The organism is Niameybacter sp. (genome assembly GCF_036655075.1).
In the GTDB taxonomy this organism is placed as follows: Bacteria; Bacillota; Clostridia; order Lachnospirales; family Cellulosilyticaceae; genus Holtiella.
This window is the reverse complement of record NZ_JAVVQU010000002.1, coordinates 1-56464: the sequence shown is the minus strand read 5'-3', so window position 1 is coordinate 56464 and position 56464 is coordinate 1. Positions and strand designations below refer to the sequence as shown.

The 56464-nt window shown below is 37.5% G+C and carries 69 protein-coding genes (1 of these 69 cut by a window edge); 57 read left to right on the top strand and 12 right to left on the bottom strand.

Translation table 11 applies throughout. The features are described from left to right. Positions 1-716 carry the 3' portion of an adenylosuccinate lyase gene (gene purB, locus RRY75_RS01115; RefSeq protein WP_332490661.1) on the top strand. 715 nt of this gene lie to the left of the window's left edge, so 716 of the gene's 1431 nt are visible here — the last part of the coding sequence; the start codon falls outside the window, past its left edge; the stop codon is at positions 714-716. A gap of 338 nt (positions 717-1054) precedes the next feature. Here the strand turns inward: purB and RRY75_RS01110 are convergent, their stop codons facing one another. Then, on the bottom strand, positions 1055-1534 hold the full coding sequence (locus tag RRY75_RS01110; protein WP_332527144.1) for an NfeD family protein: 480 nt from the start codon (positions 1532-1534) through the stop codon (positions 1055-1057). Between the two features lie 127 nt (positions 1535-1661). On the opposite strand from RRY75_RS01110, the gene proC reads away from it, so the two are divergent. From proC to RRY75_RS00955, 31 genes are all read left to right on the top strand, one after another. Next, complete coding sequence (gene proC, locus RRY75_RS01105) at positions 1662-2453, top strand: pyrroline-5-carboxylate reductase (protein ID WP_332490665.1); 792 nt, start codon at positions 1662-1664, stop codon at positions 2451-2453. A gap of 10 nt (positions 2454-2463) precedes the next feature. Continuing rightward, positions 2464-3000 carry an NUDIX hydrolase gene (locus RRY75_RS01100; RefSeq protein WP_332490667.1) on the top strand — a complete coding sequence of 179 codons (537 nt, stop codon included), beginning with the start codon at positions 2464-2466 and terminating at the stop codon, positions 2998-3000. A gap of 234 nt (positions 3001-3234) precedes the next feature. Beyond that, on the top strand, positions 3235-3633 hold the full coding sequence (locus RRY75_RS01095) for a hypothetical protein (protein WP_332490669.1): 399 nt from the start codon (positions 3235-3237) through the stop codon (positions 3631-3633). A 331-nt stretch (positions 3634-3964) separates the two neighbouring features. After that, positions 3965-4135, top strand: a complete 171-nt coding sequence (locus RRY75_RS01090; protein WP_332490671.1) for a DUF6115 domain-containing protein — start codon at positions 3965-3967, stop codon at positions 4133-4135. Between the two features lie 4 nt (positions 4136-4139). Beyond that, a complete protein-coding gene (locus RRY75_RS01085) occupies positions 4140-4358 on the top strand; it encodes a hypothetical protein (RefSeq protein WP_332490672.1) in 219 nt (72 codons plus the stop codon). 8 nt (positions 4359-4366) lie between these two features. Then, on the top strand, positions 4367-4495 hold the full coding sequence (locus RRY75_RS01080; protein ID WP_332490673.1) for a hypothetical protein: 129 nt from the start codon (positions 4367-4369) through the stop codon (positions 4493-4495). Between the two features lie 149 nt (positions 4496-4644). Further along, the gene (gene rpsB, locus RRY75_RS01075) at positions 4645-5391 is read left to right on the top strand and encodes a 30S ribosomal protein S2 (protein ID WP_332490674.1); all 747 of its coding nucleotides are present in this window, start codon (positions 4645-4647) and stop codon (positions 5389-5391) included. Positions 5392-5411: 20 nt separating this feature from the next. Continuing rightward, on the top strand, positions 5412-6323 hold the full coding sequence (gene tsf / locus RRY75_RS01070) for a translation elongation factor Ts (RefSeq protein WP_332490675.1): 912 nt from the start codon (positions 5412-5414) through the stop codon (positions 6321-6323). Between the two features lie 144 nt (positions 6324-6467). Further along, positions 6468-7175 (top strand): UMP kinase, encoded by a 708-nt coding sequence (pyrH, locus tag RRY75_RS01065; RefSeq protein ID WP_332490676.1) that lies wholly within the window; start codon positions 6468-6470, stop codon positions 7173-7175. Positions 7176-7193: 18 nt separating this feature from the next. Next, positions 7194-7748, top strand: a complete 555-nt coding sequence (gene frr, locus RRY75_RS01060) for a ribosome recycling factor (RefSeq protein WP_332490677.1) — start codon at positions 7194-7196, stop codon at positions 7746-7748. Positions 7749-7805: 57 nt separating this feature from the next. Continuing rightward, positions 7806-8516, top strand: coding sequence for an isoprenyl transferase (locus RRY75_RS01055; RefSeq protein ID WP_332490678.1), 711 nt, complete (start codon positions 7806-7808; stop codon positions 8514-8516). Positions 8517-8527: 11 nt separating this feature from the next. Then, complete coding sequence (locus RRY75_RS01050) at positions 8528-9343, top strand: phosphatidate cytidylyltransferase (protein ID WP_332490680.1); 816 nt, start codon at positions 8528-8530, stop codon at positions 9341-9343. Between the two features lie 34 nt (positions 9344-9377). Further along, complete coding sequence (locus tag RRY75_RS01045) at positions 9378-10538, top strand: 1-deoxy-D-xylulose-5-phosphate reductoisomerase (protein WP_334309690.1); 1161 nt, start codon at positions 9378-9380, stop codon at positions 10536-10538. Beyond that, a complete protein-coding gene (locus tag RRY75_RS01040) occupies positions 10535-11563 on the top strand; it encodes a M50 family metallopeptidase (protein WP_332490684.1) in 1029 nt (342 codons plus the stop codon). Before RRY75_RS01045 ends, RRY75_RS01040 begins: the two co-directional genes overlap by 4 nt. Next, a complete protein-coding gene (gene ispG / locus RRY75_RS01035; RefSeq protein ID WP_332490686.1) occupies positions 11563-12618 on the top strand; it encodes a flavodoxin-dependent (E)-4-hydroxy-3-methylbut-2-enyl-diphosphate synthase in 1056 nt (351 codons plus the stop codon). Before RRY75_RS01040 ends, ispG begins: the two co-directional genes overlap by 1 nt. Positions 12619-12844: 226 nt before the next feature. Then, positions 12845-13309, top strand: a complete 465-nt coding sequence (gene rimP / locus RRY75_RS01030; protein WP_332490688.1) for a ribosome maturation factor RimP — start codon at positions 12845-12847, stop codon at positions 13307-13309. A 25-nt stretch (positions 13310-13334) separates the two neighbouring features. After that, positions 13335-14474: a transcription termination factor NusA gene (gene nusA, locus RRY75_RS01025; protein WP_332490689.1), complete on the top strand. Its 1140-nt coding sequence runs from the start codon at positions 13335-13337 to the stop codon at positions 14472-14474. Between the two features lie 2 nt (positions 14475-14476). After that, positions 14477-14746, top strand: coding sequence for an RNase P modulator RnpM (rnpM, locus tag RRY75_RS01020; RefSeq protein ID WP_332490691.1), 270 nt, complete (start codon positions 14477-14479; stop codon positions 14744-14746). Next, complete coding sequence (locus RRY75_RS01015) at positions 14739-15050, top strand: L7Ae/L30e/S12e/Gadd45 family ribosomal protein (protein WP_332490693.1); 312 nt, start codon at positions 14739-14741, stop codon at positions 15048-15050. The genes rnpM and RRY75_RS01015 overlap by 8 nt, the downstream gene beginning before the upstream one ends. Positions 15051-15077: 27 nt before the next feature. Beyond that, on the top strand, positions 15078-17285 hold the full coding sequence (gene infB, locus RRY75_RS01010) for a translation initiation factor IF-2 (RefSeq protein WP_332490694.1): 2208 nt from the start codon (positions 15078-15080) through the stop codon (positions 17283-17285). A gap of 15 nt (positions 17286-17300) precedes the next feature. Beyond that, the gene (gene rbfA / locus RRY75_RS01005; protein ID WP_332490696.1) at positions 17301-17654 is read left to right on the top strand and encodes a 30S ribosome-binding factor RbfA; all 354 of its coding nucleotides are present in this window, start codon (positions 17301-17303) and stop codon (positions 17652-17654) included. 1 nt (position 17655) lies between these two features. Beyond that, entirely contained in the window at positions 17656-18609 is a 954-nt protein-coding gene (locus RRY75_RS01000; RefSeq protein ID WP_332490697.1) for a DHH family phosphoesterase, read from the top strand. A 13-nt stretch (positions 18610-18622) separates the two neighbouring features. Further along, positions 18623-19513, top strand: a complete 891-nt coding sequence (truB, locus tag RRY75_RS00995) for a tRNA pseudouridine(55) synthase TruB (protein ID WP_332490699.1) — start codon at positions 18623-18625, stop codon at positions 19511-19513. A 40-nt stretch (positions 19514-19553) separates the two neighbouring features. Next, positions 19554-20483 carry a bifunctional riboflavin kinase/FAD synthetase gene (locus tag RRY75_RS00990; RefSeq protein ID WP_332490701.1) on the top strand — a complete coding sequence of 310 codons (930 nt, stop codon included), beginning with the start codon at positions 19554-19556 and terminating at the stop codon, positions 20481-20483. A 119-nt stretch (positions 20484-20602) separates the two neighbouring features. Beyond that, complete coding sequence (gene rpsO / locus RRY75_RS00985) at positions 20603-20866, top strand: 30S ribosomal protein S15 (RefSeq protein ID WP_332490703.1); 264 nt, start codon at positions 20603-20605, stop codon at positions 20864-20866. A 221-nt stretch (positions 20867-21087) separates the two neighbouring features. Continuing rightward, positions 21088-23214, top strand: a complete 2127-nt coding sequence (locus RRY75_RS00980; protein WP_332527146.1) for a polyribonucleotide nucleotidyltransferase — start codon at positions 21088-21090, stop codon at positions 23212-23214. Between the two features lie 192 nt (positions 23215-23406). Then, positions 23407-24114 (top strand): AzlC family ABC transporter permease, encoded by a 708-nt coding sequence (locus RRY75_RS00975; protein WP_332528660.1) that lies wholly within the window; start codon positions 23407-23409, stop codon positions 24112-24114. After that, on the top strand, positions 24114-24410 hold the full coding sequence (locus RRY75_RS00970) for an AzlD domain-containing protein (protein WP_332490708.1): 297 nt from the start codon (positions 24114-24116) through the stop codon (positions 24408-24410). The genes RRY75_RS00975 and RRY75_RS00970 overlap by 1 nt, the downstream gene beginning before the upstream one ends. Positions 24411-24413: 3 nt before the next feature. Next, positions 24414-25037, top strand: a complete 624-nt coding sequence (locus tag RRY75_RS00965; RefSeq protein ID WP_332490710.1) for a GNAT family N-acetyltransferase — start codon at positions 24414-24416, stop codon at positions 25035-25037. A 224-nt stretch (positions 25038-25261) separates the two neighbouring features. Further along, entirely contained in the window at positions 25262-26500 is a 1239-nt protein-coding gene (locus tag RRY75_RS00960) for a Gfo/Idh/MocA family protein (RefSeq protein WP_332490711.1), read from the top strand. A 106-nt stretch (positions 26501-26606) separates the two neighbouring features. Further along, complete coding sequence (locus RRY75_RS00955) at positions 26607-27101, top strand: hypothetical protein (RefSeq protein ID WP_332490713.1); 495 nt, start codon at positions 26607-26609, stop codon at positions 27099-27101. Between the two features lie 123 nt (positions 27102-27224). Here the strand turns inward: RRY75_RS00955 and RRY75_RS00950 are convergent, their stop codons facing one another. Continuing rightward, a complete protein-coding gene (locus RRY75_RS00950; RefSeq protein ID WP_332490715.1) occupies positions 27225-27902 on the bottom strand; it encodes a Crp/Fnr family transcriptional regulator in 678 nt (225 codons plus the stop codon). Positions 27903-28141: 239 nt separating this feature from the next. On the opposite strand from RRY75_RS00950, the gene RRY75_RS00945 reads away from it, so the two are divergent. The 10 genes from RRY75_RS00945 (at position 28142) to RRY75_RS00900 (ending at position 37436) form a co-directional block, all read left to right on the top strand. After that, positions 28142-28447, top strand: coding sequence for a hypothetical protein (locus tag RRY75_RS00945; RefSeq protein ID WP_332490716.1), 306 nt, complete (start codon positions 28142-28144; stop codon positions 28445-28447). An 11-nt stretch (positions 28448-28458) separates the two neighbouring features. Then, positions 28459-28632, top strand: a complete 174-nt coding sequence (locus RRY75_RS00940) for a hypothetical protein (protein ID WP_332715405.1) — start codon at positions 28459-28461, stop codon at positions 28630-28632. A gap of 23 nt (positions 28633-28655) precedes the next feature. Further along, entirely contained in the window at positions 28656-30524 is a 1869-nt protein-coding gene (locus RRY75_RS00935; RefSeq protein WP_332490720.1) for an aryl-sulfate sulfotransferase, read from the top strand. Positions 30525-30936: 412 nt separating this feature from the next. Beyond that, positions 30937-33615: a molybdopterin-dependent oxidoreductase gene (locus RRY75_RS00930; protein ID WP_332490722.1), complete on the top strand. Its 2679-nt coding sequence runs from the start codon at positions 30937-30939 to the stop codon at positions 33613-33615. A gap of 6 nt (positions 33616-33621) precedes the next feature. Then, positions 33622-34185: a 4Fe-4S dicluster domain-containing protein gene (locus RRY75_RS00925; protein WP_332490724.1), complete on the top strand. Its 564-nt coding sequence runs from the start codon at positions 33622-33624 to the stop codon at positions 34183-34185. Positions 34186-34318: 133 nt separating this feature from the next. Beyond that, positions 34319-34630: a Sec-independent protein translocase protein TatB gene (gene tatB, locus RRY75_RS00920; RefSeq protein WP_332490725.1), complete on the top strand. Its 312-nt coding sequence runs from the start codon at positions 34319-34321 to the stop codon at positions 34628-34630. 94 nt (positions 34631-34724) lie between these two features. Further along, complete coding sequence (tatA, locus tag RRY75_RS00915) at positions 34725-34895, top strand: twin-arginine translocase TatA/TatE family subunit (protein ID WP_332490727.1); 171 nt, start codon at positions 34725-34727, stop codon at positions 34893-34895. Then, entirely contained in the window at positions 34870-35622 is a 753-nt protein-coding gene (tatC, locus tag RRY75_RS00910) for a twin-arginine translocase subunit TatC (RefSeq protein ID WP_332490729.1), read from the top strand. The genes tatA and tatC overlap by 26 nt, the downstream gene beginning before the upstream one ends. Positions 35623-35695: 73 nt before the next feature. Then, positions 35696-36724 (top strand): 4Fe-4S dicluster domain-containing protein, encoded by a 1029-nt coding sequence (locus RRY75_RS00905; RefSeq protein ID WP_332527147.1) that lies wholly within the window; start codon positions 35696-35698, stop codon positions 36722-36724. Positions 36725-36755: 31 nt separating this feature from the next. Continuing rightward, entirely contained in the window at positions 36756-37436 is a 681-nt protein-coding gene (locus RRY75_RS00900; protein WP_332490732.1) for a TorD/DmsD family molecular chaperone, read from the top strand. Positions 37437-37469: 33 nt separating this feature from the next. On the opposite strand, the gene RRY75_RS00895 is transcribed toward RRY75_RS00900, so the two are convergent. Further along, positions 37470-38111, bottom strand: a complete 642-nt coding sequence (locus tag RRY75_RS00895) for a TetR/AcrR family transcriptional regulator (RefSeq protein ID WP_332490734.1) — start codon at positions 38109-38111, stop codon at positions 37470-37472. A gap of 205 nt (positions 38112-38316) precedes the next feature. Between RRY75_RS00895 and moaC the strand changes: the two genes are divergently transcribed. From moaC to mobA, 11 genes are read left to right on the top strand one after another with little or no spacing between them, the layout of a single operon-like run. Next, a complete protein-coding gene (moaC, locus tag RRY75_RS00890) occupies positions 38317-38805 on the top strand; it encodes a cyclic pyranopterin monophosphate synthase MoaC (RefSeq protein ID WP_332490735.1) in 489 nt (162 codons plus the stop codon). A 1-nt stretch (position 38806) separates the two neighbouring features. Further along, complete coding sequence (gene moaA / locus RRY75_RS00885) at positions 38807-39790, top strand: GTP 3',8-cyclase MoaA (protein WP_332490737.1); 984 nt, start codon at positions 38807-38809, stop codon at positions 39788-39790. A 3-nt stretch (positions 39791-39793) separates the two neighbouring features. Continuing rightward, on the top strand, positions 39794-40282 hold the full coding sequence (locus tag RRY75_RS00880) for a MogA/MoaB family molybdenum cofactor biosynthesis protein (RefSeq protein ID WP_332490739.1): 489 nt from the start codon (positions 39794-39796) through the stop codon (positions 40280-40282). A 12-nt stretch (positions 40283-40294) separates the two neighbouring features. Continuing rightward, positions 40295-41320, top strand: a complete 1026-nt coding sequence (locus RRY75_RS00875) for a molybdopterin-binding protein (protein ID WP_332490741.1) — start codon at positions 40295-40297, stop codon at positions 41318-41320. Positions 41321-41322: 2 nt separating this feature from the next. Beyond that, positions 41323-42528: a molybdopterin molybdotransferase MoeA gene (locus RRY75_RS00870; RefSeq protein ID WP_332490743.1), complete on the top strand. Its 1206-nt coding sequence runs from the start codon at positions 41323-41325 to the stop codon at positions 42526-42528. A 22-nt stretch (positions 42529-42550) separates the two neighbouring features. Next, positions 42551-43063, top strand: coding sequence for a molybdopterin-guanine dinucleotide biosynthesis protein B (gene mobB, locus RRY75_RS00865; protein ID WP_332490745.1), 513 nt, complete (start codon positions 42551-42553; stop codon positions 43061-43063). A gap of 2 nt (positions 43064-43065) precedes the next feature. After that, entirely contained in the window at positions 43066-43515 is a 450-nt protein-coding gene (locus tag RRY75_RS00860) for an MOSC domain-containing protein (protein WP_332527148.1), read from the top strand. Further along, positions 43503-44339, top strand: coding sequence for a molybdate ABC transporter substrate-binding protein (modA, locus tag RRY75_RS00855; RefSeq protein WP_332715397.1), 837 nt, complete (start codon positions 43503-43505; stop codon positions 44337-44339). Before RRY75_RS00860 ends, modA begins: the two co-directional genes overlap by 13 nt. A gap of 14 nt (positions 44340-44353) precedes the next feature. Beyond that, positions 44354-45034, top strand: coding sequence for a molybdate ABC transporter permease subunit (modB, locus tag RRY75_RS00850; protein WP_332490751.1), 681 nt, complete (start codon positions 44354-44356; stop codon positions 45032-45034). Continuing rightward, positions 45031-46092, top strand: coding sequence for a sulfate/molybdate ABC transporter ATP-binding protein (locus tag RRY75_RS00845; RefSeq protein WP_332527150.1), 1062 nt, complete (start codon positions 45031-45033; stop codon positions 46090-46092). Before modB ends, RRY75_RS00845 begins: the two co-directional genes overlap by 4 nt. A 6-nt stretch (positions 46093-46098) precedes the next feature. Further along, positions 46099-46692, top strand: a complete 594-nt coding sequence (gene mobA, locus RRY75_RS00840) for a molybdenum cofactor guanylyltransferase (RefSeq protein WP_332490755.1) — start codon at positions 46099-46101, stop codon at positions 46690-46692. A gap of 423 nt (positions 46693-47115) precedes the next feature. Here mobA and RRY75_RS00835 read toward each other — a convergent pair whose 3' ends face one another. Next, positions 47116-47253 (bottom strand): hypothetical protein, encoded by a 138-nt coding sequence (locus RRY75_RS00835; RefSeq protein WP_332490756.1) that lies wholly within the window; start codon positions 47251-47253, stop codon positions 47116-47118. Positions 47254-47421: 168 nt separating this feature from the next. Here RRY75_RS00835 and RRY75_RS00830 point away from each other — a divergent pair, with 168 nt between their 5' ends. After that, positions 47422-48591 carry an AI-2E family transporter gene (locus tag RRY75_RS00830; protein ID WP_332490757.1) on the top strand — a complete coding sequence of 390 codons (1170 nt, stop codon included), beginning with the start codon at positions 47422-47424 and terminating at the stop codon, positions 48589-48591. A 27-nt stretch (positions 48592-48618) separates the two neighbouring features. Here the strand turns inward: RRY75_RS00830 and RRY75_RS00825 are convergent, their stop codons facing one another. Beyond that, positions 48619-49482 (bottom strand): helix-turn-helix transcriptional regulator, encoded by an 864-nt coding sequence (locus RRY75_RS00825; RefSeq protein ID WP_332490759.1) that lies wholly within the window; start codon positions 49480-49482, stop codon positions 48619-48621. A gap of 184 nt (positions 49483-49666) precedes the next feature. Here RRY75_RS00825 and kduI point away from each other — a divergent pair, with 184 nt between their 5' ends. Genes kduI through RRY75_RS00810 form a run of 3 tightly spaced genes read left to right on the top strand, consistent with a single transcriptional unit; the run spans position 49667 to position 52184 of the window. Beyond that, positions 49667-50530, top strand: a complete 864-nt coding sequence (gene kduI / locus RRY75_RS00820; protein ID WP_332490761.1) for a 5-dehydro-4-deoxy-D-glucuronate isomerase — start codon at positions 49667-49669, stop codon at positions 50528-50530. Positions 50531-50541: 11 nt separating this feature from the next. Then, positions 50542-51342, top strand: coding sequence for a gluconate 5-dehydrogenase (locus tag RRY75_RS00815; protein WP_332490763.1), 801 nt, complete (start codon positions 50542-50544; stop codon positions 51340-51342). A 56-nt stretch (positions 51343-51398) separates the two neighbouring features. After that, the gene (locus tag RRY75_RS00810) at positions 51399-52184 is read left to right on the top strand and encodes a hypothetical protein (protein WP_332490765.1); all 786 of its coding nucleotides are present in this window, start codon (positions 51399-51401) and stop codon (positions 52182-52184) included. Positions 52185-52236: 52 nt separating this feature from the next. On the opposite strand, the gene RRY75_RS00805 is transcribed toward RRY75_RS00810, so the two are convergent. The 7 genes from RRY75_RS00805 to RRY75_RS00775 form a co-directional block, all read right to left on the bottom strand. Further along, on the bottom strand, positions 52237-52557 hold the full coding sequence (locus RRY75_RS00805) for a hypothetical protein (protein ID WP_332490766.1): 321 nt from the start codon (positions 52555-52557) through the stop codon (positions 52237-52239). Next, positions 52517-53242 (bottom strand): recombinase family protein, encoded by a 726-nt coding sequence (locus RRY75_RS00800; protein ID WP_332528101.1) that lies wholly within the window; start codon positions 53240-53242, stop codon positions 52517-52519. Before RRY75_RS00800 ends, RRY75_RS00805 begins: the two co-directional genes overlap by 41 nt. Next, entirely contained in the window at positions 53243-53809 is a 567-nt protein-coding gene (locus RRY75_RS00795; protein ID WP_332715388.1) for a recombinase family protein, read from the bottom strand. Positions 53810-53876: 67 nt separating this feature from the next. Next, on the bottom strand, positions 53877-54167 hold the full coding sequence (locus RRY75_RS00790; protein ID WP_332490772.1) for a hypothetical protein: 291 nt from the start codon (positions 54165-54167) through the stop codon (positions 53877-53879). A 224-nt stretch (positions 54168-54391) separates the two neighbouring features. Then, a complete protein-coding gene (locus tag RRY75_RS00785) occupies positions 54392-54568 on the bottom strand; it encodes a hypothetical protein (RefSeq protein ID WP_332490774.1) in 177 nt (58 codons plus the stop codon). 329 nt (positions 54569-54897) lie between these two features. Further along, positions 54898-55845 carry an exonuclease domain-containing protein gene (locus RRY75_RS00780; RefSeq protein WP_332715384.1) on the bottom strand — a complete coding sequence of 316 codons (948 nt, stop codon included), beginning with the start codon at positions 55843-55845 and terminating at the stop codon, positions 54898-54900. A gap of 82 nt (positions 55846-55927) precedes the next feature. Then, on the bottom strand, positions 55928-56401 hold the full coding sequence (locus RRY75_RS00775) for a GIY-YIG nuclease family protein (protein WP_332715381.1): 474 nt from the start codon (positions 56399-56401) through the stop codon (positions 55928-55930). Positions 56402-56464 lie beyond the last annotated feature (63 nt).

The following is a 56464-nucleotide window of genomic DNA, read 5'->3' as shown; positions in this document are numbered from 1 at the left end:
TAGACAGTCAAATCTTAAATGCCCTAAGTCAAATCGCTCAATCTGCTTATAAATTTAGTAATGATATCCGTTTACTTCAAAATTTAAAAGAAGTTGAAGAACCTTTTGAAAAAAATCAAATTGGATCTTCTGCCATGGCATACAAACGTAATCCAATGCGTAGTGAGCGTATGAGTGCGTTAGCACGGTTTGTAATTTGTGATGCATTAAATCCGGCAATCACTTCTTCTACACAATGGTTTGAAAGAACACTTGATGATAGTGCTAACAAGCGTCTTGCAGTATCTGAAGGATTCTTAGCAGTAGATGCTATTTTAGAAACGTATATGAACGTAGCAGATGGCCTTGTTGTTTATCCAAAGGTCATTGAAACACGTATTTTAAGTGAACTTCCATTTATGGCAACAGAAGTTATTTTGATGGAAGGTGTAAAACGTGGTGGAGACCGTCAAGAGCTTCATGAAAAAATTCGTGTGCTTTCTATGGAAGCAGCAAAAGAAGTTAAAGAACAAGGTAGACCAAATGACTTAATCGAACGTATTTTAGCAGATGGCACGTTTAAAATGTCAGAAGAAGAGCTACGCAGTATTTTAAAACCAGAAAACTTTATTGGCTGTGCAGCACTTCAAGTGGATGACTTTGTAGGTGAAGTGATTCAACCACTACTAGATGCCAATAAAAATGTACTTGGACGCGAAGGTGAAGTACGCGTTTAGAAATAAATGATATTAGATTTAAGAAACTATCAAATCATTTAATGTCCCAGCTCAATAGTAAAAGGTCTAAGAAACTTGTTTCTTAGACCTTTTACTATTGAGCTGGGACAACACTCGTTTTTATAAGAAGCTATATAGCGAGTATAAAAACGCTTTATCTGAAGCAAGTTTCTAGTGATTACCCATAACTTCTTTGCTGTCTTTAAAAGTACCTAGGAAGTTCACAGCATCTGACGGAAGTACAAGTTTGCTTGATCATTTTAATAGAGTTAAAATAATAATTCCAATAGTTAAGGGCATGGGCAATCCCTCTTTATGTGATGGATAGCATACTAAACTTAAAGTGTTTCCTCTTGTGTGTTATGAGAGGATGTATTTAAAAGGGTAGAAGATTTTGGATGAACAATTAAGCGAACACCACGAATTTCATCTACAATGACAGTTATGCCTTTTTCAATAGATAATCCATCAGATGAAATAGCACTCCAAATTTCCCCGTCTAGCTTAACTTGACCTACTTGAGAGCTATCGGTGCCAATGAATGTAAGTACAGTACCTGTTTTACCGATAAGTGCATCGATATTAGTTGGAATGGTATCTTTTTTAGCGAAGTGAGCGGAGCAGTATCTTGTTAAAGTGATGAGTAGTAAGAAAGAAAGAGTCAAAAAAACAATGAGTTGGATGGGAACACTTGTTGTAATCAGTGACGTTAAAAGTGCTGCAATAGCGCCTATTGCAAACCATATAAGGAAAAATCCGTTATTGATAATTTCTGCAATAGCAAAGGCAATGCCTACAACTAACCAAAGTAACCACATAAAATCACTCCTTTCTTTTAGGTTGTACAATGTTATAATAACATTGTATGCAAAGGAAAAATATTATACTATAAATTATAACATAGGTATAAAAATTTTGAAATAAAGTTAAGAAAAGAGGTTATATATGAGTCGTTTTGGATTTGTAGGTGTAGGAAATATGGGTGGTGCTATGATTGATGCCATCACTAAAAAGTTTGAAGGACAGGTTGCTGTATTTGATGTAGATCAGTCTCAGTATAAGAAGTTTGAAGCAAGTTGTATTTTAGGATGTAAATCCATAAAAGAACTTATACAGGCAAGTGAGTATATTGTGTTGAGTGTAAAGCCTCAATATTATGAGTCAGTTTGTAAAGAACTTAAAGAGTTGATTAAAAAGGAACAAGTTGTGATTACGGTTGCACCTGGAATCAGCTTAGAGAAGATGGAGATGCTTTTAGGTGGGCATACAAAACTTGTACGTACTATGCCTAATACACCTGCTTTAGTCGGCCAAGGTGTGACGGCGTACTGTTATAAAGAAGGCGCTGTAACAAGTGAAGAACTTCAAGTAGTGGAAGCACACTTTAATGCTTTTGGGCGTAGTTTCAAAATTGCAGAAAATCAGATGAATGCAATCGTTGCTTTGTCAGGGTCTTCACCAGCCTATGGATATATGTTCATAGAAGCGATGGCAGATGCAGCTGTTCGTTTTGGTGTGCCACGTCAAATGGCTTATGAAATGGCAGCACTTTCTATAAAAGGTGCGTGTGAAATGGTACTTCAGACTAAAGAGCATCCGGGAAGTTTAAAGGATGCGGTAACTTCTCCTGGTGGAACAACTATTGAAGCGGTAGCTAAGTTAGAAGAAACGGGTTTTAGACATAGTGTGATTAGTGGCATGACAGCTTGTTTTGAAAAAGCCAACAAAATGAGTTAAGGAGGGACATATGGGGGCAAAGCGTATAGGAAGAAAAGAAGTTTATAAAGGAAAAATATTTACTATCGTACAAGATGAAATACAGTTTGAGGATGGCTCTGTTGCACAGTGGGATTTAGTTGTACATAATGGTGCTTCAGCTGTAGTTCCTGTGACGACTGGGAAAGAAGTCATATTGGTGAAACAATATAGAAATGCTGAAGATGGCTATGTGCTTGAAATACCGGCAGGAAAGCTTGAAAAAGGCGAAGACCCACTCACATGTGCAACAAGAGAGCTAGAGGAGGAAGTCGGCTTTAAAGCGGGAAAGATGACTAAGATTTGTAGTATGTATACGGCAGTAGGCCTTAGTGATGAACGACTCCATCTTTATATGGCACAAGACTTGCAAGTAGGGCAGCAGCACTTAGATGAAGATGAATATATTGAAGTGGTGACTTATCCCATTCAAGAAGCTATTCATATGATTTTTACAGGGGAGATTTGTGATAGTAAAACAATAGTGGGACTACTAGCAGTAGAAAATAGGTTAAAGCAAGAATCTTAAAAGTTCTAAAGTGGGACGTCCTTTCATAAGGTAGAAAGAGAGACAAACCTTATGAGGAGGCGTAGAATGAGCCATACTGTGAAACCGTTATCAAAAAAGTTTATGAATACAAATTTAATATGGGTTATGGTTTGTATCATAGGCATACTAATAGGGAGTTTCTATTGTATAAGTGTAAAAAAAGATAAGATTTTTTTTGAAAGCTTAGTTGCTATTGTACAGGGAGAGAGCGCTTTGAGAGATGGAAATTTTGAGATTTTCAAAAAAGCGTTGTGTATTCACCTCATCCAACTCCTAGGAATATGGGCATCAGGGTTTACTAAAACAACAAGATTTGTTGCAGTAGCTATTCTGTTTTTTATGAGTTTTAGCTATGGATTTAGCATCTGTGGTGTGTTATTACTCTTTGGTTTGAAGGGGATATGGATGAGTCTCTTGCTTTTTGGGTTACAGGGGGTAACACTACTGTTTTTAGGGATTATGGTAGGAGAGCATAGCTTAAGATATGGGCTAAAAGGTCATGAGGTCTATGGAGCAACCTATCGTCAACTTGTTGTATTCTGTATTGCTGGTGCCCTTTTGATTAGTTTGGTAGATGCTTATATACAGCCAATGGTGAGAAGCCTATTTTAAATAAATACATAAAGAATAAAGTAATACACTCGTTTAATGATATACGAGTATATTACTTTATTTTTTTAAAATTGAATAACAACTTGAATTTAAAAACAATGATAAAAATGTGAAGATCTATTGACAAAAATAAATAGTATAATATTGATGTAAAAAATTTAACACCGATTGTTTATACCGAGCAAAATACACTTCCTTCATTGGCAGAGGAGACTGGAGCTAACTATGGGTGTACGGATAGAGCTCTACACTGCTACAGGTACTCTAGTTGTCAAAACTATTGGTCATGGGGTGAAAGAGATTTAGTATATACTGTAACGGGGGGGCTAAGGTGACTACACGCTCTGTAGAAGTGCTATATCTTGCACAAGAAGAAACAAAATGCTATGATGAAATTATTAGATTTTCAGAAGAAGGATTAAGTGTAGAAGACATCGCAAAAAAAGTAAATAAAGGCAAAAGTGAAGTACAACTCATGCTTTCACTTTACAAGATGAGGTAAGACGATGAGGAAAAGAGAAAAGTTCTTGGACTGGTTTATGGGGGTAGGGAGTGGCATCATGCTGTCAGGGCTGGTGATGGACTATGTAGGATTGAATATTAGGCCACAAGAGGTCATGCAAGAAACAGTAGCCAAAGATGAAGTAGAACCTACAAAACCACCAACAGTGGTGACTATAGTGCGACACAAATCAGTGAGTTCTGAGAATCAAAAGGCATTATAGAAGATGCTGTGGCATTTAGACGTTATGTTTATGAGCAGCAGATGACGACTAAACTTCTAACAGGAAAATGTCATTTACCTCTTATGGGAGCCTACGACTTAGTGTTAGAACATCTGACAAGAAATGCCAAAAAATAAAAATAAAAAATAAGATATTGTGTTATAGCATAGAGTATGATATAATTCAATGCGAAAATAAAACACACGTATAGCGTGATGCAAAAGCGGTGCTTGTATAAGTATTTTGCATTATAAACTATGCGGAGGACCAACCAGGAGGAATTAAAATGAGCGTTATTTCAATGAAACAACTTTTAGAAGCGGGTGTACACTTCGGTCACCAAACAAGAAGATGGAACCCAAAAATGAAAGAATACATCTTCACAGAAAGAAACGGTATCTACATCATCGACTTACAAAAAACAGCTAAAAAAATCGATGAAGCTTACGCTACAATTCGTCAAGTAGGCGAAGAAGGCGGTAAAGTATTATTCGTAGGTACTAAAAAACAAGCTCAAGATTCTGTTAAATCAGAAGCAGAACGTTGTGGTATGTACTACGTTAACCAAAGATGGTTAGGTGGAATGCTTACAAACTTCTCTACAATCAAAAGTCGTGTTGCTAGACTTAAACAATTAGAAGAAATGGCACAAGATGGTACTTTCGAAGTACTTCCTAAAAAAGAAGTAATTGAACTTCGTAAAGAAATGGACAAACTTGAAAAGAACTTAGGTGGTATTAAAGAAATGAAACAATTACCAGACCTTATGTTCGTAGTTGACCCAAGAAAAGAAAAAATTGCTATCCAAGAAGCTCATATCTTAGGAATTCCAGTAGTAGCTATCGTTGATACTAACTGTGATCCAGAAGAAGTTGATTACGTAATCCCAGGTAATGATGATGCTATTCGTGCGGTTAAATTAATCGTTGCTAAAATGGCAGATGCAATCATAGAAACAAAACAAGGTGAAATCTTTGAAGCAAACGCAGAAGATGAAACAGTAAACAGCGAAGCAGAAGTAATCGCTGAATAATAATCTGGAGGTAATGAATTATGGCTATTACAGCTGCAATGGTAAAAGAGTTACGTGAAAGAACTGGCGCAGGCATGATGGACTGCAAAAGTGTATTAAATGAAGTAGATGGCAACATTGAAAAAGCTATCGAAGTATTACGCGAAAAAGGCTTAGCAAAAGCTGCTAAAAAAGCTGGTCGTGTTGCTGCTGAAGGTCTTGTAAAAGAAATGATTTCTGCTGATCACAAAACAGCTGCTTTAGTTGAAATCAACTCAGAAACAGACTTCGTTGCTAAAAATGAACAATTCATTACATTCGTTAATCAAGTTGCTGAAATGGTACTTAATAACGAAGTAGCTGATGTAGAAGCATTAAAAGCACTTCCATGGTGTGAAGATGCATCTAAAACAGTTGGTGATGTTTTAACAGAAAAAATCGCTACAATCGGTGAAAACTTAACACTTCGTCGTATTGCACGTATGACAACAGATGGTACATTTGCTGCTTACACACATGGTGGTGGTAAAATTATTGCTGTAGTTGAAATGGGATCAACAGATGAAAAAGCTCTTGAAGTAGGCCGTAACGTAGCAATGCAAGTTGCTGCTGTTAATCCTGAATTCATCAGAACGGCTGATGTTTCTGCTGAAAAACAAGAAAAAGAAAAAGAAATCTTAATGCACCAAGCAATCAATGAAAACCCAGGGAAACCTGAAAACATCATTGAAAAAATGGTAATCGGAAGATTAAACAAACAACTTAAAGAAATCTGTTTACTTGAACAAGAATATGTTAAAGATCCAGATTTAACAGTTGCTAAATATGTTACAGCTGAACTTGGTAACGCTGATGCAGTTAGAGCATTCGTACGTTTCGAAACTGGTGAAGGTATCGAAAAAGTAGAAGAAAACTTTGCAGAAGAAGTTGCTAAACAAATGGCTGGTAACTAATCAGTAGATTAGCACATTAGGGGGGACACGTTGTGTCCCCTTTTTTACGGCGCAAGCCTTAGAAAATAAAGGAATTATTTTATTTTATATCTAGAAATACAAAACATTTTGTGGTAGAGTATTCATAGCAGGAAGGTGAAGATTATGCAAAAATATAGTCGTGTACTAGTCAAATTAAGCGGTGAAGCACTCGCTGGAGAAAAACAAAGAGGCTTTGACCATGGTGTGATTACACGTGTTGTACGTGAACTTATTGAACTTGTTCAAACAGGGATTGAAGTTTGTGTCGTAATTGGCGGTGGAAACTTCTGGAGAGGCCGTACAAGTGGTGATATGGATCGTACAAAAGCAGACCAAATTGGTATGCTTGCAACAGTTATGAATGCCATTTATGTGGCTGATGTTTGCCGTGCAGAAGGTGTAGAAGCTGTTGTTCAAACACCATTTGCAGTTGGAAATATGACTGAACTTTTTTCTAAAGAGCATGCGCTTTTACATATGAAAAAAGGGAAAATTGTTTTCTTTGCAGGTGGCACAGGACATCCATTCTTTTCTACAGATACAGGTGCGGCTTTAAGAGGTTGCGAAGTAGAAGTAGGTGCACTTCTTTTTGCTAAAAATATTGATGGTGTATATGATAGTGATCCAAAACTTAACCCTGAAGCTAAAAAATATGAAAGTATCTCATGCCAAGAGCTTTTAAACAAAAATTTAAAAGCAATTGATGCAGCAGCAGCTACTTTATGTATTGATCAAAAATTACCTATTATTGTTTTTGATTTAGACATGCCTAACGGTATTTTAAAAGCAGCAGCTGGCGAAAAAATAGGCACCACTATTTATGTGGAATAACTTATAGGAGGATATTTTATGAGCCAACAAATTAAAAATTATGAAGAAAAAATGCAAAAGACAATCAATACCCTTTTAGATGAGTTCAACACGATCAGAGTGGGAAGAGCAAATCCACACGTATTAGACCGTATTACAGTTGATTACTATGGAAGCCCAACACCAGTTGCGCAAGTAGGTAACATCAGTGTACCGGAAGCACGTATGCTTGTTATTCAACCTTGGGATGGAACACTTCTTAAGGCTGTTGAAAAAGCAATTAATGAATCTGATCTTGGTATTCACCCTTCTAATGATGGTAAAGTGATTCGTCTTGTGTTCCCAGAACTTACTGAGGACCGTCGTAAAGAACTTACAAAAGAAACCAAGAAAAAAGGTGAAAATGCTAAAGTTGCTATCCGTAACATTCGTCGTGATGCAATGGATGCTTTCAAAAAAGCACAAAAAGCAAATGAAATGACAGAAGATGAATTAAAAACAGTTGAAGACGGTGTGCAAAAATTAACAGACAAATTTGTTTCTGAAATTGATCGCCATATTGAGAATAAAAATAAAGAAATTTTATCTGTTTAATCATTTAAAACTCCTCAATATTGAGGGGTTTTATTGTTTTATAAAGGAGGCGTAAGGATGGAAAAGACAAAATTACCGCGACATGTTGCGATTATTATGGATGGAAATGGAAGATGGGCAAAAGAAAAAGGTCTATCTCGCAATGAAGGTCATAAGAAAGGCACTGATGTTGTCAAAAAGATTACTCAGCACGCTGAAAGTTTGGGGATTGAATATGTGACATTGTATGCTTTTTCTACAGAAAATTGGAAAAGACCACAAGATGAAGTAGAGGGGCTCATGAATCTACTGCGTCAATATTTAAAACAACATATTAAAGAAGCTAAGCGTAAAAATGCTTGTTTTCATGTCATAGGGGATCGTCATGGATTACCAGAAGATATTAGGGGACAAATTGAACAGCTAGAGACGCTTACAAAAGATAAAACAGGTATTTGTATTAACATTGCTATTAATTATGGTGGACGAGATGAACTCATTCGTGCAAGTCGCAAGATGATAATGGCATTGCAACAAAAGGGTTTAAAAGCAGAGGATGTGGATGAAACTTATTTTGAGCAGTTTTTAGATACTGCAGGGATACCGGATCCGGACTTAATGATTCGTACAAGTGGAGAAATGCGTACAAGTAACTATCTACCATGGCAATTAGCCTACAGTGAGTTTTACTTTACAAATTGTTTATGGCCAGACTTTACAGTAAAAGCATTTGACCTTGCCCTCTTGGAGTATAGTAATCGTAAAAGACGATTTGGTCAAAGTGAATAGGAGGAAGTGTTATGCTTAAAAGAGTATTAACAGCTGTCATTGGTATACCTTTTGTTATTTTACTCATAGCTTTAGGCAATCCTACTTTGCAGATTGTAGGGGGGATAGTCGCCTTGATTGGTATGCATGAATTTTATCAAGTTACTGAAAAAAAATATAAACCTATTAAATGGTTAGGCTATGGCATAGGACTTATCTTTTTCTGTACGTACGAATGGATGATGAAACACTTTGGCATTTTTACAAGTGTTTCCTTAATCATACTCTTAATAGGTATGGTGCTCACTTATCCTAAACATAACATTGTGGATGTTGCACTTACTTTATTTGCTCCACTTTATGTTGGCCTTTTACTTAGTTTCATATTAATGATTCGTGGCGCAGAATATGGCGATTTCCTTGTGTGGCTTATTTTTATTAGCGCTTGGGGAAGTGATACATGTGCTTATTTCACAGGTAAACTCTGTGGTAAGCATAAGTTAGCGCCTATATTAAGTCCTAAAAAGACAATAGAAGGTGCTATTGGTGGGGCTATAGGTTCAGGTATTATTGCCTATATTTACACAGTAAGCTACACCCAATTTGCTTATCCTGAAATGGGTGAAAAAGTTATTTTTATTGTAGGTATTGTCTTTGTAAGTGCAATTCTTTCCCAATTTGGTGATTTAGCTGCATCAGCTATTAAGCGGACTTTAGATGTAAAAGACTTTGGTTATATTTTTCCAGGTCATGGTGGGGTGCTAGACCGATTTGATAGCATTTTATTTGTTGCCCCATTTATTGCCATTGCATTAGAATGTATAGTAGGGCTTAATTTGATTGCTTAACGGGCAATATAGAAGAGGAGTTAATCAAGATATGATAAAGAAAATTGCACTTTTAGGTTCTACTGGTTCTATAGGCACACAAACACTTGAAGTAGTTGCCAGTGATCCTTCTTTAGAGATCGTAGGTCTTAGCGCACATCGAAATATTAATTTGTTAGAACAGCAAATTAATATGTTTCATCCAAGGTTGGTCTGTGTTATGGATGAAAAGAAAGCTTCAGAACTTAAAAATCGTGTACAAGCACAGGGGCTACTGGTTGAAGTAGTATCAGGGCTGGAAGGGCTTATTGCTGTGGCAACGATGGATGAAGCCGATAGTATATTGACAGCTGTCGTCGGCATGATTGGGCTTATTCCAACGATAGAGGCTATTAAAAAGGGCAAGACTATTGCCTTAGCAAATAAGGAAACCCTTGTTACAGCAGGCGAATTAGTAATGGGAGCGGCTAGAGACTATGGGGTATCCATTTTACCTGTAGATAGTGAGCATAGTGCTATTTTTCAATGTTTACGCGGGAATGAGCACCATGCCGTTTCAAAACTTATTTTAACAGCTTCAGGTGGTCCTTTTAGAGACTATACCCAAGAGATGCTCCAAGATGTGACAGTAGAAGCTGCTTTGAAGCATCCGAACTGGAGTATGGGAAGTAAAATTACGATTGATTCTGCTAGTTTAATGAATAAAGGATTAGAGGTCATAGAGGCTAAACATTTATTTGATGTAACACCTGAGCAAATAGATGTGATTGTCCATCGTGAAAGTATTATCCATTCTATGGTGGAATACAAAGATGGTTCTACAATGGCTCAAATGGGGCTGCCTAATATGATGCATCCTATTGCTTATGCCCTTTACTATCCAGAGCGTAAACCAACTCCTTGTGTGCATCCACTGGACTTTGCAAAATTATCTAAGCTTACCTTTGATCCACCTAAAAAAGATTTATTCCCATGTTTAGGGCTTGCCTATGATGCGTTGGTCGTTGGGGGGACTATGCCAGCCGTACTCAATGCTGCGAATGAAGTAGCAGTAGATGCTTTTTTAAAGAAGCAAATTAACTTTTTACAAATTCCAAGTATTATTCATGAAGTTATGGCAAAGCACATATGTATAAATAGACCAAGCCTTGATGAAATTATAGGGATAGATGAATGGGCGAGAGTAATGAGTAGACAGGAGGTACAAAAACAGTGAGCAAAATCATTATGATTGTGTTAATGTTTGCCCTTATTGTTTTAATCCATGAATTAGGGCACTTTTTAGCAGCGCGTTTTTTCAAAGTACGTGTAAATGAATTTGCCATAGGGATGGGCCCTAAATTATTTGGCATTCAACGTGGTGACACACTCTATTCTATACGAGCATTACCTTTAGGGGGATTTTGTGCTATAGAAGGTGAAGGTGGGGATTCCTACGAGGAAGACTCCATGATGAATAAAAAGCCTTGGCAAAAATTTATTATTTTTATTGCTGGAGCAGTAATGAACTTTTTACTTGCTTGGGTAATCTTTGCAACGATTATTGGTTATGCTGGAACAGCAAGTAATACGGTTTCTTTTATTGAACCCAATTCACCTGTACATCAAGCAGGCATTCAAGTCGGTGAGACTATTGTATCAATCAACGGTACACCTACTAAAAACTTTGCAGAAATTAAGGAGCAGCTAGGGATAGCTAAAGACGCCCATACTTTCCAAGTGGTGGATGCCAATAAACAAGTACGCACTTTAAATATTGAACCTAAAGAGGTTGAATCGGGACGCTATATGTATGGCTTTAGACCAGGTAAAGCACCTGCTACGTTTACAGAAATTGTATGGGGTGGCTTAAGAGATAGTGTGATGGTAGTGGTACAGATTGCTCAAACTTTTGTCATGCTTATTACAGGCGAAGTGCCTGTACAAGATTTAGCAGGTATAGTAGGTGTTGTACAGATTAGCTCAGAAATGTGGAATGAAGGCATGAAGCAGAGTTTGATGACTGCAGTTATGACACTTGTACAACTAGCAGGTATTCTTTCTGCAAACTTGGCAGTATTTAACTTATTACCTTTGCCGGCCTTAGACGGTGGACGTATTGTGTTTAGCATCATAGAAATGATTAGACGTAAACCTGTAGATCCAGAAAAAGAGAATATGGTGCATACTATTGGCTTTATTCTCTTGATGGTGCTTATGGTATTCGTACTCTTTAATGACTTAAGAAGGGTGTTTGGATAATGTATACAAGAGAACAGACAAGACAAATTAAAATAGGTAACGTACTTGTGGGTGGTGGTGCACCTGTGGCCATTCAGTCAATGACCAATACTAAGACTCATGATGTAGAGGCTACAGTAAATCAAATTCTTAGATTAGAAGAGGCGGGCTGTGAAATTGTACGTGTGGCTGTTCCGGATGAAGTAGCAGCAAAAAGTATCGAACAAATTGTAAAACGTATTCATATTCCACTTGTAGCAGATATTCATTTTGATTATCGCTTAGCACTTATGGCTATGGAAAATGGTATTCATAAATTGCGCATTAATCCGGGTAATATTGGAGATGAGGAAAAAGTAAGAATAGTAGTAGAAAAAGCTAAGGCATATCACATTCCTATCCGTATTGGGGTAAATTCAGGTTCAGTAGAAAAAAGTTTGCTTGAGCAATACGGTAAGGTGTGTGCAGAAGCCATGGTGGAAAGTGCCAAGAAGCATATTGATATTTTAGAAGAGATGAATTTCCAAGATATTGTAGTCTCTTTAAAAGCATCCACAGTTCCATTAGCGATTGAAGCTTATAATTTATTTGCAGCCCATTATAAATATCCTTTACATGTAGGGATTACAGAGTCAGGAACTTTATATAAAGGGACTGTCAAATCATCTGTTGGACTAGGGGCTATTTTATCTCGTGGTATAGGTGATACAATACGTGTCTCTTTATCGGATGATCCAATAGAGGAAATTACTTGTGCAAAAACAGTGTTACAATCTCTAGAGCTTCGTAATTTTGGTGTAGAAATCATCTCTTGTCCAACATGCGGACGTACCAATGTAGACTTAATTGGTCTGGCTACTGAAGTAGAAAAACGTACTGCACATATCAAAAAACCATTGCGTATTGCAGTCATGGGGTGTGTAGTCAATGGGCCGGGAGAAGCAAGAGAAGCAGACATTGGTATTGCAGGGGGTAAAGGAGAAGGACTCATCTTCAAAAAGGGTCAAATTATCCGTAAAGTTCCAGAAGATGTATTAATTGAAACCTTTATGCAAGAACTTGAAGAATTGCTATAACACCTGTAAAGAGTAAAGACTTCAGTGTTTTTATACAAGACTTTATTTTGAATAGAGTCTTGATTTTTACATAAAAAGAGGTTATACTTTTTGTAGTATATATTATTGTGACGTGAAAGAGTGGGTTAATCGCCCACTCTTTCTATATGCTTGGGTAAACTTTTCTTAACAAAATGAATAGTTCACCCAGAATAAGTCAAACTATTTGTATGAGAGGATGATTAGTATGAACAAAAAACAAATAGTAGATGAAGTGACTACTTATCTTGAGCCAATTCTTGCAGACTTCAATTATGAACTTGTAGATGTAGAGTTCGTAAAAGAAGGACCTTCCTATTATCTTCGTATTTACATTGATAAAGAAGGTGGCGTAAATATTGAAGATTGTCGCCTAACAAGTCGTGCTATTGAAGCTATATTAGATGAAAAAAATACTATTGAGCCAGCTTATATGTTAGAAGTAAGCTCACCAGGTCTTGACCGCATCATTAAGAAAGCAGAAGACTTCGAACGTTTCAAAGAAGAAGTCGTGGATGTAAAGCTTTATACACCTATTAATAAACAAAAAAGCCTTCAAGGTGAACTTATTAATAAAACAGAAGAAACACTTACCATTTGTGACGAAGATGGGGAAACAATTGAAATTCCAATGAAGAATGTAGTCAGTGTAAGATTGGCTATTTTATTTTAAAGTAGGGCATTAGAGGAGGATTACCATGAATCAAGATTTTATGTTAGCAATTGACCAAATTGCTAAGTCAAAAGGAATTAATAGAGAGAGATTATTTGATGCGATCCGTCAATCCATCGAAGCAGCTTGTAAAAAGCATTTTGGCAACGTAGGCGCTATTAAACCTATTATTCGCGTGGATATTAATGAAGAAACAGGGGATGTAAAAGTTTACTCTGTTAAAAAAGTAGTGGAAGATGAAGGAATAATAGTAGATATTGCTGAAATTGGTGTATCTGAAGCGAAAAAGATTAATCCTGTTATTAGTGTAGATGACGTTGTAGACGTAGAGATTACACCAAGAAACTTCGGACGTATTGCAGCTCAAAATGCAAAACAAGTTGTTATTCAAAAAATCAAAGAAGCTGAACGTGAAATGGTATTTAACGAATACAGCGTGAAGCTGAATGACTTAGTAAAAGGCCAAGTGTTAAGAAAAGATAAAAATGGTTTTATCGTACAACTTGAACATGCTGAAGCATCTCTTCCACTTACAGAAGCAATGCCAAATGAGACTTTTGAAGGTATTATGGGTGAACAAGAAGGCCTTCCACAAAAAGCTTTCTTATTGCTTAATGTAAAAGACTTCAATAAAAACGAACAACGTCCAGATGCTAAACAAAAAGGTGGCCCACAGGTTGGTGTATCTCGTACACATCCAGATCTTGTAAAACGTCTTTTCGAACAAGAAGTTGTAGAGATTAAAGAAGGCGTTGTTGTCATTAAAAGTATTGCAAGAGAAGCAGGCTCTCGTACAAAAATCGCTGTACACTCAAATGATCCAGCTGTTGACCCAGTTGGTGCATGTGTTGGTGAAAAAGGTAAACGTATTAGCTTAGTGGTAGAAGAGTTAAACGGTGAGAAAATTGACGTTGTACGTTGGAGTGAAGAACCAAAAGAGTTTATCGAAGCTGCACTTAGTCCAGCTAAAGTGTTAGAAGTTGCTTTAGAAGAGACAGAAACAGAGCGTGGTGTAGAAAGAAGTGCAAAAGTTATTGTGCCAGAAAACATCTTGACTTTAGCTATTGGTAAAGGTGGACAAAATGTTCGTCTTGCAGCGAAGTTAACAGGCTGGAAAATAGATATTAAAAGCCAACCAGAACCAAGTGAGGGTGAAGAGATCTAATGATGAAAGCGAAAAAAATTCCTTTACGTAAGTGCACAGGTTGCGGTGAAATGAAAGATAAACGTGAAATGATACGTATTGTCAGAGACAGTGAAGGAAACTTTTCACTTGATTTTACAGGTAAAAAGCCAGGAAGAGGGGCATACATCTGTAAAAACATCAATTGTCTCACCCAAGCTGAGAAAAATAAAGGGCTTGAACGCTCTTATAAAATGAGCGTTGATAAGCAAATTTATAATCAACTAAAAAGTGAGTTTGAAGCAAATGAATAATCAAAGAATTTATCAATTAATTGGTCTGTGTCAAAAAGCAAGACAGCTTATATCAGGTGAGTTTGCAGTGAAGCAAGCGGTAATGAGTGAACAAGTTAAGCTGGTTATTGTAACAGAAGATGCTTCAAAAAATACGCTAAAATTATTTAGTGACAAATGTAGCTATCGTGCGATTCCCTATTTTGTATGGGGCGATCGTAATGAACTAGGTAGAATGCTTGGAAAAGAAACCCGAGTGGTTATTGGAATAAAAGACGAAAAATTGGCGGAGAAGATAACTGACATGATAAAAAGTGATGGATAAAACGTAATTGTTTATGGAGGTGGATTCATGTCAAAAGTGAGAGTCTATGAAATTGCGAAACAACTTAACAAGAGTACAAAGGAAATCCTTGATCAATTAAAACAATATGGTTTTGATGTACATAGCCATATGAGTTCTTTGCAAGAGAATGAAGTGAATCTAATCATGGAATACTACAAGCAAGAAACTAAAGATAAAGAAGTTGATGTTAACAAAGTCATTAAGCTACCTACACCTACATTATCTAAACTTGAAACGGCTAAAAAAGTTGAAACAATACAAGAAAACATGCCAACATCACCATCTAAGCAGCAAACAACCCCACAAACCAATAAAACGTATAGTAGACCTGATTTAACACATCAAGTGAAATCTACTAAAGGCAAGAATAAGAAGAAAAATAAAAATAAAAAGGTAGAAAAGGCAGGAAATATGGGACAACAAAAATTTGACAATGAAAACACAAAAAATGTAAATGATGAAATTAAAGTAATTGAAATCCCTGCAAGTATTAGTATTCGTGATTTTGCAGAAAAATTAGATATGCCAGCAATTGAGATTATCAAACACCTTATGAAAAAAGGTACAATGGCTACAATCAACCAAGAAATTGATTTTGAAATGGCTGCTCAAGTAGCTGAAGAATTCGATATCATCGTTGAACAAGAAGAAGAAAAAGACTTACTTGAAGAAATCTTCAAAGAAGTTGAAGATAGAGAAGAAGAGTTAGAATCAAGATCTCCAGTTGTGGTAGTAATGGGACACGTTGACCATGGTAAAACATCACTTCTTGATGCAATTCGTTCAACACATGTAACAACAAGAGAAGCTGGTGGTATTACACAACATATTGGTGCTTCAACAGTTACATTAAATGGCAAAAAGATCACTTTCCTTGATACACCAGGACATGAGGCTTTCACAGCAATGCGTATGCGTGGTGCTCAAGTAACAGATATCGCTATTTTAGTAGTAGCAGCGGATGATGGGGTTATGCCTCAAACAATTGAAGCGATTAACCATGCACGTGCTGCAGGCATCGAAATCATTGTAGCAGTTAACAAAATGGATAAACCAGGTGCGAATCCGGACCGTGTTAAACAAGAGTTAGCTGATCAAGGTCTTTTAGTAGAAGACTGGGGTGGGGAAACAATTTGTGTACCTGTATCAGCACTTAAAGGTGAAGGTTTAGAAAACTTACTTGAAATGGTTCTTTTAGTTGCAGAAATGAACAACTATAAAGCAAATCCTAACTGTAAAGCACGTGGTACTATCATTGAAGCTCAACTTGATAAAGGCCGTGGACCAGTTGCAACTGTACTTGTACAACGTGGTATGCTTAAAGTAGGAGATCCAATTGTAGCAGGTACTGCTTATGGCCGTATCCGTGCGATGGTAGATGATAAAGGCCGTCAAGTGAAAAAAGCAGGTCCATCTACACCAGTAGAAATTTTAGGTCTTTCAGAAGTGCCAATTGCTGGGGATATGTTCTACGTGGCAAATAGTGACAAACAAGCTCGTCAAGCTGCTGATAAAGTAAAAGCACAAGGCAGATTACAAATTCTTGGCCAATCACAACAAAAAGTATCTTTAGATGATCTTTACAACCAAATTCAAGAAGGTCAAATGAAAGAGCTTAACATAATCGTTAAAGCAGACGTACAAGGTTCTGTAGAAGCGGTTAAACAAAGTTTAGAACGTCTTTCAAATGAAGATGTACGTATTCGCATCATCCATGGTGCAGTAGGTGCGATCACAGAGTCTGACTTAATGCTTGCATCTGCATCAGGTGCTATCATTATCGGTTTCAATGTAAGACCTGATACTGCAACAAAAGCAATAGCAGACCGTGAAGAAATTGATATTCGTCTATACCGCGTTATCTACAATGCCATTGAAGATATTAAAGCTGCGATGAAAGGTATGTTAGACCCAGAATTCGTTGAAAAAGTAACAGGACACATTGAAATTCGTCAAACTTTCAAAGTATCTGGAGTAGGTACAGTTGCAGGTGGTTATGTATTAGATGGTAAAGTAGCGCGCCATAGTGGTATCCGTATCGTTCGTGACAGTATTGTTGTATATGAAGGTAAGCTTGCATCTCTTAAACGTTTCAAAGATGACGTAAAAGAAGTAAATACAAATTACGAATGTGGTCTTATGTTTGAACGCTTCAATGATATTAAAGAAGGTGACATTGCTGAAGCCTTCATCATGGAAGAGATCCCAAGATAGGAAGTGTATAGATAAATGGCTAGTCAACGTATCATCAAGATAAACGAAGCAATTCGCAAAGAACTTTCAGAACTTGTACGTACAGAAATTAAAGATCCTCGTGTATCTGGAGCTATGGTTTCTGTTATGGATGTAGAAACAACGAATGACTTGAAATATGCTAAAGTGTTTATTAGTGTATTACAAGAAGATAAGAAAGAAGAAGCCATCGCTGGACTTACAGCAGCGGGAGGATTCCTTCGTAAAGAAATTGCAAGACGTATTAATTTACGTGCTACCCCACAGCTTATTTTTAAATTAGATGAGACAATTGCTTATGGTATGAAAATGTCTAAGCTGATTGAAGAAGCTGTAAAGGGTCATAACTAAGATGAAATTTGGTCAAATTATCGAAGCGATTAATACGGCCACCCATCTCACCATAAGTGCACATATAAACCCCGATGGTGATGCCATCGGGGCTATGGTGGCTATGGGGCAAATTTGTGCTTTACTTGGTAAGCGCTATACCATTCTTTTAGAAGAACCCGTTAGAAAGTTTGAGTACTTATTAGAAACTTGTAATTGGGCAATATGTTTAGAAGAACCAGCGGATACATTTATTGCGTTAGACTGTGGGGATGTAGACCGACTAGTAGGGTATGACACTTACTTTAAAGCTGCACGTGTAACGATTAATATAGACCATCATACGACTAATACTCTTTATGGTAGCTATAATCATGTGCAAAAAGAAGCATCATCAACTTGTGAAATAATTTATCAACTTGTAGAGGTATTAGCAGTGCCACTTAATATAGCACTTGCACAAGCTCTTTACACTGGTCTTGTAACAGACACGGGTGGATTTATGCATAATTGTACTGCACCAAGCACGCATTTAGCAGCCGCTAAGTTAATGGCACTAGATTTTGATGCATCGACGTTGTATCGTAAGTTGATTCATGAAAAATCGCTAGCGACCATTAAGTTGCAAGGTATGGCAGTAAGCCATTTGCAAAGTGTCCATGAACAAGAATTATATTTAGCAACGTTGAGCTTAGAAGAATTTGAAGCCAGTGGAGCGACTAAAGAGGACTTAGATGGTGTTGTAAGCTATTTGAAAAACATTGAAGGGGTAGAGGTAATAGCTTTTATTTACCCTAAAGGTGAGAACAACTATAAGCTAAGCATGCGTGCGAACCCACCTTATGATGTGGCAAACTTTTGTAGTCAATTGGGTGGTGGGGGACATGTTTTAGCGGCAGGAGCCACTTTAACTGGAACACTGGACAAAGTAACTGAGCAAGTTAAAGATAAAATGAAAGAATTGATAAACAGCTAGAAAGAGGATGTTTATGCTAAGTGGTATCATTAATATTTATAAAGAAAAGGGCTTTACTTCTCATGATGTAGTAGCCAAAGCACGTGGTATTTTACGTGAGCGTAAAATAGGGCATACTGGAACATTAGACCCTGATGCAGAAGGGGTACTCCCTCTTTGCATTGGAAAAGCAACTAAGGTTGTGCCTTATTTAACGGATGCAGATAAATGCTATGAAGCTGTTGTACGTCTTGGGGCATATACCACAACGGAAGATGCATCGGGTGAGATTTTAGAGACTTTTCCTGTGAATGTAACACCAGAGCAAGTACTAGAAGTGGTAAAGAGCTTTGAAGGGGCATATACCCAAATTCCACCCATGTACTCTGCCATTAAAGTGAATGGTGTACGCCTTTATGAATTAGCTCGTAAAGGTATTGTAGTAGATCGTCCAAGTCGAGAAGTGACTATTTTAGGATGTGAACTTTTAGAATGGATTGATGAAACATCCTTTAAAATACGTGTTGACTGCTCTAAAGGAACTTATATTCGTACCCTTTGCACAGATATTGGAAGAAAGCTTGGCTGCGGTGCTTATATGGAATCTTTGCTCCGTACAAGAGTAGGGCATTTTGAACTTTCCAAAAGTATAACCCTTAAGGAATTAGAAGCTTATAAGGAGATTATAACGCCTTATGTGCATACGATAGAAGAGCTGTTTAAAACGTATCCAGCTGTCACGATTAAAGAAGCATATAACAAAATACTTTATAATGGCAATCCAGTACGTTTTGAAGCAGTGCATACCTTACCAGAAGAGGATGTAGCTTTTGTACGTGTTTACGATGAAGCCGAGAAGTTTATCGGACTATATACAATAGACAAACAGAAACAACAACTTACGATGGAAAGAAACTTTATGTAATGATTTTATAGCACACTTTGTGCTAAAAGGAGGTGGGACTGTGCAATACAAGTGTGGGGAAACAACACTAGAACTTGAAAAAGAAAGTGTGGTTGTATTAGGAAACTTTGATGGTGTACATAAAGGTCATCAAAAACTTTTGCAAGAAGCTAAAAGATTAGCTAAAGAAAAACATCTTTTAGCTGTTGCACTTTCCTTTTATCCACATCCTACATGGGTATTAGGAAATCAACCTAAGCCTCTTGTTATGTCTAGACAAGACCGCAAACATAGGATTAAAGAAGAAGGAATGGATGTATTTATCGAGTATCCTTTTAATAACGCGTTTGCATCAATCAGTCCAGAACAGTTTTTTAAAGAAGTACTGTTAGATAAGCTTCATGTTCATGCCATTGTGATTGGCAGCAATTATTTCTTTGGTAAAGGAAAAACTGGAAATGTGGCTTGTATGCGTGCATTAGGTGAAAAGTATGATGTAGAAATTATTGTAGTGGATACTGTTAAAATAGAAGGGGAAGTGATTTCAAGTACCCATATTAGAAGGCTCATTAGTGAAGGAAAGATGGAAGAATCCAAGGAACTTTTGGGACATCCTTATACAGTAGTAGGTACAGTGGTTCATGGTAGAAAGATTGGACGTACGATAGGTTTTCCAACTTTAAACATGATTGCAGACCCTGACCGTATTCATCCGCCCAATGGTGTCTATGCAACAACAGTAAAAGTATATAATCATCAATATATGGGTATAACTAATGTAGGGTATAACCCAACAGTAGGTGGGAGTATGAAAATGATAGAGACCCATCTTATGGATTTTGAAGGGGATTTGTACGGAGCGGAAATAGAAGTTTCCTTCCACCGATTTATTCGTGCAGAAAGAAAGTTTGAAAATATTGAAGCCCTTTCACGCCAGATAGCTACTGATACTGAACAAGTAAGAATATTTTTAAGGAACATGCAGAAGTAGTTTACAACGTACAGCCTGTATGCTATACTAATTAAGGATTTAGACCGTTACTCAGATTTTGGACACTCCGACCTTTATCTTAGTAAACGGAACACTTACAATCTTAGGAGGAAGTCAAAATGACTAAAGAATTAAAACAAGAAATTATGCAAAAACACGCAAGAACTGCTAACGATACTGGTTCTCCAGAAGTTCAAATCGCGCTTCTTACAGAAAGAATCAATCACTTAACAGATCACTTACGTACACACAAAAAAGATCACCACTCACGTCGTGGTTTATTCTTAATGATTGGTAAAAGAAGAGGTCTTTTAGATTACTTAGTAAGAAACGACATCGAAAGATACCGTGCAATCATCAAAGAATTAGGAATCAGAAAATAATAACTTTGACAGGACAGGGCGGAGGTTTCCGCCCTTTTTGTAATATAGACGAGGCGTACACATACTTATTGTGCAATGTTACAAGTTCTTAGGGGATGCTATATATGAAAGCCTATAAGCTGTTTTACAGTCTGCAAGGATCTATGCAAATAAGAGCTAAGCATTTATAAGATTGCGCAAGCGATGTGAAATGCCTCGTAACAATCGAAAGGGGTATTGTTATGATAAAAAATTATTCAACTATACTAGCAGGTAGACCACTTAAAGTGGAAATCGGTAAAATGGCTGGCCTTGCTAATGGAAGTGCTTTAGTAAGTTATGGTGAAACAACTATTCTTGCAACTGTTGTAGCCAGTGAAGAACCAAAAGAGGGGATTGACTTTTTCCCTCTTAGTGTAAACTATGAAGAAAAATTCTATGCAGTAGGGCGAATCCCAGGTGGATATATTAAACGTGAGGGACGTCCTTCAGAGCGTGCGATTCTTACATCACGTGTTATTGACCGTCCTATGCGTCCACTTTTCCCAAAAGACTACCGCAATGATGTTGTACTTACAACAACAGTTATGTCTGTAGACCAAGACTGTAGCCCAGAAGTTACAGCAATGATTGCTGCATCACTTGTAGTAGACATTTCAGATATTCCATTTGCAGGTCCAGTAGGGTCTGTACAAGTAGGCTTAGTAGATGGTGAACTCATCATCAACCCAACTTCTGCACAAAGAGAAGTAAGTGATTTAGCCTTAACCGTTTCTTCAACAAGTCAAAAAGTGATGATGATTGAAGCTGGTGCTAATGAAGTAGCTGATCATGTAATGTTTGAAGCCATTATGAAAGCACACGCAGTGAATCAAGAAATCGTTACTTTCATTAATGAAGTAAAAGCAGACTGTGGTAAAGCTAAGAAAGAAAGTTATACAACAACTACAGTACCAGAAGAGATTCAAAAAGAAATTATCGCTGTAATAGGTGATGAACGTATGGAAACTGCGGTTTTCACTGATGACAAACAAGTACGTGAAGCACAACTTAAAGTATTAAAAGACGAAGTGATTGAAAAACTTACTGCACAAGGCAAAGAAGAAGCGCTTGCATACTTAGGCGAAGCTTTCTACAACTTTGAAAAGAAAACAGTACGTCGTATGATTTTAAAACAGCACAAACGTCCAGATGGTCGTGCACTTGATGAAATCCGTACACTTACAGCTGAAATCGATTTAGTACCACGTGTACATGGTTCAGGGATGTTTACAAGAGGTCAAACACAAGTATTAACACTTACAACATTAGGACCTTTAGCAGATACACAAACTTTAGATGGTTTAGATGAATTAGAAGTATCTAAACGTTACATGCACCACTACAACTTCCCACCTTATTCAGTAGGGGAAGCAAGATCACCACGTGCACCAGGCCGTCGTGAAATTGGACATGGTGCCCTTGCAGAACGTGCACTTTTACCAGTATTACCATCAGAGCATGAATTCCCATATGCAATCCGTACTGTTTCAGAAGTATTAAGCTCAAACGGATCAACTTCACAAGGAAGTATTTGTGCATCTTCACTTTCTCTTATGGCAGCAGGTGTACCACTTAAATCAGCAGTTGCAGGGATTTCAGTAGGTCTTGTAACAGGAGATACAGATGATGATTTCGTTATGCTTACTGATATCCAAGGCTTAGAAGACTTCTTCGGCGACATGGACTTTAAAGTGGGTGGCACACATAAAGGGATTACAGCAATCCAAATGGATATGAAAATCCAAGGGTTAACACCAGAAATTATTCGTCAAGCTTTCGAGCAAACAAAAAAAGCACGTCTTTACATCTTAGATGAAATTATGGCGCCAGCTATTGTTGCACCACGTGAAGAACTTTCACCCTATGCACCACAAATTATTCAAATCACAATTAATCCTGAAAAAATCAGTGAGGTTATTGGACCAAAAGGTAAAATGATTAACAAAATCATTGATGAAACAGGTGTTAAAATTGATATTGAAGATGATGGACGTGTGTTCATCTGTGGAACAGATCCAGATAAAACAGCACGTGCAATTGAAATTATTCAAGGTATTGCTAAAGATATCGAAGTGGGAGAAGTATACAATGCTAAAGTTGTGAGACTTATGAACTTCGGTGCTTTCGTAGAAATGTTACCAGGTAAAGAAGGTTTAGTACACATTTCCCAACTTGCACATGAACGTGTAGAGAAGGTGGAAGATGTGGTAGCAGTAGGGGATATGATCCAAGTTAAAGTTATGGAAATTGATAAACAAGGTCGTGTGAACCTTTCAAGAAAAGTTTTACTTGAAAAAGCAAAACGTGAAGAAACTGTTACAGAATAAATTTTGTGCATAAACTTTAGGGTTATAGCATAAAGTTAGGATAGTTATACAATATAGGGCTGTTGTAAAAAGTACGTCTTATGAGGCGAACTTACGACAGCCCTATTATCTATAATAGACTACAGGCAGTTTTCATTTTATACATAATGTTTACAGAAGAAGAACCTGAGATTATGTTGGGGAGTATGAAAAATGGATAAGAAAGAGATTTTTAATTCAGGACTTAGGAAGGCTATGCCTATTGCACTAGGTTATTTCCCTGTCGCTTTTACTTTTGGGATTATGGCAGCTTCAGGGGGAGTAGGCCCTTTAACAGCAGCCTTTATATCCTTAACCAATTTTACATCAGCAGGCCAATTTGCAGGAACCCAGCTGATGCTAGTGGGTGGTCCACTATTGGAGATTGCGGTAACAACCTTTGTGATTAACATACGTTATATGCTCATGTCCTTAGCTATTAGTCAAAAGCTTGAATCAATGAGCTTAGTTAAAAAATTAATCTTAGCATTTGGAATTACTGATGAGACCTTTGCACTTGCTTCATTGGAAAAGAAAGAGATTCCTTTTCTACATATGTTAGGGATTATTGTAGGACCGTATATAGGATGGATTCTAGGAACCTTTTGTGGTGCATATGCTTCTTCACTTTTACCCTTTAGTCTCCAACAGGCTATGGGTATTGCCTTATATGCTATGTTTATCGCCCTCATTATACCTGGGATGAAAAAAGTTAAGGCTGTACGAATTGTGGTGCTGTTTACAATTTTAATCAGTATCAGTTTACATTTTGTACCGTTTTTACGCAATTTAACAGAGGGTTGGAAAATTATTATTATTACATTACTAGGTAGTAGTGCAAGTGCATGGTTATTTCCAATTAAAGAGGAGGATTTTACATAATGTACATATTATTGGCAATAGGGGTCATGGCTCTTGTAACCTATTTACCAAGAGCGATCCCTCTTATCTTAATGAAAAAGAAAATACAGTCCAAATTTCTGCAATCCTTTTTATACTATGTGCCCTATACCGTATTAGCTGCCATGACATTTCCAGCTATTTTTAGTTCGACAGGAAGCTTATTAAGTGGTATAGTAGGTGCAGGGATAAGCATAGGCCTTGCCTTTTTGGGTGGAAGTTTACTTCAAGTGTCGATTGTGGCCGTTAGTGCAGTCTATATTATGAATCTATTTTAGAAGGTGAATATTATTTTAATTAGGATTAAACAAAACAACTTAACTAGAAAACGCATTGCACATTTATTTGCAGATGCATTTTATGATGATCCGCTTTATGTTTATATCTTTCCAAATGATGAAACAAGATTAGAGGCTTTAGAAGTCTTTTTTAAATTGTATTTAGATATATTTGGTAAATATGGAGAGTTAGTGACAACCTCAGAAGATATGACGGCTATTGCCTACATTTATTATGAAGAACGTTTTACAAGTAGGTCAGTCTATTATAGAGACCTATTTTATGCGACTTGTAAATTAACAGATTTTTTGAGATTTGTTAAAGTAGATGATATTTGTCGCATGTTAAAGACTGTTCGACATATGTCTTCGGAGTGGATTCATCAAAAAGTAGAAGGAGACTATATCCATCTGGATTTATTAGCTGTCCAAAGAGAATACCGTGGACTGGGTAAAGCAAAAATCCTTGTAGACTATGCCATTCAAGAGGCAAAGAATAGAAACTTACCACTTACATTAGAAACACAAAATGCGGATAATATTAATCTATATAGACATTTTCAGTTTGAAACTGTAGAAGAAATTAATTATGAGCATATGGTGCAATACTGTATGATAAGACGTTGAAAAGAGATACCTTAGGTATCTCTTTTTTTTGTTCACTAGGCTGTGACTGAGGGGATAGTCCTAAAGGGAATAGGGTATGTAAGAGGAGAGGCAAAGAAAAATTTATAATAAGAGAAAAAATATTTGTAAAAGACTATTATTTATGGTATTTTAATGTAAAAGATTAAATTATAAATATATTTAAGTAAAAATTTAAACTAACGTTATTATTAAGGAGAAAACTAATGAGACAAGTAACTGCTATTATTGTCGGGGGTGGCTTAAGAGGAGGATTTGCTTATGCGCCTTACGCGGTAAGTCATCCTCATGAATTTAAAATTGTAGGGGTTGCAGAGCCCATCAAAGAACGTCGCGAGTTCTTAAAAGAAAAATATCAAATTGATGAGGCACACTGTTTTGAGTCTTGGGAGCAAATTTTAGAGTTACCTAAGTTTGCAGATGCAGCTATGATTTGTACGCAAGATCAAATGCACTTTGAACCTGCCATGATGGCTTTAGAACAAGGGTATCACTTACTTTTAGAAAAACCTATCGCACCGACAGAAGAGGAATGTGTAGCTATTGCCGATAAAGCCACTGAAAAAGACTTACATGTCGTTGTATGCCATGTGCTTCGCTATACCACGTTATTTAAAACGATTAAGAAGCTTTTAGATGGAGGGCGTATTGGGCAAGTTGTAGCGATGAATCATAATGAAAATGTTAATCACATCCATTATTCTCATAGTTTTGTTCGCGGGAATTGGGGAAACAGCAAGACGAGTACACCTATGATTTTAGCAAAATGTTGCCATGATTTAGATATCATTCAATGGCTTATAGGAAGTCGCTGTACAAAGGTATCTTCATTTGGAGAGTTAACTTACTTTAAAGCAAAAAATGCACCAGAAGGGGCGACAATGCGCTGTCAAGATGGATGCCCTCATAGTGCAACGTGTCCATATGATGCACCGACAGTTTATGTGACAGAGAAGAAGTGGGGCGCAAGTGCTTTCTGCATGGAACCTAATAACTCAGAAAAAGTCTTAGCAGCTTTAAAAGAAAATGATTATGGACGTTGTGTATTCCATTCAGACAATGATGTAGTTGATCACCAAATTGTTACACTAAACTTTGAAAATGGTGTAACGGTATCTCTTACCATGTGTGCCTTTACAAAGGACTTCACACGTACCCTTAAGATTATGGGAACACAAGGAGAGCTTCGTGCCATTTTTGATAACAAACCACAAATTGAAATTCATGACTTTATCACGGGGCAAACAGATATTATTTACCCATCCGCAGTGGTTAATGGACATGGTGGGGGTGATACAGGACTCATGCGTGACTTTGTCCGCCTCATTGCTACAGGTGAACGCTCTACAGAACTCACAGATATTCAAATTTCTGTAGCAAGCCACGTATTAGCTTTTGCAGCAGAAGCGTCTCGTGTAACAGGTAAAACCATGCTATTTGAGTAATAAGTTACAAAGTTTATACAGACTTTAAATTTTAATAAAAAACTAAGCCTCCTAACACACGCGCCAGGAATAAAATGATGGTGACAAAAGAAAATGGAGGGACTCTATGGAAAATGGGAAAGCCTTACTCGTATCTGCTTTACTTGGTGGATTCTTTTTAACAAAAAAAAGTCTATCGAGAGAGGACGTTGGTGAGCGTAGAACAAGTATGCCCAACTCTATTAAAAAAGTCCAAACACTTGACCAGCTTAAAAGTGTTGCACCCTTTGGACTGAAGATTCCAACACGAATAGAAGGCTATGAACGTCAGAGATTGGCAGTTATTGAGGGCAAAATCGCAGAAATCATCTATACAAGCGAAGCTGATACCTTAACCTATCGGATGGGTGAAGGGGAAGAGGATATAAGTGGAGACTATAATGTGTATCCTATTAAACTCGAAGCAAGCTTAGAGGAACAAGAAGGTGATGTACTTTTAAAAGGAACATTAGAGGCTATCTATGTTGCAACTTGGTCAGATGGTACTTACAGCTACTCACTTACCAGTACTATGGGATTAAGTCCTACAGATATGATTGACATTATACAAAGTATTAAATAGTAAAAATAGAATAAATAGATCAAGCGGTATAAAAAAAAGCGATAAGACTAAGAAAATAGTTAGTCTTATCGCTTTTTATGTCTTTGAATAATAAGTAGTATGAGAAAATATGTGATTTACGTCTTAGTATTGTAAAAGTTTCTTGCTTTGAGCATAGTCCATTAAAGCTTCTTGATTAATAATTTTTATAGAGTGCCCTACTTTTACGATAATACCCTCATCTTTTAAACACCCCATGATACGGGTAACGGTGACATGATGAATACCCAAATACTTTGAAAGCTCATGATAGTTAAATTCTTTATGTAGGATACGACAATCCTCATGTGCCTCTGCTAAAGACAGGAGTGTAAAGGCTATTTTTGAAGCAGCATTACTTTCTTGTGCAGTATAAAAATGCTTGAGCAAGTCACGTGAAATATTAGCCATAGAGAGCATAACAAATTCTAAAAGTTGGGGATGAGCTTGCATGAGCTCAAAAAAGAGAGTCTTATCTAGACGAAAGACTTGACAGTCACTTTTAGCTTTAATTAAGAAGTAAGCTTCTGAAGAGGTATCTTCTGTATTTGTGTATGCTAAGAAGGCAGGAATAAAACCGATAATACTACCAGCCTTGATATAGTGATAAATATGTTCTTTGCCTGAATCCTTTAGACTCATTAAGGCACATAGACCCTCGAAGAGGCAGTAAATGGATTCGTGATTTTCATAGCCATCATAAAAAATATGACCTTTAGGAAAATGTTCAAGGGTGCCAGCTTGGCAAAGTAGTTTGAAATGTTGATCGTCTAGTTGATTCATCGTATACCTCCTGTTAAAAGTTGTAAATAAATTAACAATCCAAAAAGTAGCCTAGGTTTGGATAAAGTATAATGTACTAGAAGAGGTTAAGTGTACATCGTAGCTATTATTCAAATTATAATATAAATATAGGTATTTTAATATATTTTTGTTGAAAAATTTTAAAATGTTAGCGTAGACTAGTGGTGTTTAAAATTGGATATGATATTCTTTTAACAAATAGAAAGGAAGTGAATCATATGTCAAATGAAGCAGTGATAGAAATGAAGGGTGTTGAAGTCAAGACCTCAAGTAAAATCAATGTGAAATATTTAGTACATTGTAGTATTGGACTACTTCTTATGTTTGGAATGGGCTATTTAGTACCTATTGAACCTATTACACCGATGGGCATGAAGGTACTGGGAATTTTCTTAGGTGTTTATATTTTAACTTCTACAGATACAGCGATCTTCTTATTCTGGCCGATTCTCTATGGTTTATTTAAAGAAATTGGCTATAAACCAGGTGATAAGTATGCCACTTTGAAGCTATTTCTGGCATAGCCATCAATCAGATGACTTATCTTGGTGTATCTCTTGTACTTGGAATGACCTTAATTATTGGATTGGTATTTGTATTAAAATACATTTATCGTCCAGATGTAACATTACTTAAAGCTGTTCGTACGGAAATGTTTGAAAAAGAAAAGTTACCGCCTATGAATGTGAAACAAAAATTATTTAAATAGCAGAGAATAAAGGAGAGAATAAAATGTCAGTTGAAATGAAAAAAATCCAACACCTTATTGATGTACAATTTGAAAATGAGCAAGCAATGCTTACCGAACTTGAGACAGGTAAATACACATATGACCAGCCTTATGTGAAATTAAATCCGTATCATGTAGTTCCGTTAGCCGCAGTCGTTCTATTTAAGACAGAAGAACCTGTAGCTGTAACTGTAGCTGTAAAAGGGAAGGAAGCAGCAGGGACCATCAGCCATACTTACCCAGTAGCAACAACACATATTTTGCCAGTTCTTGGGCTTTATGGCGGATACAATAATACAGTAGAATTAAGCCTTTCTACAGGGGAAGTACATACTTTCCAAATTGAAACCAGCCCACTACATCCAATGGCAGTGCAACCTACTAAAATAGAAACAACAAGTGCCTATATGGAAGACAATTTAATGTTTGTAAGCCCAACAGGCAAAGCATACTGTGCAGCGTATGATTATCAAGGGGAATGCCGTTGGTACCTTGCAGATACTTTTGTATTTGATATTAAACGTATTCAAAATGGACACTTCCTTATTGGATCTCAACGCTTCTTAGAAAAACCTTATACAACTACAGGGGTTGTAGAAATGGATATGGCAGGGAAAATGTACAAAGAATTCCGTTTGCCAGGGGGGTATCACCATGACCAACTTGAAATGGAAGATGGGAATATTATGATCTTAACACAAGATTTCACAAGAGGGACTATTGAAGACCTTTGTGTACTTGTAAATCGTAATACGGGAGAAATTATTAAAAAATGGGATATTCAAAGTGTGCTTTCACAAGAAGTAGGTAAGTCAGGAAGCTGGACAGCACATGACTGGTTCCACAACAATGCAGTATGGTACGACAAAAAGACAAATTCCCTTTCCTTCTCAGGGAGACATCAAGATGCAATCATCAATGTGGACTATGATACCTGTGAGCTGAACTGGATTCTTGGAAATCCAGAAGGGTGGCCAGAAGAATTAGTAGACAAATACTTCTTTACACCAGTAGGGGAGAACTTTGAATGGCAATATGAACAACATGCATGCCTCATTACACCAGAAGGCGATGTCATGTGCTTTGATAATGGTCAATACCGTGCCAAACGTAAAGAAGCCTACATCAAAAATAGTGAGAACTACTCAAGAGGTGTTCGTTATAAAATTGACACAAAAAACAGGACTATTGAGCAAGTATGGCAATATGGTAAAGAGCGTGGGGGTGAATTCTTCTCTCCATACATTTGTAATGTAGAGTACTATGCAGATGGACATTACCTTGTACACTCAGGGGGGATTGTTATGGAAGATGGGAAACCAACTGAAGACCTTATGAAGAGTGCAGTATCAAAAAGTGATAATATTACACGCAACGCCATCACTGTAGAAATTTTAGACGATCAAGTCATGTTTGAAATGCAAGTGCCATGTAATTACTACCGTGCAGAAAAAATGCCACTTTACCATGGAGGTACAAATCTTGAATTAGGTAAAGGTGAAATTCTTGGAACACTTGGGGTAACAGAGGAATGCTTAACAGAAATCCCAGACCTTAAAGATGAAGGAAACCTTGTACCAGAAAGCTATAAAGCACATTTTACAGAAGAGATTGATCGTTTGGTATTCAATGCAGAATTTGCAAAAGGTCAACTAGTCATGCTTCTGTTAGAAGGAGAAGAGAAAACTTACCAATACTATGTGCCAACAACTGAGAAAACTTTCACAGCCATCTGTGTTGCAAGCTTCCAAGCAGAGCTTAAACGCACAATACAAATGAACGTGATGAAAGAAGGCGTAAAAGGCGACTTTAACATAGCCGTTGTCATTGATGACGAGAAGTTCCAAACAGGGGTACATGTAACCTTTTAAAGCACACAAAGAGTAAATTAAATAGCAACACGAAAAACCTAAGCAGTGGCTTCATTTGAAGTCACTGCCTTTAGGTTTTGGGTTGATAGCATTGGAGAATGCATTTTTAGTGCATTCAGTTGCTGTAGTCTTCCATCAGTAGCCCCTTAAGTGGGTTTAAGTCCATGAATAGTTGGATGGATGGCTTAAAGCCTTTTATAGTTTTAATAAATTTTATTGAAACATTGATAGCTAAAAAAGCTTATAAAATGGGCAGTGTAAAAAAAGTTTATAACCTAGAAAGTTTGTTTAAAAAGTAACAATAAAGAGGTAAGTGTTACCTAAGTAACACTTACCCTCTGAGTGTGTCATAAAAAAGACAAAGTCTATGCTATAATGAATTTTGTCATACACATAAGGAAGGGGCAAGAATATGTCAAAAATTCTTGATAAACTAATGAACCGTGCAGTAACACGTCGTGACTTCTTAAAAGGAAGTGTTGTAGCGACAGCAGCTGTTTCAGCTTTATCTTTAGCTGGATGTAGTGCAAACAAAGTAACTGAATCAGATGATAAATTTGATGATCTTGAACATAGCCCAATTGAAAATAAAGAAGAAGGTGGCACATGGGTAACAGCACCATGTTGGCACAACTGTGGAGGAAGATGCTTAAATAAAGCGTTAATCGTAGATGGTATTGTCGTAAGACAAAAAACTGACGATACACACGAAGATAGCATGGACTACCCACAACAAAGAGCTTGTCTTCGTGGTCGCTCACAAAGACAACAAGTACTTGGAGCAGATCGTTTAAAATACCCAATGAAACGTAAAAATTGGGCACCAGGAGGTGGAGACAAATCACTTCGTGGACAAGATGAATGGGAAAGAATTAGCTGGGAAGAAGCGATTGAAATCGTTGCTAGCGAAATCAAAAGAATCCAAGGCAAATACGGCCCAACTTCTATCTATGCAAACGGTGAAGGAAAAACTTTACTTGGTGCAATGGGTCCTTACACAACAGAATGGGGTACAAGTTCATGGGGAAGCTGGTGGAACTCATCTGTAATCGGTGTAGGTGAGGGCTGTAAATTCTCAGAAATTATCAATGACCGTTTCGATATGAGAAACTCAGAGTACATCGTACTCTTTGGTGCAAACCCAGCATGGAGTGCACTTGGAAATGCAACACAACATTACTTAGCAATGAAAAAAGCAGGTGCTAAATTCATTGTTATTGACCCAATTTATACAGATACAGCTTCTATTTTAGATGCAAAATGGATTCCAGTACGTCCAGGTACAGATGCAGCACTTTTACATGCACTGGCTTACACAATGATTACAGAAGATAGTGAAAAGAACCCACTTATTGACTGGGACTTCTTAAAACGTTGTACAGTAGGTTTTGATGCAGAGACTATGCCAAGTGATGCAAGAACTAATGAAAACTTTAAAGACTATGTACTTGGTAAATACGACAACACACCAAAAACACCAGAATGGGCAGCCCAAATTTGTGGTGCCAATGTAGAAGATATCATTGAACTTGCTAGAGTACTTGGCAAAGACAATAAAGTATCTATGCTTACAGGTTGGTCACCAGCACGTACATATAACTCAGAGTCTCTTCCACAGCTTTTCATGACAGTAGCAGCTATGGGTGGTCACTATGGTAAATCTGGTCATACTGCAGGGGTTTCATGTTGGAACTATACAGCAAACATGGGTCCAAGCCTTATTTATCCAGGTTCAGCAGGTGCACCAGCAGGTATCAAAAAGCATGCACCAATTTCAATCAACAATACAGAACTTTGGCGTGCAATTCTTAACAAAGAATACACACCAACAGCAGCACTTAGCGGAATCTGTGGCAATCCAAACTGGAAAGCTGGTATTGAAGGCATTGACTTAACTAAAAAAGTAACAAAGCAACCAATTAACATTCAAATGATTTGGCATGCACAAGTTGCAGCACTTCAAACAAGAAGTGGTATGAATGAAGGTATTCGTGCACATAGAGAAGTTGAGTTTGTAGTGAGTCAATCACACTTCTTAACAACAAATTCAAAATATGCCGATATCGTATTACCTGTTACAACAACATGGGAAAGAGACCCAATGTTCGCAACACGGATAAACCGTGAAATGATCATTGCCTTCTCTAAAGTGATAGAACCACTCTTTGAAGCAAAAGATGATTCATGGATTATTTCAGAACTTGCTAAGAAGTTTGATATCAATCCAGATGACCTTTACACGATGCCACAAAGACAAGAATTCTTTAACCAACTTGTAACAGCACAAGTGATTAAAGAAGATGGTTCAGGATTTGAAGACTTAATCGAAGTGACAGAAGAAGATATCAAAGAGTGGGGCTATGAAGCAACACCTCATGCAGGTCGTGTACCACTTAAGAAATTCTTAGAAGATGGTATTTACCAAGTACGTCGTTACGAAGGAGACCCATATGGTTTCATCGCTTACGATAAATTCCGTGAAAGTCCAGAAGAAAATCCACTTTGGAGTAACAGTGGGAAGTTAGAAATTTACTCACAATACTTAAGTGACCTTATTTCTTCACAAGGATACAGTGATGTACCACCTATTCCAAAATATGTAGATGCATTAGAAGGTTATAAAGATACATTTAGTGACTTTGAAAAAGGTGATAAAGGGGATTATCCATACCAAGTTATGAACCCACACTACCAAAGACGTTCTCATACAATCTTTGACAACAATATTTGGTTACGTGAAGCCTGTCCAAACCCAGTATTCCTTGCAACTTTAGATGCAAAAGATAAAGGGGTTGTAGATGGAGATACAGTTCTTGTTTCAAGTAAACATGGTCAAGTACTTCGTCAAGCTTGTGTAACAAACCGTATGATGCCAGGTGTTATTGGCTTACCACATGGTACATGGGCAGACATTGATGAAAAAACAGGTATTGATAAAGCAGGTTCTGACAACATTCTTTGTGGCGGTAACTCAACAGGTCTTGGGGTATCAGGCTTTAACACATGTATTTGTAACTTTGAAAAATACGAAGAAGCCCTTCCCAAAGACATTGAAGTGCCACAACGTATAATATTTGCTGAGGAGGAATAATAGAAGATGGCAAAAGGATTTTATTTTGATATGACAACATGCGTTGGCTGTAAAGCTTGTTTTATCGCATGTAAAGATAGAAATAATACAGAAACAGGCGTAAACTTCCGTACAGTAAAAACATACGAAGCAGGAGCGTTTCCAAATCCAGGATTTTATCACTACTCTGCAAGCTGTAACCATTGTGACAAACCAGCTTGTGTAGAAGTATGTCCAGTAGGTGCAATGTACAAAACTGAAGAAGGTGCAGTTGTTGTAGATCAAGAACTTTGCGTAGGCTGCTTAAGCTGTAGTAAAGCATGTCCTTACAAAGCACCTAAATTTGTAAAATCCATTGAAAAAATGGGCAAATGTGATAGTTGTTATGCACAAAGACAAGAAGGAAAAAATCCAGCTTGTGTAGATGCATGTATGATGCGTTGCTTAAAGTTTGGTGAAATGAAAGATTTCCAAGGTGAAAAACCAGTGAATGAATTACCAATTTTACCAAGTAACGAAACAAAACCAAATCTTGCAATTAAGCCAAAAGCTGCGGCTACAGAAGAAAACTTTACAGAAAAACACGTCTAAGTATTAGATGAAAAGGGGTAAAAAGGGGCTGGCTTACCAGTCTCTTTTACTTCATTAAGCAAAGGGAAAGTTGACATAAAATGATGAGCCTTGCTATAATGAATACGCAATTAAGGCGAAAGGATGAATCCTTATGAAAATTGGATTTTTTGAGTTAATCATAATCTTTATAGTAGCACTGATTGTTTTAGGGCCTGAGAAGCTCCCACTTTATGCAAAGAAATTAGGGCAGGCTTTGAGCACTTTTAAAGACTATTCGGGTAAATTTGTAGAGGAAATGAATACCAGTATAGCTGAACCTTTAAAAGAAGTATCTGAGCCACTCCAAAAGATTGCAAAAGAGGTTTCAGAACCTTTAACAGAAGTTAAAGCAACTATTAATCAAATTGGAAAACCAATCAGTAGTGTGAAAACAACATCAACACCAGTAAAGACTACTGAATAGGCAACGCATTCAGAAGGTACACAAACCCTTCAACAAGAAAGCCTCGCCACCAAAAATTATACAAAATAGCAATTAGAAGAGGAGACAATATAAAATGTTTGGAAAAATGGGTGTACCTGAATTATTAGTCATACTTACAATCGTTATCGTTATCTTTGGACCAAAACAATTACCAAAGCTTGGTAAAACTTTTGGAAAAACACTTAAAGGGTTTAAAGATGGAGTAGGCGGAGAACTCAATGAACAAGAAGAAATCAGCGAATAAAGCTGGAATCATGGGACTTGTTGACCATTTGGGAGAGTTGCGAAAGCGTTTAGTGATTGTTGCAATCACTTTAGCCATTACTTGTGTAGTCTGCTTTAACTTTTCCCACCTTATTGTCAATACATTAGTGGATGTGGCTAAATCCTATGGTTATAAATTGATTTACCTTGCACCAGCAGAACTTTTTATGCAGTATATTAAAGTGACCTTCATTGCAGGAACAATATGTGCTTTACCAGTTATTTTATATCAGCTATGGGCCTTTTTAAAACCTGGGCTGAATAAAAAAGAAAACAGATCGATTTTAGTAGGACTTTTCTTTGGATTGATTTGCTTTGGTGTAGGTGCATACTTCTCCTATATCATCGTCTTTCCATTTATGCTAAGCTTTTTTATTAATATCAATATGTCGGCACATGTTACAGCCAGTCTATCTATTACCAACTATATTAGTTTTGTGATGACTTCATTACTCACATTTGGTATGATTTTTGAAATGCCTGTAGTGATTGCAGTGTTAACAAAGCTTGGGATACTTAAGCCAGAATGGTTGATACAAGGTAGAAAAGTTATTATCATTATTATTTTTGTCATTTGTGCGATTATTACACCACCGGATGTTGTATCTCAAATGATGGTGGCGATACCCATGATTTTGTTATTTGAAATCAGTATACGAATCAGTCAGTTTTTATATAAGAAAAAGTTGAAAGCTCAACAAGAATAATATTTTAAAAGGGGTCGCTTTAGAAGGATATTAAGCACGACCCCCTTTTTTATGAAATGAAAGGGGGAATAGGATGCTAGGTGGCATTTTAACCCAATATGTATTTGATAAGATGACCGAGCAAGACCATCCTACTGTGGATATAAGTCATTGCATGAATCATAAGCAGCGTAAAAAAGTGTGTACCCTATGTAAGACACAATGCGAGGCAAACATTTACAAAAGACCAGGGAAAGTAACGGATTGGAACGGGTGTAAAGATTGTAATAAGTGTGTTGTAGTTTGTCCATCAAGGGCTATTGCCTCCTCTAAGAATACGATGACCAAACTGTATCAAATGATAGAACAAAGAGGGGAAAAGGTATGGATGAGTTGTACCCACAATACCCAGTGTGAGAGTCTAAAGGTACCTTGCTTAGCCAGTATACCGTGGGAGTTTATGGCCTATTTAATCTTGCAAAAGCAAGTTATACTAGATGTAAGAAGCTGCCAAAATTGTCATCAAGAAGAGGCCGTTGAAAGCTTAAAGCAACAGCTGATGCAAGTGATGGAGGTTGTGGGAGAAGCTTGCTTTAGTGAACATCTGATCTTAAACTTAGATGAGCATGAAGTAGAGAAGGTGGCCTACTCAAGAAGAGAACTTATGGGACTTTTTCTTAAGACTTCTAAAAAGTCAGTGGCGAAACTTGTTCCAGACTTCTTAGGAAAAGAGCAACATGCCTCAGGCCTTTGGTATAGGATGCTTCTACATAATCAGATGAGTTGTATGGAGCAGACCTTCACTTGGCAAGTACCTCAATTGACTGACTGCTGTTGGGGATGTGGATTATGTGAAAAAATATGTCCCCAAGGCGCACTCGAATGGGTGAAAGTGGATGATACAGTAAGTGCCTTAAACTTACATCTTTTAAAATGTACTCAGTGTGGACTATGTGAGGCCCTTTGCCCAGAAGGAGGAATAAGCGGAATGACCAAAGTCCAAGTAAGAAACTTAATGCCTGCAACCCTTAATACCATAGAACAAAGTAGATGTACAAAGTGTGGACGTCCTATTCCAAAAGGTGAAGCGACAGCTCTTTGTATAGCTTGTGAAGGGGCCTAAGAGAAATTTAAAGAAAGTAAGAGACAATCAAATGGAAAATAAAAAAGAAATTCAAGAAATTATTTTAGCAAATAGAATTTATCTATATGAATTAACCCATGCCCTTTTTGGAGGGGAACCAAGTGATGAACTTTTAAAACAAATGGCTACAGACCATACGGCCATTGCTTGGTCACTTTATACTACAGAGGCAGATGATACCTTTGATGCAATGAGTGCACATGCCATGGATTTAAAGATGAAGCTTAAAGAAGAGGGGTTCTTAGAACAGGTGAAAACAGAGTATACCAAGCTACTTATTGGACCAGGCAAACTTGTAGCATATCCTTGGGCTTCTATGTACTTAGGGAGAGAGAAAATGCTCTTTTTAGAAAGTACAGTAGCTGTACGTAAAGCTTATCAACAATATGGCTTTGTACCACAGGCCTATTTACAAGTAGCAGATGACCATTTAGCTATAGAACTACACTTTATGGCGAAAATGAGTGCCCGTGCACAAGAAGCTTTTGCACAAGGGGACTTAGAAACTTTAAAATTCACATTAGAAGGTCAAAAGACTTTTATCAAAGAGCATTTATTAACTTGGATTCCACAATATGCAAAAGATATGGAACAAGCTCCAACTGATTTTGTATATCCACAGTTTGCAAAAGGTTTAGAAGCCTTTATAAGAGTAGACTTAGAGTTATTAGAAAGCGAACTATTTGCGTAAAAGTATAAATATAGAATATATAAAAGACGAGGATTATTGGGTGCAATAATCCTCGTCTTTTTCATTGTAGAGTGGGGGTTTTGAGTAGCGGAAAATATTAGGCATTGTCTTATTCATCATACGACAAAGATGTTTGGTACCTTGTTCAAGGGTATACTCTTCTTGGCTAAGCCACCAGTAAATCCAGATGACAAAAAGTGAAGAAATCGTATCAATATACAGCTTGAAAGGAATATCTTCTGCACTTTCTTTTTTGGAAGAGCGAATATGAAGTTCATTTTTCTTCATGATAATAGTGCTTTCTAGAAGAGGGAACCACAATGGATTCAAAGTCGGATGGAGTAAGTAGAATAGGTCTTCTTTCTCGGCTTCAAGTAGGGCAAGAAATTGGTAAACATCACTACTTAGATCTTCTCTACCCCCACCATGGGTAGGAACTTGTTTTTCATAGATAAAGGTTGAACATAATCTCTCAAAAAAAAGAGAGATTATTTCGTCATAAAGAATGTCTTTATTGTCATAATAAGTATAAAAAGTTTTACGATTAATCATAGCTTTTTCGGCAATATCTTTAATATAAATATTTGGATAAGGCGTTATATGAAGTAAATCGATAAAAGCGCGTTGAATGGTTTTTTGTGTGCGCTCTACACGTAGGTCAAGTTTTTCTGTCATAGCACAACACCTGCTTATTAGGATAATATATGTTAAGAGCATAACGTCCAGCTAGTGGTTTGTCAAGTTAGAACATAACTGTAAACTAAAACTATATTGTGAAATAATTGTCTAAGTTGAAAAGCGTTAACATAAATGATATAATCCATTTCATGTGACAAAAAAATAACTAATGTTATGTTTAAGAAAGCGAGCGGATAAAAGAATGAGTGAGCAATTAACCCATTTTGATGAAAAAGGCAATGCAATTATGGTGGATGTTTCTGAAAAAGGCCATACATCTAGAACAGCTACTGCAAAAGGGAAAATCCTTGTCAATCTAGCAGTTATGGAGCAAATCCTTGCAGGAAACGTAAAAAAAGGTGATGTCCTTGGTGTAGCAAGAGTAGCTGGGATTATGGCGGTTAAACAAACTTCTAACCTGATTCCTATGTGTCATCCTTTAATGATTCAAAAATGCAAAGTAGATTTTGAAATAGATGCACAAAACTTGGCAATCACTGCAAGCTGTACAGTGAAAACCGAGGGGCAAACGGGTGTAGAAATGGAAGCGCTTATAGGGGTTAATATTGCTCTTTTAACCATTTATGATATGTGCAAAGCTATTGATAAAACAATGGAGATTACACAGGTCCATTTAGAAGAGAAGATAGGTGGTAAAAGTGGCCACTTCATTAATAAAAAAGAAGGATAAGATGACGATGATTAAAGATGGACAAGGTAGAGGTATTGATTATTTACGTGTATCACTTACGGATAAATGCAACAATCGATGCATCTATTGCATGCCCGAAGAAGGCATCGAACTTATGCATTCAGATAAAATCCTGACTTATGAAGAAATTATTAGGATTTGTACAGTAGGTGCCACATTAGGGATGAAAAAAATTAAACTAACAGGCGGAGAGCCTTTAGTGCGTAAAGATGTCCATGTGCTTATTAAAGCACTTAAAGCCATTCCTGGAATTGAAAAAGTAACCCTTACAACCAATGGTGTACTACTCAAAAAACAATTAAGCCACTTAGTTGAAGCAGGACTTGATGGGATTAATGTGAGTTTAGATACATTGGATAGGGCTGAGTATAAGCGCATTACAAGAAGAGAGGGTTTACAAGAGGTTGTAGAAGGGATTGAAAGTGCAGCTAAGTACCCTGGGTTAACGGTTAAAATTAATTGCGTACCTGTTACAACTCAAACCTCTGATTTTGCACGTTTAGTGGAACTTGCAAGAACCCAACCTGTGCATATACGTTTTATTGAAGTCATGCCTATAGGCTATGGCAAAGACCTGCCATTTCGTAGCCAAAAAGAGGTGAAAGCAGTCCTTGAAAATACCTATGGAAAGATGTCCCCTTATCATAAACCATTAGGTGAAGGCCCTTGTGAATATTATGATTTACCGGGATTTGAAGGTAAGATTGGATTTATTAGTGCCATCAGCCATAAGTTTTGTGCAACGTGTAATCGCGTAAGGTTAACGGCAGAGGGTTATTTCAAGACATGCTTGCAATATGAAAAAGGGGTGGACTTAAAAAGTATTATTCGCCAAGGAGAGAGCGATGAAACTTTAACAAAGGCGATAGAAGAAGCTATTTATCATAAGCCTGAAAGTCACCATTTTCATGAGACTAAAATCGATCAAGAAGAACAGCGCAGTATGTCGCAAATAGGAGGATGAGAAATGCGTGTTGCAATTATCACATCAAGTGATTCAGGATATAGAGGTGAACGAGAAGATTTAAGCGGACCAGTTATTGCACAACTGGTTGAAGCAGCAGGTTATGAAGTGGTTGCACGTCTTTTGCTTCCAGATGAGGAGCAATTGTTAGCAGAGACGATGGCACATCTTGCAGATCAGCAAGAAGCAGACCTGATTTTAACAACAGGCGGAACAGGATTTTCTAAAAGAGATTGTATGCCAGAAGCTACCCTTACAGTTGCCGAGCGACTCGTACCCGGTATTCCAGAAGCTATGCGTGCTTATAGCTTGCAGTTTACAAAAAGAGCAATGCTCAGCCGAGCGGCAGCTGGGATTCGCAAGGAGACTTTAATTGTGAATTTGCCAGGAAGTCCTAAAGCAGTTCGTGAGTGCTTAGAGTATATCCTTCCAGAGATTGGACATGGACTTGAGATATTGATGGGCACTGCTCAAAATTGTGCAAGAAAATAAGGAGATAAAGACATGAGACAGATTAAAACGATAGAAGCAGTAGGCCATATTATCTGTCACGACATTACACAAATTGTCAAAGATGTGGTCAAAGATGTGGCTTTTCGTAAAGGACATGTGGTAACTGAAGCGGATATTCCCGTTTTATTATCTTTAGGAAAAGACCACCTTTACGTATGGGAAAAAGATGAAACGAAACTTCACGAAAATGAAGCAGCTGAAATACTTTGTAACTTATGTCAAAATGAGCATATGACAGCAACACCTGTTAAAGAAGGTAAGATTGAACTTGTAGCAGGATGTGAGGGACTTTTTTGCATTGATACTAAGCGTCTAGAAGCAGTTAATGATTTAGATGAAATTATGATTGCAACACGCCATAATTTTTCGCCTGTACAAAAAGGGGATAAGCTTATTGGCACGCGCGTTATCCCACTTGTTATTGAAAAAGTGAAGATGGAAGAGGCTGTAAAAGTTGTAGGAGAGACCCCTCTTGCAAGTCTACGTCCTTATAGACCATTAAAAGCTGGGATTGTTACGACAGGAAGTGAAGTGTACTATGGCAGAATTCAAGATACCTTTACACCTGTTATCCGTGAAAAGTTAAGTCTATATGGGATGACTGTAGAAGAACATATTACAGTCAATGATGATAAAAAAAAGATTCAAGCAGCTATTTTAGCTTTAAAAGAAGCAGGGATGGAACTGATTATTTGTACAGGTGGCATGAGTGTGGATCCTGATGACTTAACACCAGGGGCTATTGCTGGGACAGGCGCACAAATTGTGACTTATGGCGCACCTGTTTTACCAGGTGCCATGTTCTTGATGGGGTACTTTACAGATGGCACACCTATTATGGGGCTACCAGGGTGTGTGATGTATACAAAGGCAACCATCTTTGACCTTATCTTACCACGTGTGGCAGCAGGTGTAACGCTTACAAAGAAAGACTTTGCACGACTTGGACATGGTGGACTCTGCTTAGGATGTAAACCTTGTCATTATCCAAACTGTAGCTTTGGGAAAGGGGTATAAAGATGGTGGGTGTAACCGTTGAAGAGGCCCTAAGCCTTATCAAGGAAAGTGTACATGAAATCGTAGAAATCGAAAACGTTCCTTTACTAAAAAGCTTAGGACGTATCTTGGCAAAAGATCAAAAGTCAACTATAGATCAACCTCCGTTTAACCGTTCGCCTATTGATGGCTATGCTTGTCAAGCAGAAGACATTTATGATGCATCCCAAGAAAAACCAGTAACACTTAAAGTGGTAGATGAGGTTTTTGCAGGATGTACCAGTAAGGTGAGGCCCCAATCAGGGGAAGCTGTACGCATTATGACAGGGGCAGCAATTCCAAAAGGGTGTAATTGTTGTGTCCGTCAAGAAAGTACTAACTATGGCGAAGAAGTGGTAGAAGTGTATGAGACCCTCAAGCCTTATGCAAATTACTGTTACCAAGGTGAAGACTTTAAAAAGGGCGACCAGCTGCTCACACAAGGCATGAAGATTGGCTACGTTGAAATTGGCATTTTAGCCAGTATGGGTTATGACCAAGTACCTGTCTATAGAAAGCCACAAGTGGCACTTTTGACAACAGGCGATGAGGTGACACCACCAGGCCAACCCCTTTTACCAGGTAAAATCTATAATAGTAACTTATCTTTATTAGTGGCAAGAATGTTAGAGCTTGGCATAGAAGTGCGCCATATTGTTACCCCAAAAGACGATGCCAAGACTGTAGCTACAGCTATGGAACAAGTAGAAAAAGATGTAGACTTAATCGTAACAACAGGCGGTGTATCTGTTGGGAAAAAAGATATCTTACATGATGCACTCCCACAGCTTGGTGCAGAGCGTGTCTTTTGGAAAGTGAAATTACAACCAGGCACACCGGTCATTTATTCCTTGTACCAAGGGAAACCGATTCTAAGTTTGTCAGGGAATCCTTTTGGAGCGGTTACAACTTTTGAACTACTTGCACGCCCATTGTTAGCAAAGATGAGTCATGATGAAGGGTTATGCCCAACTTTAGTAAAAGGTGTCATGGAAGATGCTTTCCCTAAGGCAAGTAAAAATCGCAGATATATTCGTGCCATTTACCAAGAAGGGAAAATAACCCTTCCAAAAGGCTTACATGCATCCGGGGTGTTATCCTCCATGCTTGGCTGTAATTGTTTAGTAGAAATAGCACCTGGCACACCAGGACTTGAAATAGGCGATACCGTTACGGTTGTACGCCTTTAAATTTGATAAAAAGGTGAAGCATATGAAAAGAACGCCTTATTTGTTTGCAATAAGTGGCGTGAAAAATTCAGGTAAGACAACTTTGATTACCAAGTTGATTCCAGAATTCACAAAAAAAGGTCTAAAAGTGGCCACGATTAAACACGATGGACATGATTTTGAGGCAGATGTGAAAGGAACAGATACCTATGCACATTTTGAAGCAGGTGCTTATGGGACGGCCATTTTCTCAGACCATAAATATATGATTGTTAAAAGGCAAGAACATACAAAGGAAGAGGCACTTATAGCTTGCTTTCCAGAAGCAGACCTAATCCTATTAGAAGGCTTTAAAGGAAGCCACTACCCTAAAATTGAAATTATAAGAGATGGAAATTCTAACGAAAGTGTGTGTAAAGTGGAGACACTTATAGGCATTGCAAGTGATTTTGCTTTTGAACATCCAAGTGTACCCGTATGGGACTTAAATGATGCAGCTGATATAGCCGTACATATAGAGCAGCTTATCAATTCACAAATGAAAGAGAAGGTATAAAAATGGGAAAAGTAATGGCAGTGTGTACAAGTTTAGAAAAAGGAACACAAAAACACGAAGTAGATGAGATTATGATTTTAGAAGATCATGGGATGGAAGGGGATGCACATGCAGGAAAATGGCATCGTCAAATTAGTCTACTTTCATATGAACAAGTAGAAGCATTCCGTGAGCGTGGTGCAGAAGTAGACTTTGGTGCATTTGGTGAAAACTTTGTCGTTGCAGGTTTTGACTTTAAGACTTTACCTGTAGGCACACAGTTTGAATGTGGAGAGGTACGTCTAGAACTGACTCAAATTGGGAAAAAATGTCACAATCATTGTCAAATCTTCCATAAGATGGGGGATTGTATTATGCCTAGAGAAGGTGTGTTTTGCCGTGTACTTAAAGGTGGTAAAGTAAAAGTAGGTATGGAGATGACGCGTATAGAGGGCACACCTTGCGAAGCATAAAAAGAAATGACAAGGTGAAACGTGCCTTGTGTACAGGGCTTCTTTTAGTCAGTACATTTCTTGCTGGATGTGCTGTGCAAAAGGCATCTTTACCTGAGTCAGAAAAAATAGAGCCTGTTGAACTTTATGTGTTAGCTGCTTCTAGCTTATCCGATGTACTCAGTGAGGTAGAGGCTGCATATCAGACTTATGCACCAGAGATAGAACTTAACTTTTCTTTTGATGCGTCAGGGACACTTGCTAGGCAAATTGAAGAGGGCGCACCAGCAGATGTTTTTATTTCGGCTGCTATGAAGCAGATGAATAGCCTAAGTCAAGTAGGCCTGGTAGAAGCTGAAAGTGTGATTAAGCTTCTAAAAAATCAGATTGTCTTGATTCAGCCTAAAGGATATACACCACGTCTTAGTGGATTTGAAGATGTCATCAGTGAGCAAGTTGAAATGATTGCCGTAGGTAATGAAAATGTACCAGTAGGAGACTATACAAAAACCCTTTATGAAAGGTTAGGCCTGTGGGAAGAGGTACTAGGTAAAGCCAACTTGGCAACAAGTGTAAGGCAGGTATTGGATTGGGTAGCAACAGAAAATGTAGATTGCGGTGTTGTGTATCAAACAGATGCAGCCATAGAAGAACGGGTAGAGGTTGTGGCTATAGCTGACCCGTTAAGTACAGATGAAGTTATTTATCCAGCAGGGGTTATAGCCGATAGTCTGCATAAGCAAGCGGCTAAAGATTTCTTAACCTTTTTGAAGTCCAAAGAAGCTAATACACTTTTTGAAAAGTATGGTTTTACGCCCTATAGCAATCAAACGGAAAATAAATAGAAAGAGGAAAAATAATGGATGGAACCCCTTTGGTATTATCCTTAAAAACAGCATTTTGTAGTACTTTGCTTACCTTTTTAATCGGTATTTATGCTGCAAGGTGGACAATGAAATTAAAGCGTCTGCAAACTGTCGTAGACACAGTATTCACACTTCCGATGGTATTGCCCCCTACTGTAGTCGGCTTTTTCTTGCTACAGCTTTTGGGCAAACAGAGTGTAGTTGGAGAATGGTTAGGAAAATGGGGCATTCAAATTGTTTTTTCTTGGACAGGTACGGTCATTGCCGCTATGGTAGTGGCCTTTCCTATTATGTATCGCACAGCAAGAGGTGCTTTTGAACAAGTGAATCCGGATTGGGTGGATGCAGCAAGAACATTGGGCCTTTCAGAGAAAAAAATTTTTTATAGCATTATCCTTCCTAATTGTTGGCGAGGGGTATTGGCAGGGACACTTTTATCTTTTGCTAGAGCATTAGGTGAATTTGGTGCGACTATTATGCTAGCTGGGAATATCCCAGGGAAAACACAGACATTGGCGACAGCAGTCTATACAGCTGTTCAAAATGGAGACCGCGCCCGTGCCTATGAATGGGTAGGCATTATGGTAGCCATTTCTTTTAGTACGATTGTCTTGTTACAACTCATACAAAGTCAGCAAGGTCAATGGCTAAAAAAGGGAGGGAATAAAAAATGAAACTCATTGTAGAAATAGAGAAGCAGTTGGGAGATTTTTTACTAGAGGTAGCCTTTGAAACAGAGCAAGGTGTCCTAGCCTTACTGGGTGCATCAGGCTGTGGAAAAAGTATGACCCTTAAATGCATTGCAGGTATTGAAACACCAGATAGGGGATATATTGAACTAGGTGGAAAGGTGTTATATGACTCCAAACAACATATAAACTTACCACCTCAGGAACGTGGTGTAGGCTATTTGTTCCAAAACTATGCCCTTTTTCCCAATATGACAGTTGCACAAAATATAGGAATCAGTGTACCTAAGTCTAAAAGCACACAAGTAATTTCAAACTTTATCAAGTTGTTTCAATTAGAAGGTTTAGAAAAGCATTATCCAAGCCAACTTTCAGGTGGACAGCAGCAAAGAGTAGCGCTTGCACGAATGTTGGCAGCAGAGCCAAAGGTGTTATTGTTGGATGAACCCTTTGCAGCTTTAGATAGTTATTTAAAATGGGAACTGGAGCAAGTGATGTTAGAGGTGATGGGAGCTTTTGCTAAACCTATTGTATTCGTCTCCCATAATCAAGAGGAAGTAGACCATTTAGCGACCTATATAGGGGTCATTCAGGGAGGGAAGCTTACAGAGATTCGCCCCAAAAAAGAAGTCTTTGCATCACCTTCTACAAGAGCCGAAGCCAGAATATGTGGCTTTAAGAATATGGTAAGGGTTGAACAAGTAGGGGAGCAAGCACTTTATGTTCCAGAGTGGGCATGTACGTTAACACAGTTACCACCTATTCCAGAGGGGACGCATTTTATTGCTCTAGGTCAAGATGCATTTATGTTTAAAAAAGAAGCATGGGATGAAAATGTAATCATGTGCCAAATCGTGCGCCAAATAGATAGTCTAGATAAGATGATTTATGTATTAAAACCTATGGGTATACAAAAAATGAATCCACAGCAAGCTGTGTTAATCTATTTGGAATGTAGCCTACAAAAAGGTATGCCTAATCTATTAGAAGATAGAGGGATACTTGGCATCGAACCATCAAAAGTGGTGTATTTAAAGGAGTAAGCAAAGATGAAATTAATAGATAATCCAATAGCTATGTTGCTACTTATGGGTGGGAAAAGTAGCCGAATGGGACAAAATAAGGCGTGGTTGACCTATAAAGGGGTACCCTTTTGGGAAGGACTTGTAGAAGAACTAAAAAGTTGTGGACCTGTGTATCTTTCAGTAGATTGTAAAGCCAATAAACCTTGTGAAGATTACCCCGTACTGATTGATGCATATAGGGAAATAGGTCCACTAGGTGGTATTTATACAGCCTTAAGTCAAATTCCAGAACCTTATCTTTTTGTTTGTGCCTGTGATATGCCACACGTAGACCGAAGCTTTATTCAAAAGTTAATGAGTTATGTAGATGAAAGATGGGAAGGTGTCATGGTGCAAGATAGGCAAGGACGTGCCTATGCCACTGCAGGTATTTATTCTAAAAAAATGTTGCCCCTTATGAAAAAGATGATAGAAGAAAAAAATTATCGACTTCAATATCTCCTTAGACAAAGTCATGTATGTTATGTGACTCTAGAGGAGATGGGAATGGCTGAAAATGTGGTTATGAATGTGAATACACCAGAGGAATATACAAAACTCAAAGGGGATAGCCTCTAATAAATAGCAATAGAATTTCTGAAAATAACCTGCTATCAATAAAATAGCTCTAAAACTAAGATTAACAATTAGTTTTAGAGCTATTTTGGCATAGAGCCCTATCCACTTATTCATAGTAAGGCTAAGGGAATACACCAACGAAGGTTAAAGGTAAGTGTACCTGTTTGTTCACTTAAATGAGCAAACAGACTAAAATATTCCACAGGAACATAGAGGGTGCCCTCTATAAAGCGTGGTGCTACAGTAAGTTTAAGGGGTGCAGACATGCCAATAGCTTGAACACTACTGTAGACATAAGCCGCGTAGCCAACTTGGACAGTGGATTCAATACGTGAGTTGTTTAAGTGTGCATAGCAGGTAAGGCATAATGGGTATCCATAATTGGGTGTAAAGTTTCTTGCGTCGCATTGATAATACCATACATCATTTCAGCCAGTGTAATAGGATGAGGGCATCTATAGCAGGAGTGGCTTGAGTTGTACTAGGCACTTGTGTGGCATAGGTTGGTAAGTTAGAAAAGGCCACAAAGCCTAGTAAAAATAAAGATAATAGTTTTTTCATAACGTGCCTCCTTGTGACTTTAATAACAATTAGACGAAAGAACGAACTAAAAGGTTCCTATAAAAAAGATAATAAGAATAAAGCAGATAAAACAACATAAAAACGATGATAATGGGCTTGTGATAGTATATAATAACGTGTATACATAAAGAAAGGATATCAAATAGCATGAAAACATGGTTGACAAGATATAAAAAATACATAGAATGGGGCACGTTTCTATTGATTATGGTAGTACTTGTACTAGGGGTCTATAGTCTATTTAAAAATGGTGGGATGCTCATGCAAAGCTTGCTTCATCAAACAGGAAAGTTTATGGATGTGATTTCACCTATTTTATATGCCTCAGCATTAGCGTATATTTTGTATCGCCCAATGATTTGTTTAGAAAGTAAATTAATAGGAATATATAAAAAATATACTAAAGGAAATATAAATAAGGGTGGTTTCCTCGGCATAAGACTTATAAGTATTGCGCTCATTTTTATAGGGGTAGGAATTGGACTCATACTCCTTGTGCATTTTTTAGTACCACCTATTATCGAGAATGTGCGTAATGTACTTACAAGCAAACTCCAGATGGGTGAATCCATGCAAACAAGCCTTTTAGAACTGACTCATATTTTGGAAGAGACTAGAATGGATACGAGCAGTCTCATACAGTCTAAGGAGTTTCTCTTAACATGGGCAGAGCCACTTGGGAAGCTGGCAGGTAATTTCAGTGGAGTGGTTATTGATGTTATTGCAACCCTTATTTTAACCTTTTACTTTCTTAAAGATAAAGAACGTCTCTTTGCAGCTATAGACCGTTTTGGGGATGTAATTTTTTCACCTACCATCAAGCGTTATGTGCGAGTGGTTGTAGAAGATATCAATGAAATTCTTGGTGGATTTATAGTAGGTACTATTTTTGCAGGCATGATTGTAGGGGCGATCTCTACGGGACTGATGCTGATGATTGGACATCCTTTTGCTGTACTGATTGGAACGGTTGCTGGGATTACTAATATGATTCCCTATGTAGGACCATTGGTGGGAGCTGTCCTTGCCTTAGTACTAGGCTTACTAGATAGTGTGTCATTGGGAGTGACAGGATGTATCTTACTTTTGCTCTATCAACAAATAGATGGAAACTTTATTGAGCCTAAAGTGGTAGGAGATAAAATTGGCTTGCCACCTGTATGGATTTTGATTGTAGTCATTATAGGCGGCAGTTACTACGGTGGGGTAGGTATGATTTTATCTGCGCCTGTAGCAGCATTAATTAAAGTATATATTGATAGAGCGTATGAGTATAAAAAGAAGAAAAGAAAATGGGCTTTAGAAGCGCATAAATAAAGCACTACGATAGAAGGGGTTAGACTGTTAGCATACAGAAAGTTGGGCATATTTCTTAGGAGATATGCCTACTATTTTTGTAAAGGTCTTAACAAAGTTACTATAATCGTTATATCCACAGCATTCACAAACCTCGTTGACGCTTAGACCATCGGCTAGAAGGGCTTTGGCAATACTAATGCGCCGAGCGGTAAGGTACTTATTGATGGTCATCCCTGTAGTACTTTTAAAGACGCGACAAATATAAGAATCACTTAAGAAGAATTGTTGAGACAGCTTTTTGGTTGTAATCGTCTCGTGAATGTGGCGGTTGATATAGGCTAAAATATCATCCACTTGTTTATTGTATTTAGGTGATAGATCTTCTACGGAGAGGCATTGGGTATTTTCTAGGTAGGCACTGTTTAAAAAAATCATTAATTCAATAAAGGCAGCACGCTGGAGTAAGTCTTCACCATATCCCTGAATAGAAGTGATTTTGTTGATGAAATATAAAAAGCGCTGTTGTTGCTCTTTGTTTAAGGAAAGTCTATGGCTAAAGGCGTCTGAGTGGGTATGAAAACAACAAGATAAATCAGTTTGTACAGAAGAAAGTTGTTTAAGATATTCTGGAGAGATGGAAAGAACAATTCTCTCGTGAATTTCTGTATCTATTTGGGTGAGATGATGACTTTCGTATTGATTAATGACAAAAATATCGCCAGGAGCAATCCCATAAAATTTGTTGCCGATTAAAAACTGTTTACCACCCGAGATCGAATAATAAATTTCAAGGCAGTCATGAATATGCATATTCATGGCTGTTTCTTCTTTGTAGAGGTGCGCAATGGCAAAATATTTGTGTTCAATACAGTGGGTGATAGCTTCTTTGCAGGAAGAAAGTACTTTCATATAAGCTCCTTTTTGTATCATAAGATCATTTTAGTATAGCAATAGAGATAAGAATGTTCAATGAAAGAAGTTCAAAAAAACCCATATTTTGAACAATTTGTGCCAAGAAATAGATAAAATAGTATGTTAAACTAAAGTATATAAAAGCACAAGTGCTAACAAATAGGTTAAAGGAGCGGAAAAAATGGAAATTAGAACAGCAGTATCCCCAAGAGATGTGAAACATTACACAACAGAGCGTTTAAGAGAGGAATTCCTTATTCAAAATCTCTTTGTAGAAGATGAAATGAAATGGGTGTACAGTCACATTGACCGTATTATGATAGGTGCAGCAGTACCAGTAGACAAAGAACTTGTACTGGCAGCAGGAGAAGAACTAAGAGCCGATTACTTCTTACAAAGAAGAGAAATGGGTGTGATTAATATCGGAGGTTCAGGTACGATTGTTGTAGATGGAAAAAGCTATGCCTTAGACTACAAAGATGGTATGTATATTGGAATGGGCGCAAAAGATATTTCCTTTAGAAGTGAATGCCCAGAACATCCTGCCAAATTCTATATCAATAGTGCACCAGCACATACAGCTTACCCTACCACGTTAATTAAACTTGAAGGGGAAGCAGAAGAAGGCGTTGTCATCATCAAAGAGGAAAATCGTGTAGAACTTGGATGTTTGGAAGAGTCTAATCACCGTGTGATTAATAAATACATTTTACCAGGTCAAGTAGAAAGCTGTCAGTTGGTCATGGGAATGACTGCATTAAAACCAGGGAGTGTCTGGAATACCATGCCATGTCATACACATGATAGAAGAATGGAAGTTTATCTTTACTTTGAAATGCCAGAAGATGCTTTTGTGATGCATTATATGGGGGAACCTACCGAAACAAGACATGTTGTGATGAGAAATGAGGAAGCGATTATTTCACCAAGCTGGTCTATTCATGCAGGAAGTGGTTCTCGTGCCTATACATTTATATGGGGTATGGTTGGTGAAAATCAAGTATTTACAGACATGGATGGCATTGACAATAAAGATTTAAGATAAGGGGAATGAAGATGCGTAAAAATATTTTTTCACTAGAAGGCAAAGTAGCCTTAATAACAGGTGCTTCATACGGGATTGGTTTTGCTATTGCCAAGGCTTATGCTGAGGCAGGCGCAACGGTGTGCTTTAATGATTTGACTCAAGAAAAAGTGGATATGGGACTTGCAGCTTATGCAGCAGAAGGCATTAAAGCCCATGGTTATGTGTGTAATGTAACGGATGAACAAGCTGTGAATCAAATGGTTGCACAGATTGAAGAAGAGATTGGAAGTGTAGATATTCTTGTTAATAATGCAGGGATTATTAAAAGAATTCCTATGTGTGAAATGAGCGCGGATGAATTTAGAGAAGTGATCGATGTAGACTTGAATGCACCCTTTATCGTATCTAAGGCTGTATTACCTGCCATGATTCAAAGAAGACAAGGAAAGATCATCAATATTTGTTCTATGATGAGTGAACTCGGACGTGAGACTGTATCTGCCTATGCTGCAGCTAAGGGAGGCTTAAAAATGCTTACCAAAAACATTGCTTCTGAATATGGTGCTTTTAATATTCAATGTAATGGAATTGGACCTGGCTATATTGCAACACCTCAAACAGCACCACTTCGCCAGGTGCAAGCAGATGGTAGCAAACATCCATTTGACCAATTTATTCTTGCTAAAACACCGGCAGAACGTTGGGGGGCACCAGAAGATTTAAGTGGTCCAGCAGTTTTTTTAGCTTCAGAAGCTTCAGACTTTGTTAATGGACATATTCTTTATGTAGATGGTGGCATCTTAGCCTATATTGGTAAACAACCTAAATAATTCATTTTAATACATCCTTAAATCGTTAAGGATGTATTTTTCAAGGAGGAAAGTGCATGTTAGAAATAGCAATCTTAAAAAAAGATGAGACCTTAGTTAGCCATGCAGCAGGCGTAGATGAGGTGTATTTAGTCCATAGTATGCCTTACGAAGAGGACGATAAAATTGTAGTGACCTGTAGTGAAAAGCAAGTCTTCTTAATGCTTCAACTAGATGATGCCATAGGCGAAAGTCTTGTTCTCTTAACAGAGGAGACAATGTCTTATGCCGTGCCATTTGGAGAGAAAAAGGTCTGTTATTCACCTAAAAGTTTTAGTGGCAACATACATTTGTTGAAGGCGCGTTTGGCGACAAAGGCAGAAATCGGTGTATACAAAAATCTTACCCTGAACAAATATGACCAGCATGGGGATACTCATTGCTTCCCACATGCCTCTGCCAATGTAGAGACAAGAGGCGAGTCTGTGTTTGCTGCAAAAAATGCCATCAACGGCAACTGCGAAAATCATTCCCACGGTATATGGCCTTATGAGTCATGGGGGATTAACCAAAATCCAAATGCAGTCATGAAAGTTGAGTTTGGAAGAAGCATTGTGACGGATAAGATACGTCTCTACACTCGGGCCGATTTTCCACATGATGCATGGTGGGAACAGGCAACGCTTACCTTTTCAGATGGGAGTCAACTGGTGTGGGATTTAGTGAAAACAGATAAGGCTCAAGAGATTCAGTTTGAAGCTAAAATGATTGAATGGGTAGAAATTGGAAACTTAATAAAAGCAGACGATCCTTCACCATTCCCTGCCCTTTCACAGTTAGAAGTATACGGACAAGAAGCTTAGAAGTCATCATGGTGTAAAAGGATAACAACAAAAAGGTGATTAAATAGTTAACTTAGTATTTAATCAACATAGGTTGAATTTGTTTGCCTTCTAGAGCAAGTTGAAGTGTTTCGGGTACAAGATTTAAGTCAGCCACTAAGGAGTAAGGTTTTGCCACACAGTTGTCTTGACCAAAGGGTACGAAGTAAACACTTTGGTTAGGGAGCAGATGACCAATGTTTTCTAAGTTAAGGCCTAAGCCGTCGTTAGTGGAAATGGCGATGATGATGGGCTTAGCATTACGAAGAAGTGATTTGGCTACCATGATACGAATAAGGGTAGGATGGTTCCCTTCACAACGGACTTTGATTAAAGTAAAAGAAGATATCCGCATTGGTACCATCCCACTCAATACGCTTAATTAGGTTGCGCATAAGGGTTTTCTTTTGATGTAGTGTAGCAGCATCTATTAATTTGCGCACCCTCTTAACAACAAGTGCATCAAAGGCATATCCCTTACTAATATTGTCGCTGTTGCAAAGTTTGCCACGGCTCTTGGTCTTGGTGGTACATCTGTAGTTGTAACAGACAGTCCCATCCGCTAACACACCTTGCCCAGCAACTTGCATAACGGAACCACAGTGCTTGCAGTATAACAGTCCACTGAGTAAAGCAGGCGAAGTACCAGTATTGGAGAAGGCGAGGTCACTATTGGCTTTAAGTTGTTTTTGCGCCTTTATCCAGTCGATACTAGATATAATGGGCATATGTGTTCCAATGGAAATGATCCATTTGTCCTTGGGATTGGCTAAATTGCTTTTACCTTTTTTGTGCCTATTGTAAGGCATAAGGCCATAAGTCCCGTTAAAATCCTCTTTGGATTTAGGAAGTATGCATTCAAGCTTGTTAAAATAATCGTAAGTGGTAGCATCAGCTACAGTATAAACAGGGTTGATAAGGATATTCCGAATTACATTAGAACTAAAGTTTGCCTGCTTAGGGGTTTTGATCCCATTTTGCAGGAGATAGGTTTCAACTTTGGAGATACTGCCAAGTTCTAAGTATTTATCAAAAATCATTTAAACAATAGAAGCTGTGACCAGATCCTGCTCAAGAATAGAATAATATTTAGTCTTACCTCCTGTTTCATAAGAAAATTTTTGACTTTTATAGCCTAGAGGAGAAGTGCCTCCTAACCAGCGCCCCAGTTTGGCCAGTTCAAGCAAGTTGTCTGTAACACGCTCAGCTATAGTCTCTCTTTCTAACTGGGCGAATACAGAAGAGATGTGAATCATGGCGCGCCCCATAGGTGTTGTGGTATCAAAGTTTTCTTTAATAGATACAAATCCTATACTATGCTTAGTTAATAAATCAAGTGTAGAAGAGAAGTCCGATACATTTCTACTGATACGGTCTAAGCGATAGCACATGAGCACGTCATACATACCTTTTTTGATTTCATCAATAAGAATTTTAAATTGTGGGCGGTTAATATTTCCGCCAGAGAAGCCTTCATCTTCAAAAATGGAAAACTCCGGATCCTCAAAATGTGCAGCAGCGTATTCCTTGCACATATGAATTTGGTTATCTATAGACTCTCCCTTGTCAGAAGTCTTGGACTTACGGGAGTAGATTGCTACTTTCATGATATGCCTCCTAGTATATAAGACAAGCCCCAAGTAGAATTCTACAAGGAGCTTAGAGTTTGTGTTGTTATTTAATAGCTTTTAAATGAGTAATGTCGTAACAGTTTTTAGCAGTTACTTTTTCTATGGTTGCAATCTCTTGTTCAATAGAGTCAATCTTATACTCTATTGAATTAAGACTTGAAGAGGTTGATGTAGTAAATTCAGTGAGGTTAGCTGTTTGATTAAAAATAATATCAGCTTTACGATTAATTTCTTTTACATCAGCTTTGATTTCGTCTTGTACTTGCTTCAAATCTTCTTGACCTTTTTGCAGAACTTGAAGTGCCTCTAAAATTTTATTAAGTGTTTGTTCCATCGGATTCATCCTTTCCGTATGTCTATATTCATTATGATACTTTATCTAGTGAGTTTATTCAATAGAGAGTAGAAACTTAAATTTTAAGAATTAATTTTTAAAATTCCTTGTTTAATTTTAAATGTGTTGTGTTATAATATAAGTAAAGAAAGCACCAGTGCGCTAACACTGATGCTTCCCTGAAGGTTTTTAATTTTCGGGGCTATGAATAAAATCATAAAAGATTATTTACGGTTAGAGTGTTCGCTTTTGACGGGTGGAACACTCTTTTCTTTTGCACTTAATTCAAATTCAAAGCCTTTTAGTCCAGCTTTAAATCTAATTTTATCGAAAAAGGTATTTCGTCTAGGATAAATAGTGATACCAATCACTATAATTATCATTAGCAGTACATGGTCCATTCATAACACCCCCTCCGCTTGTGACATAGATCAAATCTATCTCATAGCCTCAAAGGAGGATTATCCTACAACCCCCGTGCCACCCTGCACGGCATTCACTGGATTATTATAACATTATACACGTTTGCAATACAAGAAATACTTAAATCACTGATTAGAGTATATCTACCAAAATTATAAGCAATAGTTATAAAGAATTAAAAGATAACACAATTTTAATATTTCGGTTATTAATTGGCACTTTAATATTAACCTTGATGAAAAATAATAAAAATAAAAGTAGGAGGTTGAGTTAGTAGCTAGCTAAACCTCCTACTTTTATTACCAACCTATAACATTCTCAAGAAAGTATCCTCATCTATAATCTCTACGGAATGACCATCTTGAATATATTGTTTAGCCGCCTTAGTTTTGGAGCTTTCTTTGCCATCTGCAAAGCGTGAATAGTCCTGAAGTCCCATTACTAAATAATGAGTATCTTTTGTAAAGGATTTTGCAATTTGCCCACCACAATCTACAACTTTTTGCAAGGCTACACGTCTGGTCATACTGATTAGAGAGCCTGTAAAGACAACCTTTTTTTCAAATAGAGGGTGGTCTTCATCAAATTCTGCAGTGGCTGCAACAATATCTTTAACACGAACATCATCATTTTTACCACCAAGACCTTTATAGCCTTTAGAAATACTACAGGATATATAGCCGATACTAGGAGATAATTTACCAATACGCATATCGATCTTTTGGGCAAGTTCATCTATAGAATTAACTCCATGTACTTTAAGAGCTTCTAATAGAATTTTCCCACATGTTTTGGCATCGTCATGAGCATCATGGTGATTAAATAGGTAACCGAGTTGGTTAGCAATATTTTTTAGTGTATAATTTACTTGCTTATCCCAAGTTTTACGTGCAATGTTACAAGTGCATACAAAATTTAAAGAAGGTGATGTTAGATTGTAGTGATGAATTAAGTTAGTTAATACACCCATGTCAAATGGTGCATTGTGAGCAATAAGCATTTCACCATCAATATAACTATAGAATTCCTCCCAGATTGTATCAAATTCAGGAGCAGTTTCGACTTGCTCAGGTGTAATACCATGGATTTGTATGTTTAGATCATTGAAATAGTTGCAAATAGCAGGTGGTTTAATCAACCATTCTTTCTCGTCTATAATAACCCCGTTCTTAAAAAATATGAGCGCAGCACAGCATACACTCATACGTTTTTCGTTTGCTGTTTCAAAGTCAATAGCAATAAAATCATAATTCATTTTTAATTCCCCCTAATAGTTAAAATAAAAGACATATACAAAATATTACTTTGTACATGCCTTTAAAACCTTAATCCATGTATCATGCAACTGATTCAGAATTTTCTTCTTCAATTTCAGAGAGTGATACATCAAAGAATTCTTTTCTTAAGTTAACCTTATTAACTCTTTTATCTCCGACCATTTTATGTAAGTTACGCTCTAATTCAGGGGCATTGTCAGTATAAATTGTAGCATGTATATCAAATGCAAAAGGAACAGACGCGTTTGACAACTCATTAATACGTTCTGTTGGATCTAATCTTCTAGTCATACCAATTTTATAAATATTTTCTCCGAAAGAACCAACGTTGGATATAATATAAACAAAGCCAGATTTAGTTTGTTCAGCCATAGATTTTGCACGCATCATTTTTTCTTCAGCAGCTTTCAAGTTATCTTTAAGAGAAGAAATTTGTGATTTTAAAATAGCTTTTTCCTCTTCATTAGCTTGCTCTAATTGCAACATAGCTTTTTCAAGAGCTTTTTTAAATAGCTCCTCTTCTTTAGAGGCCACTGAAAAACTTTTATATTTCTATTGCTATAAAGGTGTGTTTTACACCTCCATTAACTTTATAAT

Bases quoted from the DNA above. Each gene is read 5' to 3' on its own strand.
- RRY75_RS00980 (WP_332527146.1), top strand. From the start codon at position 21,088: ATGATAAAAAATTATTCAACTATACTAGCAGGTAGACCACTTAAAGTG.
- pyrH (WP_332490676.1), top strand. From the start codon at position 6,468: ATGCAAAAATATAGTCGTGTACTAGTCAAATTAAGCGGTGAAGCACTC.
- RRY75_RS00925 (WP_332490724.1), top strand. From the start codon at position 33,622: ATGGCAAAAGGATTTTATTTTGATATGACAACATGCGTTGGCTGTAAA.
- RRY75_RS01055 (WP_332490678.1), top strand. From the start codon at position 7,806: ATGGAAAAGACAAAATTACCGCGACATGTTGCGATTATTATGGATGGA.
- RRY75_RS00975 (WP_332528660.1), top strand. From the start codon at position 23,407: ATGGATAAGAAAGAGATTTTTAATTCAGGACTTAGGAAGGCTATGCCT.
- RRY75_RS00825 (WP_332490759.1), bottom strand. From the start codon at position 49,482: ATGAAAGTACTTTCTTCCTGCAAAGAAGCTATCACCCACTGTATTGAA.
- RRY75_RS00860 (WP_332527148.1), top strand. From the start codon at position 43,066: ATGGGAAAAGTAATGGCAGTGTGTACAAGTTTAGAAAAAGGAACACAA.
- infB (WP_332490694.1), top strand. From the start codon at position 15,078: ATGTCAAAAGTGAGAGTCTATGAAATTGCGAAACAACTTAACAAGAGT.
- rnpM (WP_332490691.1), top strand. From the start codon at position 14,477: ATGAAAGCGAAAAAAATTCCTTTACGTAAGTGCACAGGTTGCGGTGAA.
- moaA (WP_332490737.1), top strand. From the start codon at position 38,807: ATGACGATGATTAAAGATGGACAAGGTAGAGGTATTGATTATTTACGT.
- RRY75_RS00970 (WP_332490708.1), top strand. From the start codon at position 24,114: ATGTACATATTATTGGCAATAGGGGTCATGGCTCTTGTAACCTATTTA.
- RRY75_RS00875 (WP_332490741.1), top strand. From the start codon at position 40,295: ATGAGACAGATTAAAACGATAGAAGCAGTAGGCCATATTATCTGTCAC.
- RRY75_RS01110 (WP_332527144.1), bottom strand. From the start codon at position 1,534: ATGTGGTTACTTTGGTTAGTTGTAGGCATTGCCTTTGCTATTGCAGAA.
- RRY75_RS00880 (WP_332490739.1), top strand. From the start codon at position 39,794: ATGCGTGTTGCAATTATCACATCAAGTGATTCAGGATATAGAGGTGAA.
- RRY75_RS00895 (WP_332490734.1), bottom strand. From the start codon at position 38,111: ATGACAGAAAAACTTGACCTACGTGTAGAGCGCACACAAAAAACCATT.
- RRY75_RS00815 (WP_332490763.1), top strand. From the start codon at position 50,542: ATGCGTAAAAATATTTTTTCACTAGAAGGCAAAGTAGCCTTAATAACA.
- RRY75_RS00790 (WP_332490772.1), bottom strand. From the start codon at position 54,167: ATGGAACAAACACTTAATAAAATTTTAGAGGCACTTCAAGTTCTGCAA.
- RRY75_RS00960 (WP_332490711.1), top strand. From the start codon at position 25,262: ATGAGACAAGTAACTGCTATTATTGTCGGGGGTGGCTTAAGAGGAGGA.
- RRY75_RS01000 (WP_332490697.1), top strand. From the start codon at position 17,656: ATGAAATTTGGTCAAATTATCGAAGCGATTAATACGGCCACCCATCTC.
- tatB (WP_332490725.1), top strand. From the start codon at position 34,319: ATGAAAATTGGATTTTTTGAGTTAATCATAATCTTTATAGTAGCACTG.
- modB (WP_332490751.1), top strand. From the start codon at position 44,354: ATGGATGGAACCCCTTTGGTATTATCCTTAAAAACAGCATTTTGTAGT.
- RRY75_RS00780 (WP_332715384.1), bottom strand. From the start codon at position 55,845: ATGAATTATGATTTTATTGCTATTGACTTTGAAACAGCAAACGAAAAA.
- RRY75_RS00950 (WP_332490715.1), bottom strand. From the start codon at position 27,902: ATGAATCAACTAGACGATCAACATTTCAAACTACTTTGCCAAGCTGGC.
- RRY75_RS00900 (WP_332490732.1), top strand. From the start codon at position 36,756: ATGGAAAATAAAAAAGAAATTCAAGAAATTATTTTAGCAAATAGAATT.
- nusA (WP_332490689.1), top strand. From the start codon at position 13,335: ATGAATCAAGATTTTATGTTAGCAATTGACCAAATTGCTAAGTCAAAA.
- tatC (WP_332490729.1), top strand. From the start codon at position 34,870: ATGAACAAGAAGAAATCAGCGAATAAAGCTGGAATCATGGGACTTGTT.
- RRY75_RS00935 (WP_332490720.1), top strand. From the start codon at position 28,656: ATGTCAGTTGAAATGAAAAAAATCCAACACCTTATTGATGTACAATTT.
- rpsB (WP_332490674.1), top strand. From the start codon at position 4,645: ATGAGCGTTATTTCAATGAAACAACTTTTAGAAGCGGGTGTACACTTC.
- ispG (WP_332490686.1), top strand. From the start codon at position 11,563: ATGTATACAAGAGAACAGACAAGACAAATTAAAATAGGTAACGTACTT.
- RRY75_RS00940 (WP_332715405.1), top strand. From the start codon at position 28,459: ATGACTTATCTTGGTGTATCTCTTGTACTTGGAATGACCTTAATTATT.
- mobA (WP_332490755.1), top strand. From the start codon at position 46,099: ATGAAATTAATAGATAATCCAATAGCTATGTTGCTACTTATGGGTGGG.
- kduI (WP_332490761.1), top strand. From the start codon at position 49,667: ATGGAAATTAGAACAGCAGTATCCCCAAGAGATGTGAAACATTACACA.
- RRY75_RS00810 (WP_332490765.1), top strand. From the start codon at position 51,399: ATGTTAGAAATAGCAATCTTAAAAAAAGATGAGACCTTAGTTAGCCAT.
- tsf (WP_332490675.1), top strand. From the start codon at position 5,412: ATGGCTATTACAGCTGCAATGGTAAAAGAGTTACGTGAAAGAACTGGC.
- RRY75_RS01015 (WP_332490693.1), top strand. From the start codon at position 14,739: ATGAATAATCAAAGAATTTATCAATTAATTGGTCTGTGTCAAAAAGCA.
- frr (WP_332490677.1), top strand. From the start codon at position 7,194: ATGAGCCAACAAATTAAAAATTATGAAGAAAAAATGCAAAAGACAATC.
- RRY75_RS00955 (WP_332490713.1), top strand. From the start codon at position 26,607: ATGGAAAATGGGAAAGCCTTACTCGTATCTGCTTTACTTGGTGGATTC.
- RRY75_RS00785 (WP_332490774.1), bottom strand. From the start codon at position 54,568: ATGGACCATGTACTGCTAATGATAATTATAGTGATTGGTATCACTATT.
- RRY75_RS00945 (WP_332490716.1), top strand. From the start codon at position 28,142: ATGTCAAATGAAGCAGTGATAGAAATGAAGGGTGTTGAAGTCAAGACC.
- RRY75_RS00795 (WP_332715388.1), bottom strand. From the start codon at position 53,809: ATGAAAGTAGCAATCTACTCCCGTAAGTCCAAGACTTCTGACAAGGGA.
- truB (WP_332490699.1), top strand. From the start codon at position 18,623: ATGCTAAGTGGTATCATTAATATTTATAAAGAAAAGGGCTTTACTTCT.
- tatA (WP_332490727.1), top strand. From the start codon at position 34,725: ATGTTTGGAAAAATGGGTGTACCTGAATTATTAGTCATACTTACAATC.
- RRY75_RS00905 (WP_332527147.1), top strand. From the start codon at position 35,696: ATGCTAGGTGGCATTTTAACCCAATATGTATTTGATAAGATGACCGAG.
- rimP (WP_332490688.1), top strand. From the start codon at position 12,845: ATGAACAAAAAACAAATAGTAGATGAAGTGACTACTTATCTTGAGCCA.
- RRY75_RS00830 (WP_332490757.1), top strand. From the start codon at position 47,422: ATGAAAACATGGTTGACAAGATATAAAAAATACATAGAATGGGGCACG.
- RRY75_RS00845 (WP_332527150.1), top strand. From the start codon at position 45,031: ATGAAACTCATTGTAGAAATAGAGAAGCAGTTGGGAGATTTTTTACTA.
- RRY75_RS00835 (WP_332490756.1), bottom strand. From the start codon at position 47,253: ATGAAAAAACTATTATCTTTATTTTTACTAGGCTTTGTGGCCTTTTCT.
- RRY75_RS00805 (WP_332490766.1), bottom strand. From the start codon at position 52,557: ATGCGGATATCTTCTTTTACTTTAATCAAAGTCCGTTGTGAAGGGAAC.
- RRY75_RS00930 (WP_332490722.1), top strand. From the start codon at position 30,937: ATGTCAAAAATTCTTGATAAACTAATGAACCGTGCAGTAACACGTCGT.
- RRY75_RS00870 (WP_332490743.1), top strand. From the start codon at position 41,323: ATGGTGGGTGTAACCGTTGAAGAGGCCCTAAGCCTTATCAAGGAAAGT.
- proC (WP_332490665.1), top strand. From the start codon at position 1,662: ATGAGTCGTTTTGGATTTGTAGGTGTAGGAAATATGGGTGGTGCTATG.
- rbfA (WP_332490696.1), top strand. From the start codon at position 17,301: ATGGCTAGTCAACGTATCATCAAGATAAACGAAGCAATTCGCAAAGAA.
- rpsO (WP_332490703.1), top strand. From the start codon at position 20,603: ATGACTAAAGAATTAAAACAAGAAATTATGCAAAAACACGCAAGAACT.
- mobB (WP_332490745.1), top strand. From the start codon at position 42,551: ATGAAAAGAACGCCTTATTTGTTTGCAATAAGTGGCGTGAAAAATTCA.
- RRY75_RS01050 (WP_332490680.1), top strand. From the start codon at position 8,528: ATGCTTAAAAGAGTATTAACAGCTGTCATTGGTATACCTTTTGTTATT.
- moaC (WP_332490735.1), top strand. From the start codon at position 38,317: ATGAGTGAGCAATTAACCCATTTTGATGAAAAAGGCAATGCAATTATG.
- RRY75_RS01100 (WP_332490667.1), top strand. From the start codon at position 2,464: ATGGGGGCAAAGCGTATAGGAAGAAAAGAAGTTTATAAAGGAAAAATA.
- RRY75_RS01085 (WP_332490672.1), top strand. From the start codon at position 4,140: ATGAGGAAAAGAGAAAAGTTCTTGGACTGGTTTATGGGGGTAGGGAGT.
- RRY75_RS00800 (WP_332528101.1), bottom strand. From the start codon at position 53,242: ATGATTTTTGATAAATACTTAGAACTTGGCAGTATCTCCAAAGTTGAA.